We start from the raw sequence: 55251 nt of genomic DNA, 5'->3' as shown, positions 1-55251 counted from the left end.
CTTCGTCAACGAACTCGTTGATTCGATCATCGGCGACCACTACCCGGTGCCCGACCGCATGCTGGTGCACAACGAGATCATCGTGCGAGAGTTTCTGCAGTGGGCGATGTGCGGCGAGCCGAGGCCCAAGGGCACCTTCGAGCTCTATGCGGTCGAAGGCGGCACCGCCGCCATGTGCTACACGTTCAAGGCGCTCAAGAACAACCGGTTGCTGAACGCCGGCGACACCATCGCGCTGGGTGTTCCGATCTTCACGCCTTACCTGGAGATGCCGCACCTGGAGGACTACGACCTCAACGTCGTGACCATCCATGCGCCGCAGGAGAACAGGTTCCAGTTCACCGACGAGGAACTGGACAAGCTGCTCGATCCCAAGATCAAGGCCTTCTTCGTGGTCAACCCGGGCAACCCGTCGGCCATGGCCTTGTCCGAATCTGTCATCAAGAAGATCGGGGAGATCCTGAAGAAGCGCCCCGACCTGATGCTGCTCACCGACGATGTCTACGGGACCTTCGTGCCGGGCTTTCGGTCGCTCCTCGGCGCCTACCCGCGCAACACGATCGGGGTGTATTCCTACAGCAAGTATTTCGGCTGCACGGGCTGGCGCCTCGGGGTGATTGCCGTGCATGAGGACAACGTCTTCGATCAGCACATCGCCAAGCACGACGCCGCCACGCTGAAGAAGCTCGACAAGCGCTACGGCACGCTGACGCCGCATCCGCGCGAGGTCCGGTTCATCGACCGCGTGGTGGCCGACAGCCGCGACGTGGCGCTCAACCACACCGCGGGGCTGTCGCTGCCGCAGCAGGTGATGATGTCCCTCTTCTCGCTCTATGAGTTGATGGACGACCAGAAGGTCTACCAGAAGGCGTGCATGGAAATCTGCCATCGGCGCGCGCTGTTGACGCTCGAAGGCCTTGGCGTCGACGTGGCTGCCAATCCGCTTTTTGACTACTACTACGGGTTGATCGATTTCGAGTTCTGGCTGCGCAAGTACGGCACGGAGGAACTGGTGGCGTGGGTCAAGGAAAACGTGCATCCGCTGGACATCGTCTTCAGGCTTGCCGAGGATCACGGCATCGTGCTGCTGAATGGCGGGGGCTTCGAGGCGCCGGACTGGTCGGCGCGGATCTCGTTCGCCAATCTCGACGAAGACGTCTACGAAAAGATCGGCCGCGCGGTGCGGGCGGTGGCTCGCGGCTATGTGGAATCCTTCGAGAGGGAGAAGGGTGTCAAGCTGAAGAGGAAGTCGTAGGCGCCGCAAATCTTCCATCTGCCTTGCTTCGGGCCGAGGTGAGCGGCCGGAGTTCCAAGCGTCGCATGTGACAGAAGCATGTCGACGTTTCACCGACGGGCGCGTGGCACTGCGCCGTCATGGTCACCCAGGATAGTTCTGCCGGTGAGTTCGCGAGTGCGCTCGCGCACTTGCTGGCAGATCAAAACCTGGAGGGCCATTCATGTCGAAATTCCGCTTCTTGCTCGCCTGCGCGCTGACGACAGTCGCCGCGGGCATCGGGCCGATGTCCACCGCGGCGCATGCTGCCGAACCCGATGTCGCCGGGTCTCGTCGCGCCGACGACGGAGACAGGGGCAGGGGAAATGACAACGATCGCAATCGCGACAGGGACCGCGACCACAGCCGCGACAACGATCACGATCATGACAACGACCATGGCAACCATGGCCGACCGCCCGAGCCGATCAAGGTCAAGATCATCGGCTTCAACGACTACCACGGCAATCTGCAGTCGCCCGGCACCTTCGGAGTCAATACGGTGGTCCCCGCCGCGCAGCGCCCGGCAGTGGGCGGCGCCGAATACCTTGCCGCCTATGTGGCGCGGATGAAGGCGCAGAACGTCAACAACGTCGTCGTGGGTGCGGGCGATTTCATCGGCGCGTCGCCCCTGATCTCTGCCTTGTTTTTCGACGAGCCCGCGGTCGAGACGCTCAACAAGATCGGCGTCGAGTTCAATGCCGTCGGCAACCACGAGTTCGACAAGGGCTCCGGCGAACTCAAGCGGCTGCAATCCGGCGGCTGCAAGATCACCGACGGCATGCCCGACCCCAACAGCTGCAAGGGCCTCGGCTCGAACGCCATGGGCACCTTCGACGGTGCCCGTTTCAAGTGGCTGTCGGCCAACGTCTTCGAGACGGCCACGGGCCGCACCTTGTTTCCGGCCTACGGCATCAAGACCTTTGAAGGCGCGAAGGTCGCGTTCATCGGCATGACCCTGAAGGGCACGCCCGGCATCGTCACGCCCACGGGTGTGGCCGGCCTGGAGTTCCGCGATGAAGCGCAGACAGTCAATGCATTGATCCCGCGCCTGCGCGCACAGGGCGTCGATGCGATCGTCGTGCTCGTGCACCAGGGCGGCTTCCAGACCAGCCCGAACGTCGGCGACATCAACGGCTGCGACGGCAACCTGAAGAATGCCGATGGCACCGACTCCGACATCGGCAAGATCGTGAAGGGCCTCGACGACGCGGTCGATCTTGTCATCAGCGGCCACACGCATGCCGCCTACAACTGCTCGGCGAACACTGTGGACGTGAAGAACGTGAACGGAGCCGCCGTCAGCACGCCGCGTTCGACCGGCCTGCCCAACCGCAAGGGGCGGCTGGTTCCCGTCACCAGCGCGAGCGCCTTCGGTCGCTTGCTCACCGACATCGATCTCACGCTGGATCCTCGATCGCACAAGGTGCTCAAGGTGTCGGCCACGAACCGCCTGGTGGACCGCACCGACGTCGCGATCAACAACGCCATCGTCACCGACCCAAGCGTCAAGAACATCGTCGATGGCTACAACGCCCTGGTATCGCCGCTGGCCAACCAGGTCATCGGCACGATCACCACGGGGCTGTCGAACACGGCGAACGAAACTGGTGAAATGCCGGCTGGAAGCCTGATCGCAGATGCCCAATTGCAGGCCACACAGCCGGCCGCTCTCGGCGGCGCAGTGATGGCGTTCATGAACGCCGGTGGCGTGCGCAATCCTGGTTTCGTGAGCCCGACGGCCGCCTATCCTTACAACGTGACCTACGGCGATGCCTTCACCGTGCAGCCCTTCGGCAACAGCCTGGTGACGATGACGCTGACCGCGCAACAACTCAAGGATGTGCTCGAGCAGCAGTTCACCGGATGCAACGGACAGACGGCACAGAGGGTGATGCAAATCTCGAACGGGTTGAAGTATTCGTGGAGCGCCTCGGCTCCCGCCTGCTCGAAGATCGTGAACGTTGTGCTCACGCCCATCGATGTGACCGTGACGCCCCCGGTCGCGACCGGCGCACCCGAGAACATCGTGGTCGACGGCGTGGTGCAGAACCCGACCAGGACCTACCGGGTGACCGTCAACAACTTCATGGCGACCGGCGGTGACGGCTTCACCGTCCTGGTCGGTGGCACCAATACGCTCGGCGGCGCGCAGGACATCGACGCACTGACGGCCTACCTGAACGGCGGCTACAAGGCGCCGAAGGCCGCCTACGATCCGACGCTGCCCGCGCTGGCGATTCCGCGGATCACGCGGCTTCCCTGAAGGCGATCGCGCTTGATATCGAGAGCCCGGGCCGTATCGCTGGCGCTGCTCATGCTGGGCCCGCCAGCCGTGTATTGCGGCGCGCAGGAGGCTGCGGTGAAGCCTGCGCTGCGCTCCGCGGCCGCGATCACCGACATGCGCGTGAACGACCCGGTGCTGATGGATCAACGCTCGGCGCTGCTGAGCCGCGGCGAGGCAGAACTGGCGCGCGGCGATGTCGCGGCTGCCACCGACACATTCGAACGCGCGGCCATGATGCTGCATGCGCCCGACACGGAGATGGGCCTGGTGCGCGCCTACATGCAGGCCGGGCAATACCGGCGCGCGCTGGCGTTCTGCGCGCACGTGGCCGGCGCACACCTTGAATCAGCGCCCGCAGGCGCGTTGTATGCGTGGCTCTTGCGCGCGGGCGGGCAGGGAGCGGTGGCCGACCGCGTGCTCCGGGAAACCATCGAGCGCCTGCCGCAGGATCCGGTGGCGCTCGACGTGCGCCGGGCCTTTGCGTCCCCGGCACCCGTCGCGAGCGGACTCATGCTGCAAACGCCGCACAGGATGGCGCCCCAGGCGGTTCAGGAAGGTGGCAAGTCCGCGGTCCCCGACGCGGCCCGTGTGGCGTCGGGTGGCGTGCTGATCGGCAATGGAACGATGGCGCTGGTGCCGAGTGCCGTGGTCCGGCCCGAGACCACGAAGGCGATCTGGCTGCGCAACGGCATGGGGCGGACCACGCTTGCGCATGCAGACCTCGGGGCGCAGCCCCTCGGTTCGCTGGGCGTCACGATACTGCGCCTGGACGCGCCGCTCGCCGCCGAAGGAATGCCGGCCGTGGCTGCGCGCGATCCGTTTGCGGGGAGCGCCGGCTTCGCGTTCGAGTACGCCGCGATGGAGAACGCGGCGCCGGCCTGGCCGTGGCTGACCCAAGGCTTCTTCGGTGCGTTCCAAGGCGAAGCTGGGCTTCGGAAGCTGGGCATCGGGATTGCCGGCAGCACCGATGGAGGTCCGGTGCTCGATGCCGCCGGCCGCCTTGCCGGCATGGTGCTGCAGAACAGTGGCGGCGGCGAAGCGGTGATGCTGCCTGCTTCGCGATGGGCGGATGTCTTGCCGGATGCGGTTCCTGTTCCGGCGCCGAGCTTGCCCCGTCAGGGCGTCGTCGCGCGGCCCGGTGGCGCCATACCCGCTGACGAAGCCTACGAAAACGGATTGCGTGTCGCGTTGCAGGTCATCGTGCTGCGTTGAGTCGGCACGACGATGCGAGTCACCTCGAAATGCGCGCCACCCATCTGGCCCGCGATATCGCCCGCCAGATCAGCATAGCCGGGCTCGATATAGACAAGCTCCTGCTCGCCATCCAGCTTTGCGACTTCACGCCAGTCCATCTGATGCTGGGGCAGGATGTCCGCGGGCTTCTGGTTCGGGCCCATCGGATAAGGCATGGCGTACACCCTGCACTGAGGGTGGCCGGGGGCGATGTAGATGGTTTCCACCCAGGCTTGGGATGTCATGGCTCTTCCTTGAAGATTCAGGTGGCGGGGCGGGTGGGGGAATGATTCAAGGCGTATTTCATATGGCATCAAGGCCACCGCGGCTCTCGTCGAGAGCTTGGTTGGCGCAATATTCCCATGCGACCGTGAAACTCTCGTGAAAGCGATGGAGGCCACAACTTGCTGAATCAGAGCAGCGCGATTGACGCACACGTGACCCAGTGTTACGAAGCACCCATGCTGAGCATTCGTGGCCTCCGTTCTGCGCATGGCGGCCCCTTCGACCTCGATCTCGCGCGCGGCGAGTGCCTGACCATCGTCGGACCCTCGGGCGTGGGCAAGAGCCTGTTCATGCGGCTGGTCGCCGACCTCGATCCCGGTAGCGGCACCGTGACCTTGAACGGCCGTCCGCGGGAGTCATGGCGCCCGACCGAATGGCGGCAGCAAGTCGTCTATCAGGCGGCCGAACCCGCGTGGTGGCAGCCGACCGTCGGGCCGCACTTCCCGGCGGAGTCCATGGAGCCGACGCGGGCTGCTCTCCCTTTGCTTCACCTGCCCGACGACATCCTTGAAGCAGAAGTGGTGCGCCTGTCGACTGGCGAACGGCAAAGGCTTGCACTGCTGCGTTCGCTGTCGCGCCGCCCTGTGGTGCTCTTGCTGGACGAGCCGACCGCATCGCTCGACGGTGCATCGTCGCTGGCGATGGAGGCCACGCTGCAGGGCCGCATCCATGACGGCCTGTCGATCCTCTGGGTAACGCACTCCACGGACCAGGCCGAGCGCGTGAGCCAGCGGCGCTATGCCATGACGCGTGAAGGACTGCACCCGCTGTGAACACTGTGGTCCATCTCGGCGCGGTCGACGTGGCGCTGGCCTCAGTCCTGGTTCTCGCGAGCGCGGTTGCCTCTCTGTTTCTGCGGCTCGATCTACACCGACAGGTGTTGTGGGCCGCAGCGCGCATGGTCGTGCAGTTGCTGCTGGTCGGCTTGCTGTTGCGCGTGGTCTTCAGGGCCGCATCGCCGGGCGTCACGCTCGTCATCGTGCTGCTGATGATCGCGGCCGCGGCGCGCGAGGTGGCGGTACGTCCCACGCGAAGGCTGCAATCGGCAGGCAACTACCGGATCAGCGCCGCAGTGGTCGGCATCTCGAGCGTCGCCACGGTCGCGCTGGCGCTGATGACGGCCATCCGCCCGCAGCCTTGGTACGACCCGCGCTACGCGATCCCGCTGATGGGCATCGTGCTCGGCAGCGTGCTCAATTCGGCGAGCCTTGGACTCGACAGCTTTCTGGAAGGCGTGGTGCTGCGGCGTCCGGCGATCGAGGCCCAGCTCGCACTGGGTGCGTCCATCCACGAGGCGCTCGCCGAACTGCTTCGGTCGTCGATCCGTCGGGCGATGATCCCCATCGTCAACCAGATGTCGGCTGCGGGGATCATCACGCTGCCGGGCATCATGACCGGCCAGTTGCTCGCGGGCATGGATCCGATCGAGGCGGTGAAGTATCAGATCCTGCTGCTCTTCCTGCTGACAGGCGCGGGCGGCCTGGCTGCCGCCGGAGCGGTGTACCTCGCCGCGCGCGCCATCACCGATGAGCGGCAACGCCTCCGGCTGGATCGATTGGCAAAGCCACCGGAGCGCGGCATCACCCCTTCACGAAAGCGAGCAGATCGGCGTTGATGACATCCGCATGGGTCGTCGGCATGCCGTGCGGAAAGCCCTTGTAGGTTTTCAGCGTTCCGTTTTTCAGAAGCTTTGCGGACAGCGGCGCCGAATCGGCATACGGCACGATCTGGTCGTCGTCGCCATGCATCACCAGCACCGGCAGGTTGAGCTTCTTCAGGTCTTCGGTGAAGTCCGTCTGGGAAAAGGCGACGATGCCGTCATGGTGCGCCTTGGCGCCTCCCATCATTCCCTGGCGCCACCAGTTCAGGATCACGCCCGGCGCCGGCTTCGCGCCCGGCCGGTTGTAGCCATAGAACGGTCCTGCGGCGATGTCGTGGAAGAACTGGGCGCGGTTGCTTGCGGTTTGCGCCTGGAAGTCGTCGAACACTTCCTTGGGAAGTCCGCCCGGATTGGATTCCGTCTTCACCATCAACGGGGGTACGGCGCTGATGATCACGGCCTTGGCCGCCCGGCTCTCTCCGTGGCGCGCCAAATAGTGCACCACTTCGCCGCCGCCGGTCGAGTGGCCGACATGCACCGCATTCTTGAGGTCGAGGTGCGCGGTCAGCGCCGCCAGGTCGTCGGCGTAGTGGTTCATGTCGTGGCCGCTGTCGACCTGGCTGGAGCGGCCGTGGCCGCGGCGGTCGTGGGCGATGACGCGATAGCCGTTCTTCAGAAAGAACATCATCTGCGCATCCCAGTCGTCGGAAGAGAGCGGCCAGCCGTGGCTGAACACGATGGGCTGGCCTTGGCCCCAGTCCTTGTAGAAGATCTCGACGCCGTCCTTGGTGGTGATTAAGCTCACGGATGGGTTCCTTCCAGAGGTTGATCGGTTGATGAGGGCCGCAACTGCGGCGGAGTGCATTCTTCTCCGATTCGGCGATGCCGCGCACGTGATGTACCCGGTGGGTTCCAACGGCGCAAGCCAGGCCATCGTCGACGCGCGGGTGCTCGGCGCGGCGATCGTCGAGCATGGCGTGAGCCCCGCCGCGTTGCAGGCGTACAACAACAAGCTGTGCGCCGATATTTCGGCGCTGGTGCTCGCAGCCGAGCGCGAGGCCTTCACGGCGCGTTACAAGGCTGCGGCGGGCTTCGCCATCGAGACGCTCAACGCGGCGCCGCAGACGATTGCGGCAGGGGCGCGGTGTCGCCTATGAGTCAGCGGCCAGGACTTTCGACGCTGCCGTAAGGTAATCCGCGTGGCGCGTTGGAGACAATCCACGCCAATGCAAACTTATGACCTCACCAGGCTGCGCAAGAAAAATGCGCCCCTCGGTCGTGCGCCGGCGCTGCGCACACGCAGCCGCTATCTCCTGATTCGCCGCAGCCTGCTCGACAGGCTCGCCGATGCGCGTCACAGGTACGTGGTCCTGCGAGCGCCGGCCGGCTTCGGCAAGAGCAGCCTCCTGGCCTCCTGGCGGGGTGAACTGGTGCCGGCCGGTGTGGACGTCGCCTGGCTGGACCTCGCCGAGCGACACGCGGACGTTTCGGGCTTCCTGGCCGACCTGGTGGCGTCGCTGGCGCTCACGGATCTCCCGATCGCTCGCGAGCCTGCACGGCTTGCCGGCCTCGAACCCGATGACGAAAGCATCGAGCGCGTGATCATCGCGCTGGTGCGAGGTATTGCTGCGCACAGTGGCGAAGTCGTGCTGGTCATTGACGACGCTCATCTCGCCCGCGACCCAGGCGTGCAATTGGCAATCCAGCTTCTCGTCGACTACGCCCCGACGAACCTTCGATGCGTGTTTGCGACCCGGCAGCCGCTTCCGATTTCGCTGGCGCGAGCGCAGGCTGCGCGAACGGTGCTGGACCTGGGTATCGAGGACTTGCGCTTTTCCCGCATCGAAACGCTCGAATATCTGGCGGCCATGGGCTCAGGCGTCGATCCCCGCCTGGCACAAGGGGTGCATCGCCAGACGGAAGGATGGGCAGCGTTGCTCAATCTGGCGAGTGCAGACCTGCGTCGCCGGCGCGGCGTGTTTCCGCCCCCGGTGGACGGCATGGCCGATCCGGCGCCCTTCGCGGACTTTTTCGAGACGGAAGTGCTCTCGCGGTTTTCCGAAGGCGAGTTGCATGTTCTGGTCTGCTGCGCGGTACCTGCCATGTTCGACGAAACGCTTTGTGCCGGCCTCGTCGGGGTTCCGGCGGCGCTTTCGGGCTGCAAGGGGTTGTTCGACCGTCTCGCCGGCGAAGGCCTCCTCGGTGCGCAGTCCGCCGCGTTGCCGGGCGAACGGTGGTGGCTCATGCATCCGTTGCTTCGCAGCACGCTTGCTGCTCACGCAAGAGCGTGGCCGGAGCACGACCGCCGGCAGATCCATGCGACGTTGTGGCAGTTCTTCGCAGACCGCGGCATCCATCACGAAGCCGTCAGGCACGCCCTGCTGGCGGGTGATGAGGGGGCGGCCGCCGAGCTCGCGGACCGTGGCGCCATGGTTCTGTTCGCCAAGGGCGATGTGCGCCCGCTGATCGCGCTGCTGCGCCAGCTTCCGCAAACTCTTTTGCGCGCCAATGTCGCCCTTCGCCTGTGGGCGGCCTGGATCGAATTGTGCGAATACCGCCTGGAGGACTGTGCGGCCAGCATCGGCCGCTTGCAGGTGGAACTGGTGGATGCCGAACCCGCGATTCGCTTCCGGCTCACGCTGCTGCGCTGCCTCCTTGCCATTCGCCTCGACGACTCCGATACGGTGAAGGCGATGCAGTCCGAATTGCTGCAACCGCCTGCGGAGGCCGATGCCATTGCGCTGGCCGGGCGTCGCAACATCCTGACCTGGCTCTTCATCCATGTCGGAGAGTTCGAACGTGCGCGTCGCATCCAGTCCGAAGAGCCGGCCCCGACTCTGGACGGCGAGCCGATCGTCGGTTCCATTTTTGGATCGCTGGCGGGGCGATGTCTTGTCGGACTCTCGCATGTTGTCCAGGGTCACATGCGTCTCGGGGAGCAGGTCTACCGCGAAGTGCTTCGCGAAGCCGAGGAGCGCGGCGCTCAATGCGCCGAAGCAGCCCGTCTCGCGGCGCTGTTGCTGGTCGAGGTTCTCTACGAGCAGGAGGGCCCCGAGGCCGCCATCCGGTTCATCGAGGAGCACGGTGGAGCCAATGACACCCTGATGCCGGACACCACGTTGCGAATCATGGCGGCATTGAATCGTGCGCATCAGGCCGCCGGCCGCACGGAAGAAGCGCTGGCCTGCATCGCACGCATGAGGACTCTCGCGCAACGCTTTCGGATAGACCGAATGCAGGCCCTGGCATTGATCGATCAACTGAAAATTCAGCTCGCGCGCGGCGATGTCGAATTCGCGCGTGGAAGCATGGAAGCGATCGGGGCGTTGGCCGGGCGTCACACGGGCGCGCAAGGTGGGGCGCCGCGCCGTATCCGCCGGTTGGCGGAAGAGGCCCGGGTACGCATGGCGATGCATGAAGGCGATTTGCACGTTGCGCTCGCGAAAATCGAAGGGCTCGTGGCCGAGTCCGCGCAAAGCGGAGAGCTGCGGCACGTGGTCTATTTTTCGCTGCAGGCTGCGGAGGTCGAAAGAAGGCTCGGGCGTGCGGAGCAGTGCAGAACCCGGGTTCGAAGTGCGCTTCGCCTGGGCCATGCCCTCGGCCTCAAGCAGACCATCCTGTGGTCACACGATGGCGCGTTGGCGCTGATCCGTGAAGCTTGCGCGGAGCCCGATGTCGATCCGCTGCTTTCCTTCTATGTGGAGCGCATCGAGGCGCTGGCGCGCGCCCAGGTCACAGGCATCCAGGGCGCTTTGCCGGAGACGGGTCGGGCAAGAGGCGCGCGGTGGGCCGACTTGCTCACGCCGCGTGAGGGGGAGGTCGCCGAACTGCTCGCGCAATCGATGCCGAACAAGAAGATCGCGCATGCGCTGGGGCTCTCGCTCGACACCGTCAAGTGGCATCTCAGGAACATCTACATGAAGCTCGACGCACCCGGACGCGACGCTGTCGTCAGGAAGGTGCGTGCCGAGGCGACCTGCACGTCACCCAGGTTCTGACTTACCAAGTGCCGTGGACCACCTGCTTCATCAGATTCAACAGTTGCCTGGCGTCCCAGAACAGATCTGCGATCTGGTAGGTGATGAGAATCATCGCGGGGTAGAAGATGTCGGGGCGGCGGGATTGCATCGTCATCGCGTGCTGGGAAAAGACTCTCAGGCCCGGTCTGGTGTTGCCGATCCATGCAAGCGCCACGCCGATGGCCCCGCCTGCCGCGAGATCTGAGACGTAGTGCAAGCCCAGGTAGGCGCGCGGCACCGCGATGAACAGCAGCACGAACAGCAGCGCCAGTCCGCCCCACAGGCGCGACACGAACCACATGCCGGCAGCCAGGGCGAAGAACATTGCCGCATGGTCGCTCGGCAGCGAACTGCTGCGATCCCAACCTTCGGGGTGCATCCCGTAGGGCAGCACGAAGCCGAGTTGCGGATCGATGATCGGCCGGGGCCGGGACGGCAGGATATGCGTCAGCCCGACGGAAATGACCGCGGCGAAGCAACTGGCGACAACGGCCGACACAAGGCGCGCGTGGCGCTGCTGTGGGTCGGTGGGATTGGGCGCAAACCAAAGCGCCCAGAATGAAATCAGCAGGGGGCCGACCTTGAGCAGTCCGTTGTACGCAAACGCCATCTCGAATGTGTCGAAGCCGCGCGAGACTCCCGCATAGGCGTTCATGAAATGGATGGCGGCTACGTCGATTTGAAGCATCGGATGATTTCGTGGTGGTCGCGACGATCTGTCAGTAGGCGACGTACGGCCCCGTTCCTGCAGGCGTCGAAGCGCCTTCGATGGCCGAGAAGACATTGCGACCGAAGAAGAAAGGCAGGCCCCAGTCGAATCCGGTGCCCCCCGGGAACGTCCCGGCGACGTTGCTGAACGCGGTCGCTGCCGTATTGCTCGTGAACTGGGTGTGGGCGTTCGCGACGCTGAAGGTGACCGAGCCGCTCGTGCCGTTGGTCCCCAGGTTGACGGCGGTGAGCGATTGCGTCGATGCCGGGCAATAGAAACCGCTCTCGCCCATGTTGGGGCAGGTCGGCAGCGCGGTGGTACCGAAGAAGAAGAAATTCGAGCCGCTGTCGATGAAGCTGTGAAGGTAGGTTTGCCCGTTGAACACGGTCGTGAAATCCCCGGAGCTGTCGACACCGTAGGCCTGGGCGCTGCCCAGCGCATTGTTGGCGCGCGTGCCGATGCCGAGCACCAGCGAGCCGATCACGTTCGTCGCGCCGCGGGGATCGATCGCGGGGAGCTGGATCAGCACGCCGTTGTTGTCCGACGGGAGAAGCGCCACCGGATTGGTCACCTGCTTGCCCAGGGGAAGGGCGGTGGCCGAGCACCCGTTGCCGCCGGGGCAGGCGTAGTAGGTTCCGGGAATGGCCTTGGCCACGCAGGCGTCGCCGCAGTCCTGGCGGAACGAACCCACGCCGAGCAGGCCATTGCCGCCCAGGCTTGCGACCGTGTTGTTCGCTGCGCCGGCGTTCGAGCAGGTGGCGGGGACGCTGGCGAAATCGGGGTCCGCGATGATCTGCACCGGCACCGATGCGGCCGTCAAGCTTCCCATGGTGACATCGGCCACCTTGACCGAGCCCCAGGAATAGCTGCTGACGAACTGCGCGCATTCGGCGATGGGGTTGTTCGAGGCGTCGGCCTGTTGCAGCAGGGCCGAACGGTTGTTCACTGCCGAGGCCATCAAGCGCAGGCCGCTCGATCCGGTGTCGAGGATGATGTGGTCGATGGTCTGGCAGGACGAGGTGCCCGGTGCACACACCGTGAGGCTGACATAGGGCGCATTGACGATGCCGGTGGCGCCGGCGGGCCCGGCATCGAGAATGATGGCCGTGACGTTGGGGCCGGCGACCGTTGCCCCACCGCCGGAAGGCGGGCTGGTGCCCCCGGTCCCCGGGGTCGAGCCGGTCGCCGGGAGGGAAGCCGGCAAGCCGGCACCGCCTCCGCCGCCTCCGCCCCCGCATCCTGTCATGACCAAGGCACAGACGGCCATCGCGAGCGCAAGCTGCACGCTGCGCATGCCGAGTCCGAGTCGGCTAGCGAATGTCTTCAAGGCGTACTCCCTCCGGCAACTGGCCGGGCAGATAGGCCTTGCCTTCAAAGGCACGCATGTGTCCGCCCGAATGGATGACCACTTCCGGCCGGCTCACCAGGGCGTTGCCGCGGCCGATGCGTCCCTTGCCGGCAGCCTCCGCGAAGGTGGCGAAGTGATCGCCCAGCACCTGCTTCAGGTCGGGCATGAAGGGGCCCTGCCATGTCACCGCGAAGACTTGGCCCGAGGCGGGAGAGACGAACTCCCGGACCACGGTGCCGGCGGGGGTGGTGATTTCATGCACGGTGTAGGCCGGGCCGGCCTTCACTTCGCGCGTGGCTTTCATGTGCGTCTGGTCCGTTGCCACGGACGACGCAGAGCCGCCGAGCGCGGCGACTGCTTCGAACGGCAACAAGGCCGCGAGCCAAAGTACGAACCCGATTCGACAAACGATCGGCATGCTGACCCCCCTTGCGCAATTCATCCGATGCACTTTCGAATTTCATTGTGGCATCGCGACGCTGCCGCATCCATAGGGTCCGATCGGTGTGGCGAGGGCCAGCGGCTCTGGCACGTCGAGTCTTTTTTCACGGTCGGCTCACCTATCTTGAAGAACGGGTGGACGGGTATTTCCGTCAGGTTAGCATAGTCGTAACAATTTGAAAGCGACCCTATGCCCTCTCCGGTTTCGCACGTCATCCGAATTGCCGTCGTTCTCGCGATCGGCGCCATTGGCGCCTCGGCGTCGGCAGAGATTCACCGATGCAAGGACGACAGGGGGCAAACCGTGCTCTCCGATCGGCCATGCGGGGCGGCGTATGTCGGTGATCCCCTTCGGTCCAATGCATTGGGGACAGGCGCCGACAAGGTCGCTGCCGGCGAGATGCACACCGGCCAGAGCAAAGACCTGTCGGCTCAATACTCGTTCATTGCAGACCGCACTTCGCACTCCGCGAGAAGGTCCTCTGACAGGTAGCCACCGCCGGCTTTGCCGACGGGCTTGCGCACTGCCCTATATACTCCGCGCCGCTTGCAGCTTGTATCGAATGCTGCGCCGCCATCGGCAACATGGCGAAATCAATCCTAAGGAAAACCTCGTGAACCGTATCGAACTGGTCGAAAAGATCGCCACCGCCCACAACGTCAGCAAGGCCGAAGCCGCCCGCATCCTGGAAACAGTGACGGGTTCCATCGTCGCCGCAGTGAAGAAGGGCGACCCCGTCCAGCTCATCGGCTTCGGCACCTTCAAGCAAGTGGCGCGCGCCGCTCGCACGGGCTTCAACCCCCAGGCTGGTGCCAAGATCAAGATCGCCGCACAAAAGGTGCCGAAGTTCGTTCCGGGCGCTGCTTTCAAGGCGGCCATCGATCCCAAGGCCGCCAAGCGCAAGGCCGAGAAGGCCGCAGCCAAGCCTGCAGCGAAGAAGGCTGCTCCCGCCGAGAAGGCTGCCAAGAAGTAAATTCTTCTTCTCGCAGCCGATGGCTGCGTCCCAAAGAAAACGGCCCCTCGGGGCCGTTTTCTTTTTGGGGGGTTTGCGGTCGCGTCAGGCTTCGACGCGTCGCAGCAATCGCAGGCCATTGCCCACGACCAGCAGGCTCGCGCCCATGTCCGCGAAAACCGCCATCCACATCGTCGCACCGCCGAAGACCGCCAGCACGAAGAACACGGCCTTGATGGCGAGCGCCAGGCCGATGTTCTGCCACAGCACGGTGTGCGTGCGCCGGGACAGGCGGATCGTCTCCGCGATGCGGCCGAGATCGTCGTTCATGATCACGACGTCCGCCGCTTCCATCGCCGTGTCCGTTCCCGCCGCACCCATGGCGAATCCGATGTCGGCGCGGGCCAGCGCCGGCGCGTCGTTGATGCCGTCGCCGGTCATCGCGGTGGGGCCGTAGCGCTCGCGCATCTGATCGATGGCGCCGAGCTTGTCTTGCGGCAGCAACCCACCGCGCGCATCGCCGATGCCCGCCTCGCGTGCCACCGCCTGCGCCGTGGCTTCGTTGTCGCCGGTCAGCATCACGGGCATCACGCCGAGGCGCTTGAGTTGGGCGATGGCTTCGATGGAGCTGGACTTGACGGTGTCGGCCACGGCGAAAAGTCCGAGCACGCCGCGCTCGCTCGCGAGGAGGGTCACCGTGCGTCCTTCGGCCTCGTGCGCGAGGAGCGCCGCGTCGAGCGCCGGATCGCCTTGGCCGCGTTCGCGGATGAGCCGATGGTTGCCGAGCACCAGACGCTCGCCGTGGATCACGCCCTCGACGCCGCGCCCCAGCAGCGCGGCGAATGCATCGACGTCGGAGACGGGGCCCTCCAGGCCTTCCGCGATGGCCTTGGAGACGGGGTGATCGGATCGTGCCGCCAGGCTCCTCGCGTGTTGAAAGGCAACGGCTCCGTCGGTGTTCCCCCATGAGCGGAAGGCCACCAACCGAGGCTTGCCTTCGGTGATGGTGCCGGTCTTGTCCAGCGCAACGGCCCTGAGCCGGCGCGCTTCTTCGAGGTAGGTGCCGCCCTTGATCAGGATGCCGCGCCGCGCAGCAGAGGCAAGGCCGCTCACGACCGTGACCGGCGTCGAGATCACCAGCGCGCAGGGGCAGGCGATCACCAGCAGAACCAGCGCCTTGTAGATTGCAGCCAGCCACTCCCAGCCTAGAAAAAGCGGCGGCAGCACGGCCACCGCCACGGCCAGGACAAACACTGTCGGCGTGTAGACGGCCGCAAAGCGATCCACGAAACGCTGCGTTGGCGCGCGGGAGCCTTGTGCTTCCTCGACCGCGTGGATGATGCGCGCCAGCGTCGTGTCGTTGGCGGCCGCCGTGACGCGGAACTCGATCTCGCCGTTTCCGTTGATGGTGCCCGCGAAGACCGACTCGCCCGGCTCCTTGTCGACCGGGATGCTTTCACCGGTGACGGGCGCCTGGTTGATGCTGCTGTTGCCGCGCGTGACGATGCCGTCCAGCGCAACGCGTTCGCCGGGCTTCACCCGTGCGACGGCGCCCAGCGGAATGTCGCTGGCCGGAATGCGCACCCAGCTTCCGTCGGCCTGCCGCACCTCGGCATCGTTCGGCGCGAGGTCGACGAGGCCCTTGATGGCATTGCGCGCACGGTCCACCGCGCGTGCCTCGATCAATTCTGCAATCGCATAGAGCGCCATCACCATCGCCGCCTCGGGCCATTGGCCGATGACGAAGGCGCCTGTGACGGCCACCGACATGAGCGCGTTGATGTTGAGCCTCGCGTGTCGGAGGGCCTGCAGACCCTTCGCATAGGTTTCGAGGCCGGCCAGGCCGATGGCCGCCACGGCGACTGCCATGCCGGCCACCTTCCAGGGCATGGTGTCCGGCGCGAAATAGGAGACACCTTCGGCCACGAGCGCCAGCGCGAGGGCGGCGGCGAGTCGCAGGTAGCCGCCGCTGTGCCCGTGATCATCGTTCAATGCAACTTCGGCGCCTGCCGAGCCTTGTGGCGCAAGCGGTTCGGGTACATAGCCAGCCTTTCGAATGGCCGCCAGGGCGTGTGGAATCGCGCCCGGAGCGCCGTCGATCCTCAGCGTTCGCTGGCCCAACTGGAAATGCAGTCCGCGAATCCCCGCGATCGGTTCGACGACGCGGCGAATGTCCGATTCTTCCGCGCTGCAATCCATGGTTGGAATGCGAAAGGTATTGGCGGCGACCGGCCCGTCTTGCGCGGGCTCGGGGACGTCGTGGTGGTCGGCCGAACAGCAGTCTGAGTGGGCGACATGGCCATGCGCGCCGCTGTCCGTCCGGTGAGCGGCGGCGATCGATGTTTCCGGGGTTGTTGTTCTTGCCATGTCGTCATTGGAAACCCTCAAGTGACTGCAAGGTCAAGCCGGCTTGAAGCATTCGGCGCCGTGTGGCAATCTGCATCGCCGTCGATCTGCCCGGCCTCCCTGGCCGGGTTCCGATGCAAGGAGTTTCGAATGCCTGTCATCACCGTGATCGTCAACGGCACCTCCAGGGACGTGGAGGCCTGGGACCCGGACATGCCATTGCTCTATGCCCTGCGCAACGACCTGGCCCTCCATGCGACCAAGTTCGGCTGCGGCCTCGGGCAATGCGGCGCCTGTACCGTGCTGCTCGACGACGCACCGGTGCGTTCGTGCACCGTGCGGGTCGGTGATGCGGCGGGGCGGCGCATCATCACCGCCGAGGGGCTTGGCTCGCCCGACAAGCCGCATGCGGTGCAGGCGGCCTTCATTGCCGAGCAGGCCGCGCAATGCGGCTACTGCACCAACGGCATGGTCATGAGCACGGTGGCGCTCCTGAAGCGCGTGCCGCGGCCGACGCGCGAAGAGGCGCAGCAGGCGCTGGCCGGCAACTTGTGCCGATGTGGATCCCACGACCGGGTGCTGCGCGCCGTCGAGCGCGCTGCCGGCACCGCGAGGGCCTGACGTCATGACCACGATGCACATCGACGAGCCCCGTACCGGCACGCTGACGCGGCGCGCCATGCTCCAGGCCGGGGCGCTGGTCGTGGGTTTGGGCCTGGCGCCGGCCACCTCCGCGTTGGCGCAAACCGCCGGCGCCGCCGCCGGGCAGCGGACGCTGTCGCTCGACCAGGTCGATGCCTTCCTCGCCGTGCGCGCCGACGGCACGGTGGTCATCTATTCAGGCAAGGTCGATCTGGGCACAGGTCACCGCATCGCCATGCGGCAGATGGTGGGCGAGGAACTCGGCGTGCCGGTCGAACACATCGAATTGATCGAAGGCGACACCGCGCTGACACCCAACCAAGGCCCCACCGCCGGCAGCAGCGGCATCATGCGCGGCGGCGTGGAACTCCGGCAGGCGGCGGCGACGGCGCGCGAAGCGCTGGTCGCCATGGCGTCGCAGAAGCTTCAGGTGCCGGCCGATCAGCTCCGGCTGGCCGACGGCGCGGTGCGTACCCCCGACGGCCGAGGCGTGGAAGTCGCGGCGCTGGTCGGCGGCCGCACCTTCGACGTCAAGATGAATCCCAAGGCGCCGCTCAAGCGACCGGCCGATTACGTGCTGGTCGGCAAGCCGCTCCCGCGCCCTGACGTGCCTGCGAAGGTGACCGGGCGCCATGTCTACGTCCATGACCTGGTCATGCCCGGCATGCTGCACGGGCGCGTTGTGCGGCCGCCCTCGGTGGGTGCGCGGGTGCTGGCGGTCGACGAGGCGTCGGTGTCGCGTCTGCCGGGCGTGCGCGTCGTGCGCATCGCCGATTTCGTCGGTGTCGTCAGTCCCGACGAATGGGCGGCCGTGCGCGCCGCGCGCGAACTCAAGGTGGAATGGAGCGATAGCGCGCCGCTCATCGGCCATGAAGCACTCGTCGAATGGGCTCGGAGCGGCCCCTTCGTCGCCGACGAGGTAATCAGTTCCAAGGGCGATGCACAGCGCATCGCCGATCTGCGCAATGCGACGGACATCGCCAAGGCGACCTATGCGTGGCCCATTCAGTCGCACGGCTCCATCGGCCCGTCCTGCGCGGTGGCGGACGTCAAGCACGACGGCGGCACGGTCTGGACGGCATCGCAAGCCAGCCATCGTTTCCTGAGCGTCTTCGCGGGGCTCGTCGATCTGCCGCGCGACAAGTTGCGCGTCATCTACCTCGATGGCGCCGGCTGCTACGGCATGAACGGGCACGACGATGCAGCCGCGGATGCGGTGCTGCTGTCCAAGGCGGTCGAAAAGCCCGTGCGCGTGCAGTGGAGCCGGCAGGACGAACTCGGCTGGGATCCCAAGGGCCCGCCCCAGTTGCTCGAACTCAAGGCCACGCAGATGCCCGACGGTCGCATCGATGCCTGGGAGACCGAGATGTGGGTGCCGCGCGCCACGGCCAACCTGGAATGGATTCCGCTGCTGTCTCCGCTGGCCGCGGGTATCCGACAGCCGGTGGGTCAGTCCGTGGGTCTCGTGTCGCAGAACGGCGATCCGCCTTACTCCGCGAATGCGGTGAAGGTCTCCGCGCACTGGTTGGGGCCGGCGCCATTGCGGCCCTCGAACATCCGCGCGCCGGGCAAGGTGGCGAACTGTTTCGCCGTGGAAAGCTTCGTCGACGAACTCGCGGCCAAGGCGCACGTGGATCCGTTGGCCTATCGGCTTCGGGATGTGTCGAACCCGCGTGGCGCGGAGGTGATCCGGCGCGTCGGGCAGATGATCGGCTGGAAGCCCAGGCCGTCGCCGGCCTCATCTTCGGCGCAGGGCAATGTGGCCGTGGGACGCGGCATGGCGTACGTCCACTACAAGAACAACGAGACTTTCGTGGCCATGGCGATGGAGGTGGAGGTCGATCGCTCGACGGGCAACATCTCGGTGCGCCGCGTGTGCTGCGCGCACGATTGCGGCCTGATGATCAACCCCGATACGGTGCGTGCGCAGGTCGAGGGAAACATCCTGCAGACGCTGTCGCGCACCTTGTATGAGGAGACCACCTTCGACCGCTCGCGCGTCACGAGCGTCGACTGGGCCAGCTATCCGCTGTTGCGCTTCACGGCGGTGCCGCGCCTGGAGATTGCCCTGATCGACCGCCGTGACGATCCGCCGCTCGGCGCGGGCGAAGCCGCTTCCAGCCCGGTGCCGGCCGCGCTGGCGAACGCGGTGTTCGATGCCACCGGCGTGCGCCTGCGCAGCGTGCCCTTCACGAGCGGCAAGGTGAAAGCCCTGATGGCGTGAGCGACGGCGCTTCCGCCCTCAGGTCAGAAGTCGTTGCTGTGCAGGCAGATGGCGACGGTCGGATTTTCCCGGTAGCGCGCCGTGGCCAGCGCGTCGATCGAATCGGCGTTGCGGGCGTAGGCTTCCACCAGTTCCGAATCCTCGCCTTCCCGTGCGTGGAAGCGGGTGTGGAGCGCTTCCTCGTCAATCCGGGCAATGATGCGTGCGCCGTCGTATCCGTCCGGGTAAATGGCGAACTGGACTGTGCCAGCTGCGGGGATGAAGATCGCTTCGGAGGCCATGGTGATCTCGAATGTCAGAATTCGTTTCAATCAGTATCCGGTGTTAACAGTGCTCGGAATATAGGTCCGAAGTGCTATGCCCCCGAGCAAATTGCGGACCATTTCACGGCTGTCGTCACAAATCGATGCCAATCGGCGCGGCAGGCCGACCCAAGTTCGCTTGTCGGGTTGGTCACAATTCGCCTTTGCCTCGCCGCTCGCCATCCGACCCATGAAACCAATCCGCACGCTGCTCGCCTCGACCCTTCTCCTTGCGGTCACCGCGCTGCACGCCCAAGCGCTGCCGGCCGGCGTGCGGTTCGGGATGTCGGCCGAAGAACTCCATGCGGCGCTGCCGGATCTGGAACGCGTGCAGCGGCCCCAGCGTCTGGCGGGCGGACTCGCCGGCACTTGGCATGCGACGCCGACAAAATTTGCGGGCGTCGTCTTCGAGCCTGTCTTTTTCTTCGCCGGCGGCGAGTTGCGGCGGGTCGAATGGGTGGCGGCGGCGGACGCATTGCCCGACCTGGGTGCAGCCGCCTTCGCCGAAATCGTCGCGTGGGGCCGCGGCAGCTATGGCCCCGAACTGAGCTCGAACGATCCCGGCAGTGCCTACGCGGCTTGGGTGAGCGGCGATATGGACGTCTATGCCCAGCGCACCAGCGATCCGCGGCACGCCAGCGTCCGCCTGGTCTACAAGGCCAGACAACTCAAGGACGCCAGCGAGCTTTGACTCGCCCCCAGGTTGGCTCACTTCGTGTAGCCGCCCACCCCCTGCCGGGGGCAACACCAGCGGCCCGGCAAAGCCGGTTCCGCGGTGTTTCGCGAATGGGCTTGGTATCGCTCAGGTGTGGGTGAGCATGCCGCGTTCCTCGATGAACGACACCACTTCGGCCAAGCCGGCATGCGTTTTCAGGTTCGTCATCACGAAGGGGCGCTGCTTGCGCATGCGCTTCGTGTCGGCTTCCATCACACCGAGATCCGCACCGACATAGGGCGCCAGATCGGTCTTGTTGATCACGAAGAGGTCGCTCTTGGTGATGCCGGGACCGCCCTTGCGAGGGATCTTCTCGCCCGCCGCCACGTCGATCACGTAGATCGTGAGATCGGACAGTTCGGGGCTGAAGGTCGCTGCGAGGTTGTCGCCGCCTGATTCGACGAACACCACGTCGGCATCCGGAAACTGGTCGAGCATCCGGTCGATCGCCTCGAGATTGATCGATGCATCCTCGCGAATGGCGGTGTGCGGGCAGCCGCCTGTTTCCACACCCATGATGCGTTCGGCCGGCAGCGCGCCGGCGACCGTCAGCAGGCGCTGGTCTTCCTTCGTGTAGATGTCGTTGGTGATGGCGATGAGGTCGTACTTGTCGCGCATCGCCTTGCAGAGCATCTCGAGCAGCGTGGTCTTGCCGGAGCCGACCGGGCCGCCGATGCCCACGCGAAGCGGCGGCAGTCTCTTGGTGCGGTGGGCGATGTGGTGGAGGGCGGAGGACATGGTGCTTGAACAGGCTTAGCTTCTGAAAAGACGCGAGTACTGGGTTTCGTGGCGGGCCGACAGCACGGCAAGCATGGGGGAAAAGGCCTGGCGGTCATCATCCTCCAGCACGCTCGCATGCGCGACCGCCGTGGGGATTTCCGCGGCCAGCCGGGCGAGCATGCGCTGCCCCGCGCTCTGGCCGAGCGGCACGGCCTTGACCGCGGCAGCGACCATGTTCTCGGCCCAGCCGAAGGCGAAGGCCAGGCAGGCGTCGCGCGCGGCCGCGTCGGTGCGACTCGCCGCGAAGGCGAAGGCGATCGGGTAGCTGGCCGGCAAGGTGTTGAAGACGTCGGCGGCATCGGCGTGGTGCAGCTTCAGCCACTCGACGAAGGAACGGCCCATCTGCTCGGTCTGCAGCAGGAATTCCGCGGACTCGCGCGTATGGAAGACCCAGTCGTTGAGCGAATGGATGCGCGGCAAGTCGCCGCTTCGCCATGCCCCGATCGCCTCGGCCACGACAGCCAGATCGGCGCGCGCCAGGCTCAGGTGCAACTGGTCGACCAGCCAGTCGGCGGCGGCCTGCTCGGTGCCGATGCCGGCCCATTCGATGGCCGCTTCCAACCCTTCGGAGTAGGAGAAGCCGCCGACAGGGAGCGCGGGCGATGCCAGCCAGATCAGCTGAAGCAGGCTCGAAGCGGGGAGGGCGGCTGGCGCGTCATCCATCAGTGAGAGTGGCCGTGGGAATGGTCGTGGTCATGATCGTGCGCATGATCGTGATCGTGCGAACCCGCGTACGCATCTGGATGCAGCACCGGCCCGACGGGGCCGGCACCGTGCGAATGGCCGTGCGATCCATACGCGCCGCCTTCGGGCTCGAAGGCTTCCGCGGCTTCGCGCACGATCAAGTGCATCGATCGCAGCATGCCGGCCAGCACATGGTCGGGCTCGATCTTCAGGTGGTCGGGCTTGAGTTCGATCGGCACATGCCGGTTGCCGAGGTGGTAGGCGGCCCGCAGCAAGTCGAAAGGCGTGCCGTGCTCGCTGCAATGCGTGATGACCAGCACGGGCTGCGGCGCCGCGATCACCTTGATGAGCGAGCCATCTTCCGCGACCAGCACGTCGCCGCCGCGCACTGCGGTGCCGCGCGGCAGGAAGACGCCGATCTGGCGACCCTGCGAATCGGTGGTGTCGAAACGGCTTTTCTGGCGGACGTCCCAGTCGAGTTCGACGGTGGCGGCGCGCTTCAGCAGGACGGGCGCGAGGCCGCCGCCCTGGGGCATGAGTTTGTTGGCGGTGAGCATGGGAATCGGTAGAAGGCCTCTCATTGAGGCCGCTCGATAATGGCACGTCCCGAGAGAGGCTGTAGAGCAATGACTATTTTGAAACTCACTCAGTTCGACGAAGACTCCGTGGGCGTTGTTTTGCCCGCCGAGTTGGTCGTACGTCTCAATTGGAAAGCTGGCGACTTTGTGTTTCTTACCGAAGCTCCTGGTGGTATTTCATTGTCGAGCCCACCTCCCGAGTTCAATCAACAGATGAAAGTCGGACGCGAGATCATGCGCAAGCGTTCGGGCGTGTTGCGGGCCTTGGCTGACAGTGATGCTTTAGATCAGAACTAAAACAGAAAGTACCGCTGCGTCATCGGCAACGAAACCGCCGGATCGCAGGTCAGCAACTGCCCGTCGGCACGCACAGCGTAGGTCTGGGCATCGATCTCCATCGCAGGGGTATAGGCGTTGTGCACCATGTGCTGCTTGCGCACGCCGCGGATGTTCTTCACCGCGCTCAGGTTCTTCGCAAGACCGTAGCGGCGTCCGATGTCCGCTGCGAGTCCTGCCTGCGAAACGAAGGTCAGCGAGCTTTTCGCGAGCGATCCGCCGAAGGCGCCGAACATCGGGCGGTAGTGCACGGGCTGCGGTGTCGGGATCGATGCGTTCGGGTCGCCCATCGCGGCCATGGCGATGGTGCCGCCCTTGAGGATCGCGAAGGGCTTGACGCCGAAGAAGGCCGGCTTCCACACGACCAGGTCGGCCCATTTGCCGACTTCGATGCTGCCCACCTCGTGCGCGATGCCGTGTGCAATGGCAGGGTTGATCGTGTACTTGGCCACGTAGCGCTTGGCGCGGAAGTTGTCGCTGCGCGCCGGGTCTTCCGGCAGCTTGCCGCGCTGCGCCTTCATCTTGTGGGCCGTCTGCCAGCAGCGGATGACGACCTCGCCGACCCGGCCCATCGCCTGGCTGTCGGAGCTGAACATGCTGATGGCGCCCATGTCGTGCAGGATGTCCTCCGCCGCGATGGTTTCCTTGCGGATGCGGCTTTCGGCAAAGGCAAGGTCCTCGGCGATGCCCGCATCGAGGTGATGGCAGACCATGAGCATGTCGACGTGCTCGTCGAGCGTGTTCACGGTGTAGGGCATCGTCGGGTTGGTCGACGAGGGCAGGAAGTTCGCCTCGCCCACCACGCGCAGGATGTCGGGCGCATGGCCGCCGCCCGCGCCTTCGGTGTGGAAGGCGCAGATCGCGCGGCCCTTCACGGCCGCGATGGTGTTCTCGACGAAGCCCGATTCGTTGAGTGTGTCGCTGTGGATCGCCACCTGCGTGTCGGTGGCGTCGGCCACGTCGAGGCAGTTGCTGATCGCGGCCGGGGTTGTGCCCCAGTCCTCGTGCAGCTTGAGGCCGATGACGCCCGCGTCGATCTGCTCGTGCAGCGCCGCCGGCAGGCTCGCGTTGCCCTTGCCGAGGAAGCCGAGGTTCATCGGGAATGCGTCTGCAGCCTGGAGCATGCGCTCGATGTGCCAAGGCCCCGGTGTCGCGGTCGTCGCGAAGGTGCCGGTGGCGGGCCCGGTGCCGCCGCCGAGCATGGTGGTCACGCCCGAGGCCAGCGCTTCCTCGATTTGCTGCGGGCAGATGAAATGGATGTGACTGTCGATGCCGCCGGCGGTGACGATGTTGCCTTCGCAGCTGATCACCTCGGTGCCCGCGCCGATGACGATATCCACGCCCGGCTGCACGTCGGGATTGCCCGCCTTGCCGATGGCGACGATGCGACCGTCCTTCAGGCCGATGTCCGCCTTCACGATGCCCCAGTGATCGAGGATGAGCGCATTGGTCATCACCGTGTCGACCGAGCCTTCGGCGCGGGTGCGCTGGCCTTGCGCCATGCCGTCGCGGATGGTCTTGCCGCCGCCGAACTTGACCTCCTCGCCGTAGCCGCCGGCATGCAGCGTGTAGTCCTCTTCGACTTCGATCACGAGATCGGTGTCGGCGAGGCGGATGCGGTCGCCCACGGTAGGGCCGAAGATTTCTGCGTAGGCGCGGCGCCCGATGGTTGCCATGTTCAGAGCTTTCCTTGCACGAGGCCGCGAAACCCGTAGATCACGCGGTCACCCGAGAAATCCACCAGTTCGACGGTGCGTTGCTGTCCGGGCTCGAAACGCACGGCCGTGCCCGATGCGATGTTCAATCGCATGCCGCGCGCGGCTTCGCGGTCGAAGCCCAACGCGCCGTTGGTCTCGGCGAAGTGGTAGTGCGAGCCGACCTGAATCGGCCGATCCGCGGTGTTCTTGACGACCAGCGTCAGCGTGCGGCGTCCAGGGTTGAGGACGTGATCGCCCTCGTCGGTGATGAGTTCGCCAGGAATCATCGAAATGCCTCAGGCAAGCCCGCCGAGCAGCGCGACGCCGAATGCCGCCACGGCGGCGCCCGCAAGACGAGGCAGCCAGCGGTGACCGTTGCGCAGCGACCAGCCGATGGCGATACCGGCGATGTGCAACAGCACGGTCGCGGCGAGCATGCCAGCCAGCGTCAGCGCGGCACCGGATTCGCCCGCCAGTTCCTGCCCGTGTGCCACGCCGTGGAAGACGGCGAACACCCCGACGAGCATCGCAGCAGCCAACCCGGGAAGGCGCCGTTGCGTGACGACCAGCAGACCGATCACCAGCAGCGACGCGGCAATCATCGGCTCGACGGCTGGAAGCCGCAAACCATAGAGGCCCGCCAGCGCGCCGATCAGCAGCATCGCGGCGAAACCCAAGGGTGCCCACAGCAGATCAGGCCACGCACGACGCGCGGTGAGCGCGCTCCAGAGTCCCACCGCCACCATCGCGGCCAGATGGTCCGCACCGGTCAGCGGATGAAGAAAGCCGGTGAAGAGTCCGTGATGAAGCCCACCATCGACCCCGGTGTGGGCGCTGGCGGCCAAGGGCAATGCTGCGAGCAAAGCAAGTGCAGGTGCAAATCGAGAAAGACGCATGGACAAGTCCTTGGTTTGTTATTCAGTCCCGGAAACACCGCGGAACCGGCTCTGCCGGGCCGCCGGTGTTGCCCCTGGTAGGGGGTGGGCGGCTACACGAAGTGAGCCAACCTGGGGGCGAGTCATAGTATGGGTTGGTGCACCGTGACGAGTTTGGTGCCGTCGGGGAAGGTGGCCTCCACCTGGATGTCCGGGATCATTTCCGGAACCCCTTCCATCACATCGGCGCGGGTCAGCACCGTGCGCCCCTCGCTCATGAGCGATGCAACGCTCTTGCCGTCGCGTGCACCTTCCATCACCGCCGCCGAGATCAGCGCGACAGCCTCGGGGTAATTGAGCTTCAGCCCGCGGGCGCGGCGACGTTCGGCCAGCAGGGCCGCCGTGAAGATCAGCAGCTTGTCTTTTTCGCGCGGTGTCAGTTCCATGGGTGCGAGGGTTGGCGTCTAGGGGCGAGTCATTATGGGCAAGCAATGTGCGTTGCAACAGTCGTGCCTCCCGGTGTGCGCGGCCACGTGCGGGCATGAAAGGTGCACCGTTGACGCGTGGACTCCACCGCCGTTCCCCCCGCCCCGAGCGACGAAGCACCGCAGCGCATCGTCAAGGTCCGGCGCGACTACAACAGCTGGGTCGCCAGCGAAACCCTCGAAGACTACGCACTGCGCTTCACGCCGCAGCGCTTTCGCCGCATGGCGGAATGGCGCGTGGCGAGCACGGCTTTCGGCGGCGCGGCCTCGTTCCTGATCCTGGAGGCGGTCGGCGCCACGCTGCTGGTGCAGTACGGATTCGTCAATGCCTTCTGGGCCATCCTGGGCACGGGGCTCATCATCTTCCTTGCGGGTCTGCCGATCAGCGTCTATGCGGCGCGCTACGGCGTTGACATGGATCTGCTCACGCGCGGTGCCGGCTTCGGCTACATCGGCTCGACGCTGACGTCGCTGATCTACGCGTCGTTCACCTTCATCTTCTTCGCGCTTGAAGCCGCAGTCATGGCCTATGCGCTGGAGCTTGCGCTGGGCGTGCCACCGGTCTGGGGCTACCTGGTCTGTGCGCTGGTGGTGATCCCGCTTGTGACGCACGGCATCTCCGCGATCAGTCGGTTGCAGGTGTGGACGCAGCCGATCTGGCTGCTGATGCTGGTCGTGCCATTCGTCTATGTGCTGGCGCGCGATCCTGGTGCGTTTTCGGGCATTGCGCACTATGTCGGTGTCAGGTCGACGTCGAGCGGATTCGATCTGCACCTGTTCGGTGCCGCGCTGACCGTGGGAATCGCACTGATCACGCAGATGGGCGAACAGGCCGACTACCTGCGATTCATGCCGGCGCGCTCGGCAGCCAATCGCCGGCGCTGGTGGGCCGGCGTGCTGGTCGGTGGGCCGGGCTGGGTCGTGCTCGGAGTGCTCAAGATGCTCGGCGGCGCGCTGCTCGCCTACCTCGCGATCAGCCACATGGTGCCGCCCGAGCGCGCGATCGACCCGAACCAGATGTACCTCGCCGCGTACGAATACGTGTTCCCGAACTACGGCTGGGCAGTGCTGGCGACGGCCATCTTCGTCGTGATCTCGCAGCTCAAGATCAACGTCACCAACGCCTACGCGGGCTCGCTGGCGTGGAGCAACTTCTTCTCCCGCGTCACGCACAGCCATCCGGGCCGCGTCGTGTGGGTGGTGTTCAACGCGCTCATCGCTTTCATGCTGATGGAGATGAACGTGTTCGAGGCCCTGGGCGACGTGCTCGGTCTCTACGCCAACATTGCCATCGCCTGGATGATGGCGGTGGTGGCCGACCTGGTCATCAACAAGCCGCTGGGGCTCTCGCCGCCGGGCATCGAGTTCAAGCGCGCGCACCTGTGGGACATCAATCCGGTCGGCGTCGGCGCGATGGCGCTGGCTTCGGCGGTGTCGATCACGGCGCATCTGGGCGTGTTCGGGCCGCTGGCGCAGGCTTTCTCGGCATTGATCGCGCTGGGCACGGCCTTTGTCGCGTCGCCGGTCATTGCCTGGGCGACACGCGGCAAGTACTACATCGCGCGAATCTCCGACGAAGGCGGCGCCGCGCCGTTCGTGCCGTCCGCGCGTCGCTCGGCAGTGCGCTGGGCGCGCGTCGAGTCCGATGCCGGCAGTTATCGGCGCCTTGCCGTGCAACGCTGCGCCATCTGCGAGCGCGAATACGAGGGGCCGGACATGGCGCACTGCCCGGCCTACCAAGGTCCGATCTGCTCGCTGTGCTGCACGCTCGATGCGCGCTGCGGCGACTTGTGCAAGCCTCAGGCGAGCCTGTCGGCCCAATGGTCCGGCGCGTTGCGCTGGCTGTTGCCGCGCCGGGTGTGGCCCTATCTCGACACCGGACTCGGCCATTTCCTGCTGCTGATGCTGATCGTCGTGCCGCTGCTCGCGGCGGTCTTCGGCGTGCTCTATCAGCAGGAACTGCGCGCGCTCAGCGAGGGTGCGCTGAACGGCCCAATGCTCGATATGGAGCTTGCATCGCTGCGTTCCGGTTTTCTCAAGGCCTACATGGCACTCATGCTGATCTCCGGCATCGTGGCCTGGTGGCTCGTGCTCGCGCAGCAGAGCCGCAAGGTCGCGCAGGAAGAATCGAACCGCCAGACGCACCTGCTGGTGCGCGAGATCGAGCTTCACCGCGAAACCGACCGCGCGCTGCAGGCCGCCAAACAGACGGCCGACCAGGCCAACCAGGCCAAGAGCCGTTACATCAGCGCCATCAGCCACGAGCTGCGTACGCCGCTCAACAGCATCCTGGGCTATGCGCAACTGATGGGCGAGGACGCCGCCGTGCCGCCGCATCGCCGGCAGGCCGTCGCGGTGATCAAGCGCGGCGGCGAGCATCTGTTGTCGCTGATCGAAGGAACGCTCGACATCGCGCACATCGAGGCCGGCAAGCTCACGCTGCACGCGAAGCCGATGCAGTTTGCCCAAGTGATGAGCGAACTGGCCGACATGTTCGAGTTGCAGGCGGTCGAAAAAGGCCTGGCGTTTCGCTTCGAGACCACGGGCGCGTTGCCGGAACTGGTGCGCGCCGATGAAAAGCGCGTGCGGCAAATCCTCATCAACCTGCTGGGCAATGCCATCAAGTTCACGATGACGGGACAGGTCACGCTGCGCCTTCGGTACGCACGCGAATTCGCCGCGATCGAGATCGAGGATACGGGGCCGGGCATGTCGGCCGAAGAGCTGGGCCGCATCTTCGAGCCCTTCGCGCGTGGCAGCACTGCCGGATCGGCAGCGCCCGGCGCGGGGCTCGGACTCACGATCGCGAAGATGCTGATCGACCTGATGGGCGGCGAGATGACGGTGCAGAGCACCCCCGGCGCGGGTTCGGTGTTCCGGTTGCGCCTCTTCCTGCCGCACGTGCACGCGTTACCGCCCGGGCAGCACGTGCGCCGCGTGCCGGCGCCGCGCGCTCGGCGTGGCTACGAAGGCCGACGCCGGCGCTTGATGGTCGTCGACAACGAGGAAGCCGACCGCGAGCTGCTCGCGCAAGTGCTTGCGCCGCTCGGCTTCGAATTGCGCACCGCGGCGAGCGGCCACGATGCGCTCGACCTGATCGCGGCGGGCTGGCGGCCCGACGCGATGTTCATCGACCTTGCCATGCCCGGTATCGACGGCTGGGAGACCATCCGCCGTTCGCATGCGCTGGGGCTGGCGCACGCGGCTGTCGCCATCGTGTCGGCCAACGCCTTCGACAAGCGGTTGGACAACGACGTCGGCATCACGCCCGAGGACTTCTTCGTCAAGCCGGTTCGGCACAGCGAGTTGCTCGACTGGCTGGAGCGGCGGCTCGAACTTCGGTGGACAGACAGCGCCGTGGCCGCGGAGCCGCCTTCACAACCCGCGGCCGCGGCCACGATGCCTTCGCCCGACAGGCTGCGCGCACTCGAGGAAGCGGTGAGCCTGGGCTACTTTCGCGGAATCATGAATCAGCTCGACGACATCGATGCGGCCCATCCCGAATGCGTGGCATGGACCGCCGCCCAACGCGCCCTGGCGCGGCAATTCCAGTTCGACAAGATGTGTTCTCTCCCCGTGGGGAGCAGTCCATGAGCACGTCCGCACGCGATTTCGCGGGCAACAGCGATCTCGTTCTCATCGTCGACGACGTGCCGGACAACCTCGCCGTGCTGCACGATGCGCTCGATGAATCGGGCTACACCGTGCTCGTCGCGACCAACGGGGAGCAGGCGCTGCAGCGTGCCGCTCAGGCGCGACCCGACATCGTGCTGCTCGACGCGATGATGCCGGGCATCGACGGCTTCGAGGTCGCGCGCAGGCTCAAGGCCGATGCCGCGACTGCGCACATTCCGATCGTCTTCATGACCGGGCTGACCGAGACCGAGCATCTCGTTGCCGCCCTGGAAGCCGGTGGCGTGGACTACGTGACCAAGCCCATCAAGCCCAAGGAAGTGCTGGCGCGGATGAATGTGCATCTGCAGGGCGCCCGCCGCGCGCGGCAGGAAGCGCAGCAGGCAGGGCAGGCGCGCAATGCGCTCGATGCCTTCGGCTACGCGAGCATCACCGTGCGCATGCCTGACGGCAAGCTGATCTGGCAGACCGTGCTGGCGCGCGACCTGCTGCTGCGCTATTGCGGCACCAGCGCGCCGATGACGCCGCCCGTGGTGCTCGAATGGCTGCAACGGCATCTGCCCGACGCGTCGCAGCGGCAGATCGAGCCGCCTGTGCTGTCGATCGAACAAGGCCCTACCCGCCTCGACCTGCGCCTGCATCAGCAGACTGGCCACGACGACGACGGCGACGACTGGCTGATCATCATGCGCGAGGTGTCCGACACCTCGGTGATCGAGGCCATGAGCCTGAGCCTGAAGCTCACCACGCGCGAGGCCGAGGTGCTCTATTGGGTGGTCAAGGGCAAGACCAACAAGGACATCGGTGAGATTTTGGGCAGCAGCCCGGCGACCGCCAAGAAGCACCTGGAACGCGTGTATGTCAAGCTGGGCGTCGAGACACGGACCGCGGCAGCGGGCGTTGCGATGAAGCGCATCCGCGAATTGCAGCCGCAGTTCGAACTCTGAAGCGGGGCCCGGCGCCCCCGGCGTGGAGGCGCGGCGGGGCTGCCATGAGCTGCCATGGGGCTTGCATCTGCGGCTCCTAGAATCCGCCGCCATGGTCCGGCGTGTTCTCTTCCTGGTTTTATGGTGGTCGGCCGCGGCAGTGCACGCCGGCGGTCATTTCGACGTCGACGACGCCGGGACGCTGGATCCTGGCCAATGCCAGTACGAGGTCTGGGCGGGGCGATTCGGCGTGGACCGGATCACGGACTACCACCTCGGGCCGGCCTGCCGCGTCGGACCCGTCGAACTGGGCCTGAACATTGATCGCTATTCGGCGGAGGACGCGCATGGATATGTCGTGGGCCCGCAGGTCAAGTGGACCTACCTGGGTCAGGCGCCCGATGCGCGACTCGCCGCGGCGATATCGGCCGGCCTGAGCTACGACGTGACGCACGGCGGGCACACCGGCGGGCAACTGGTGTTTCCCGTGAGTTGGCGAGCGCTCGACAGCCTGTGGATCCACGCGAACCTCGGGGCCGACTGGGACACGGTGAACGGCGAACGCAGCGGCCGCGGCGGGCTCCAGGCCGAATGGGCGCTGAACGACCGGGTTTCCCTGATGTTCGAGCGCTTCCGCGCGTTCGGTGTCTGGACTTCGAGGGGTGGATTGCGATACACGGTCAGGCCTCTGCTCAGCATCGACCTGACCGGCTCGCGCAGCGGAACGGATGGGGTCTGGGGCTACGTGATCGGGGTCAATCAGGAGTTTCGGGGCTTTTGACAGGCGGCTTCTCTCAGGGGAGGACACCCGTCAGCGCCTGGTCGGCCGTGTGCTTCTGCTCGGGCGTCAGCCCTGCATACAGCTTGTCGAGCGCATCGGCAAGTTCCTGCAGGCGCGCGGCGCGGTCCTTCGCGTCGGCCGCCCGCCGCTGAAACAACTCGACGGCCGTGACGTCCTCGGTCGTCGCCGGCCGGCTCATGGTGCCCTTCGCCGCGATATCCCACATCTTGCTGTAGAAGGCGTCCCACAGAGCAGTCTGTTCCGGCGTGATCATCAGGCGCAATCGCAGGTCGTAGAGCTTGTCCCTGAGCGCGTTCGCCTGTGCCTGCGGGTTGGTCGGCTGTTCGTTGGCGCGCGATGCGGGTGGCGTGTCGGCGCTGCGCCCGCGCCTGCCACCACCCATGCCCCCGCCCATGCCACCACCGCCGCCGAACTGGGCAAAGCTGTGGCAGCTGACGACCGCCAGTAGGACGCCCCACGCGAGTTTCTGCCTGATTCCTGCCATTCGAGTTCCTTGCATGCCGATGCCTTGCGCGGCCGCCGACGCATTAGAGGCGGCACGCCTCAAAGGCGCGTTGAGCACGGGTAAAGCCTGCGTAAAGAGGCAGGGGGCCACCCCCTATGCCGATGGGCATCCTCCGTAAGGCGGATGCGCAAGCCGCGCAGGCCATGCAGACTCGCGCCGCATGTCATCCATGCTTCACGCGACCGTGATGTAGTTCACGTTTCGGACGAGTGAGGCCCCACTAGCCCATGCCACGAAACGACGCATCCCTGCACACTGGTTCGCAGTCGAACGCCCCCCGCGAAAGGCTCGCCATGCGAATCGTGCGGACCCCTTCGAACAAGGTCGAAGGACCGATCTCGGACTACCACGTACTCACCTACGCCGACTCTGGTTATGGGCCCTTGCCCCACTACACGAAGCGGCGCGTGCCGCGTGAACAGGTGGAGGAACTCGTCACCCGGATCAACGAGCGTGGCGAGGCGGCAAGCTTCTTTCCCCTCGCGCTGAGCGCGGTGCCCAGGGCGGTGATCTGGGACAAGCTCCATTGGCCGGAGCTTCGGGCACACCTTGCGGATTTCCTTCGGGCCAACGCCCGCGGCTTCGGCGCCCGCCGCATCCTCATCGACCTTCAGTCGCCGCACGGCACGGCGCACGTGATGGAGGCGGTGCGCGGCGCGGTGGAAGACGCGCCACCCATCTGCGTGGACGAGATCGTCGTCGTCGCACCGGCAGAGGCGGACGAAGAGGACGCGCTGCCCAAGCGCCAACGCTCGGACGCTCCAGAAGTTGTTGCGAAAGAAGACGTCGTGAGCACCACCCCGAAAGGCCGGATGGAGCGCATTCGTCCCCCCGCTTCCTGAGCGCGCGCCCGGCGCCTCAGATCTCGGCGCCTTCCACCAGGAACCTGACCCGGCGCACGCCCTGCCATTCGTCGGCGTCGAGCCGGTAGGCAATGACCACGCGAGGCGGAAGCGGCTCGGTATGGCCGAACCAGATGCCGTCCACCGGCTTGCCCCGGTGCTTGAGCTTGAGCGCCAGGTGCTTTTCGCCCACAAGCCGCTGCGAAATCACTTCCACCTCTTCGCTGAAGGTCGGCGGCGCGAAGCCCTGGCCCCACACTTCGCGGTGCAGGGTGTCGACGAGATCCACACGGAGGTATTCCGGCGCAAGCGGCCCGTCGGTGTCCAGCCTGCGCGTCAGGGTGGCTGCATCGAGCCATTCCTGCGCGACTTCGGCCAGTGCCTGCTCGAAAGCCGGGAACTGCTCACGCGCGACGGTGCATCCCGCCGCCATCGCGTGGCCGCCAAACCGCAGCAGCACACCGGGATGGCGCTTGGCGACGAGATCGAGCGCATCGCGCAGATGAAACCCGGGGATGGATCGCCCGGACCCCTTGAGTTCGTGCGACTTGCCGTCGGCGCCGCTCGCCGCGAAGACGAAGGTCGGCCGATGGAAGCGCTCCTTGATGCGCGACGCGACGATGCCGACCACGCCCTCGTGGAAGTCTGCTCCGAACACGCTGATGGCCGCCGGCGGCGCCTGCACATCGTCGAACAGCGATTCCGCCAGCAACAGCGCCTTGTCGCGCATGCCGCCTTCGATGTCGCGCCGCTCGCGGTTGATGCCGTCGAGCATGCGCGCGAGTTCTTCGGCGCGCCCGGCGTCGTCGGTCAGCAGGCATTCGATGCCGAGCGTCATGTCGGCGAGCCGACCGGCTGCGTTGATGCGCGGGCCGAGCGCGAAGCCGAAGTCGAATGTTGTCGCTGCTGCGGCGTTGCGGCCTGCGGCCTTGAAGAGTGCCGCAATCCCGGCGGGCATCGCACCGGCGCGGATGCGCCGCAGGCCCTGCGCCACCAGCCGCCGGTTGTTCGCATCGAGCCGGACCACGTCCGCCACCGTGCCCAGCGCGACCAAGGGCAGCAAGGCATCGAGCTTGGGCTGGTTCCTGACGTCGAACACGCCCCGCGTGCGCAACTCCGACCGCAGTGCGAGCAGCACGTAGAACATCACGCCGACGCCGGCGATGCTCTTGCTTTCGAATGTGCAACTCGGCTGGTTGGGATTCACGAGCACATCGGCCTCCGGCAGCGCGGGGCCCGGCAGGTGGTGATCGGTCACGAGCACGGCCAGTCCGCGCGCCTTGGCGGCAGCCACGCCTTCGACACTCGCGATGCCGTTGTCCACCGTGATCAGCACGTCGGCGCCGCTGTCGGCCACGCGCTCGGCAATGGGCGGTGTGAGGCCGTAGCCGTCGGTCACGCGGTCGGGCACGAGGTAACTCGCGTGCTTCGCGCCCAGCAGCCGCAAGCCGCGCACGGCGACGGCGCAGGCGGTCGCGCCATCGCAGTCGTAGTCGGCCACGACGCAGAGTCGCTTGTCGTCGCGGATGGCGTCCGCCAGCAGCACTGCTGCCTCGCGCGCGCCGCGCAGCGTGTCCGGCGCGAGCAGGAGCGCGAGGCCGTCATCGAGTTCGTCCTTGCCCAGCACGCCGCGCGCCGCATAGAGCCGCGCCAGCAGCGGATGCACGCCGGCTTGTTCGAGCACCCAGGCGCTGCGCGGAGGAATGTCCCTGGCGATGATCTTCATGATCACAGCGCCCCGAGCACAGTCGCTGCGCCCTGCCGGTTGAAGAGGCTGCGGGCCCAGCCGACGAGGCCGCGTGGCTGCACGCCGTAGCTGCAGGCTCCACGGTCGCCGCACAGCGTGAGCGTGACGTCGGCGCCACCCGCGGCATCGGCCAGCAGCGCGGCCACCGGGCCGGCGTCGAGCGCCTGCCAGGCCGATGCCCAGGCGGCACCGTCGTCGCGCAGTGCTGGGGGGCGCAGTGCGTCGGCGACCGTTGGCGTGGTGCCATTCGGGCTCGCCGCGGCCGGCAGGCTGCCGGTGCCGCTGAGCCAGAATGAATTGATCGGCGGAACGCCGCGCGCGGTGCGCTCGTCGTTCACACGCTCGGTATAGAGCAGCATCTGCATCTCGTTCTGGAGCTTGCGCATGGGGCGTGCCGCGTCGGTCAGCGGCGACCACTCGGAGATCGGATAGCCGACAGCGCGATCGATCGATGCCGTGGCGAGTCCGTCGAAGACCTTGCCGCGGGCGAGCCAGCGGCCGGGCGTCGCCGATGCATGCAGTGCGATGCCGTCCTCCGCGAAGAAGGGCTGCGCCGCTGCCAGCAACGCGGCCGACTCCGCCGCATCGATCTCGATGGCGGCCGGATCGCCCAGAACCACGTCGTCGATGCCGACCTGCCAATGGCACAACGTCGCCAGACCCCAGCTTTCGCCGCCGTCGGTGGGCCCCAGGCCGGATTGCTTCGCTTCGAGCGCCGCCCAGGGAATGCAGCCATCGGGCGCCGGGATGCCCAGCGCAGCCGCCAATGCGCGTTCGTGCGGTGGAGAGAGGGTGCTTTCGTCCTGCGCGTCTTCGTGGATGAGCGAAAGCCGGCCAAGAAGGGCTTCGAGCTTCGGCAGGCGAAGACCCGCCAATGCTTCGCGGCAGGCGGGCGAGCCGCGGCCGGCGAAGGGAATCAGCAAATGGCGGGGAGTGGGAGACACAGGCATAGGCCTATTGTCCGGGATGCCACAATGGCCGCGATGTATTGCCCCCACGCTCATCACTTCGTGCATTCGCTGCCCCCCGAGGGGGCGCAGGCCTCCCTTGGGGCGGCCCGGCGGGAGGCCTGAATGCGACTCCCCTACGAACTGCAACTCGGCTGGCGTTACACACGCGCAGGCCGGGCGACGCGGCGCAACGGCTTCATTTCCTTCATCTCCGGCGTCTCCATGTTCGGCATTGCGCTCGGCGTGGCCGCGCTGATCATCGTGCTGAGCGTGATGAACGGCTTCCAGAAGGAAGTGACCGATCGAATGCTCGGCGTGATCTCCCATATCGAGATCTTCTCGCGCGACGGCCAGGCGCTCGGCGACATCGACGCGATCATGGCCGAAGCGCGCAAGAACCCGCAGGTGATCGGCGTGGCGCCGTTCATTTCGGCGCAGGCGCTGATCGCGCGCGGCGAAGACATGAAGGGCGCGCTGGTGCGCGGCATCCAGCCCGAGCTGGAAACGCAGGTGACCGATCTTTCGAGCGACATGCAGCACGGCTCGCTGTCGAAGCTGGTGCCGGGGCAGTTCGGCATCGTGCTCGGCGTCGAGCTCGCGCGCTCGCTGTATGTGCGCGAAGGGGACCAGGTCACGCTGATCGCGCCCGGAGGCCAGGTCACGCCGGCCGGCGTGGTGCCGCGGCTCAAGCAGTTCACCGTGGTCGGCACTTTCGATTCGGGCCACTACGAATACGACTCGACGCTCGCGATGATCCACGAGGAAGACGCCGCGCGCGTGTTCCGCCTCGAAGGGCCAAGCGGCGTGCGCCTCAAGCTCAAGGACCTGCACCAGGCCCGCGAGGTGGCCGACGAACTGGCTGCCACGCTGCCGGGACAGTTCCTCATCCGCGACTGGACGCGCGCGAACAGGACCTGGTTCGCCGCCGTGCAGGTCGAAAAACGCATGATGTTCATCATCCTGACGCTGATCGTCGCGGTCGCGGCCTTCAATCTCGTCTCCACGCTGGTGATGACGGTGACCGATAAGCGCGCCGACATCGCGATCCTGCGCACACTGGGTTCCAGCCCGCGAAGCATCATGGGCATCTTCGTGGTGCAGGGCGCGATGGTGGGCGTCATCGGCACGCTCGGCGGGCTGCTGCTGGGCCTGGGCATCGCCTACAACATCGACGTGATCGTCCCGGCGCTGGAGCGGTTGTTCCATGCGAGCTTCCTGCCGAAGGACATCTATCTCATCAGCCAGATGCCGAGCGACCCGCAGCGGGGCGACATCGTGCCCATCACGGTGATCTCGCTCATCCTTGCCTTCGTTGCGACCCTCTACCCGAGCTGGCGCGCGAGCCGCGTCAATCCCGCCGAGGCGCTGCGCTATGAGTAAGCCGATGAATGACGTGGTGCTGAAGGTCCGCGGACTGACCAAGCGTTTCCACGAAGGCCGGATTGATCTCACCGTGCTCCATGGCGTCGACCTCGACGTGCATGCCGGCGAGACGCTGGCGATCGTCGGCGCTTCGGGTTCGGGCAAGAGCACGTTGCTGCACCTGATGGGCGGTCTCGACGCGCCGACAGCCGGCAGCGTCGAACTGCACGGCGAAAACATCGCGCACGTCGACGCGGCCGAGCAGGGGCGCCTGCGCAATCGCCATCTGGGTTTCGTCTACCAGTTCCATCATCTGCTGCCGGAATTCAGCGCGCTCGACAACGTCGCGATGCCGCTGAAGATCCGTCGCATGCCGCCCGCCGAGGCGAACGAAGCGGCGGTGGCGATGCTCACGGCGGTGGGGCTCGGGGAGCGCGTCCAGCACCGCCCCGCCGAACTCTCGGGGGGAGAACGCCAGCGCGTCGCCATCGCGCGCGCACTGGTCACGCAACCCGATTGCGTGCTGGCCGATGAACCCACCGGCAACCTCGACCGGGCGACCGCGGACAGCGTGTTCGCACTCATGCTGCGGCTGGCGCATGAGCGAAATACGGCCTTCGTGATGGTCACGCACGATGAGAGCCTGGCCGCGCGATGCGACCGCGTGTTGCGCCTCACAGCGGGGCGGCTCGCGAACGGACCGCCGCCCGCCGCGTGAGCGCACCGCGGACCAGCCGCCCGAACAGCACCAGCGAGAGACAGGCCGCAGCCACCAGCGCCACGCCATGAAAATAGTCGAGCGCGGCCATGAAGGTCGCTTCCTGCGTGGCCTGCAGCCCAAGCTGCGCCATCGCCAGACGAGGCGCGTCGAAGGCGGCCTGTGTGCCTGAAAAATGACGCGTCATCTGTTCGAGCGCCTGCTGCACGGCGGGATTGGACGGCGACAGGCTTTCGTTCAAGCGCTCGAAGTGCACGCTGCTGCGCCACTGCATGCACAGGGTGGCGAGCGCCGTGCCAGCAGCCACGCCGAATTGGCCCAGCATGTTCTTCACCTGGTTGGCGTTCGAGAACGTCGCTTCGTCGCGCTGCAGCGTCTGGAAGGTCTGCATCGCCGTCGTCGCCAGGACGACGATCACGAAGGCGCCGTTGCACAGCAGCGCCGGCATGGCACCGAGCATCGGATTGGCCGCTTCGCTCAGGCGAGAGAGCTGCCAGCCGCACAACAGCAGTGCAGTGAAACCCGCAACGTAATAGCGCGTCGGACCTTGGCTGCGCGGCAGCAGCCGTGACAGGACGATCCAGCTCACGACGCCGGCCAGCGCTCCCATCCCCAGGTAGCGGCCGATGACTTCCAGCGGCAGGCCGAGCGCCCTTTGCAGCAGCACCGGCAGCATCATGTTGTTGGCGCCGAGCACGACGTAGCAAAGGCCGAACATCGCAAGTCCGGCGATGTAGCGCCGCTGCCCGAGCGCCCCGAATCGGATGAGCGGCTTCGCGCGCCGCATGTCCAGCCACACGAAGATCCATAGCGCCGGCAGAGCAAGCGCTGCCGCGGCGGCGACAGTGGCGGCGCCGGCGAAGAAATCGAAGCTCGAGCGCTGCAATGCATGCAGAAGCAGGAAGCTGCCGCCCATGAGCGCGAGCAGGCCGATGGGATGCGGCTGGGAGGCTGTTTCGGCGAGGTCCCGCCGATCGTCCAGGGCGCAGTGGGCCAATGTCGCCACCAAGGCTGCGGGCACGAGAAGCACAACGAATGCCGTGCGCCAGCCCTGCAGCGCGAGCGCCGTCGACGCCACCACGGGCCCAGCGACGATGCCCCACGCAAGTCCGGAAGCAAAGAACTTGATGCCGGTGAAGCGACGCGGCGAGGGCGGTATGTGGTTCACCAGCACGCGGCCGGCGGTCATGAAGGATGAGCAACCCAGCGCCATCGATGCGCGGCCCAGGCCGAACTGGACGAGGTTGCCGCTCAACGCGCAGGCCATCGCGCCCAGGGCGAACAGGGCGCTGGCAATCAGCAGCAGGCGACGCCAGCCCAGGCGCTCGATCAGCCACCGATGCATCATGATCGCGCCGATCGCGATCACGGCGTAGAGCGTGGCGACGAGGCTGTATTCCTCCGGGCTCGCCCCGATGCCGCCCATCACCGGCGCGGCGTTGAAAGCCATGATGCCGGTCTGCAGGAAGTCGCTGAAAGGCAGTGCCGCGATCAGGGCGTACAGCGGCAGTTTCTGCGACCAGGGCGGGACGGATGGCGAGGCCATGGCGTTTCAGGCTCAGGCCGTCAACGTCTTGCGGAAGCCGATCGAGAGACGGTTCCAGGTGTTGATCACGCCGATTGCGAGGGTGAGGTTCACCATCTCGCTCTCGCTGAACTCGGCGCGAAGGCTGTCGTAGTCGGCATCGGGCGCGCGGCTGGTCGCAATGTTGGTGATGGCCTCGGTCCAGGCCAGCGCGGCGCGTTCGCGCGGCGTGAAGAAGGGCGTTTCGCGCCAGACGGAAACGGCGTAGATGCGGCGTTCCGTCTCGCCCTTCTTGCGCAGGTCGCTGGCATGCAGGTCGACGCAGAATGCGCAGCCGTTGATCTGCGATGCACGCAGCTTCACGAGGTCGAGCAGTGCCGGTTCGAGGCCGAGCTTGCCGACGGCGACCTCGAGTGCGATCAGGCCCTTGAGGGCGTCGGGAGAGGCCTTGTAAAAATCGATCCTTTGTTCCATGGTGTCGCTCCGGTGGTTGGTTGGTTGTTGCGAGTGCCTCCATGCTAAAAACCGCAGCCCCCTTCACGGGCGGCCAATTCCAGCCATTTGCAGGAGGCCAATCGCATGGAGCTGCACGTCGTCATCGACGGTGACAAGGACCTGACCGGGCAGCTTTACCGGCAGCTGAAGGAGGCCATCCGTTCGGGCCGCCTGGCGGCGGGCGAACGACTGCCACCCTCGCGCCTGTTGGCCGAACAACTCGGCCTGTCGCGCAAGACGGTCGGCGAGGCCTATGCCAGGCTCACCTACGACAAACTCCTGGTCGGCCGCGTCGGCAGCGGGACCTTTGTCGCCGGCGACGTCAGGCCCAGGGTGGCGCCGGAGGCCGGTGTGCGTTTTGCCGGCGCCGCGACGGTCGAGCGCTGGCGAAGCATGGACACGCCCTTGCGGCACCCCGCGCCCGCCGGCAATTCGCGCTACGAGTACATCGGAGGCGCACCGGCCCGCAGCCTGTTTCCGCACGCCGACTGGCGCCGTTGCGTTCTGCATGCGCTGCGCGAAGGCGCCCGTTCGCGCGGGATGTATGGGCCGGTGGAAGGCCTGCCGGCATTGCGTGATGCGATCGCGCGGCATGCGGCTTTCTCGAGGGGCGTGCACTGCGGGGTGGACGACATCCTCGTCACCAACGGCGCGCAGCAGGCACTGGACCTGGTGGCGCGGGTGCTCGTCGAGCCCGGCAGCACGGTCGCCGTCGAGGAGCCTGGCTATCCGCCCGCGCGTCTGCTGTTCAGCGCGCAGGGCGCCCAGGTGGCCGGCATTCCGGTCGATGCCGAAGGAATGAGGGTGGATCGGATACCCGACGGCACGCGGCTCATCTACGTGACGCCCGCGCACCAGTTTCCGCTCGGCATGCCGATGAGTGCGCGGCGCCGCGAGGCGCTGCTGGCGTGCGCCCACGAACTCGGCGCCATCGTCATCGAGGATGACTACGACTGCGAATTCCGCTACGAGGGCCGGCCGACCGACTCACTCCAGAGCATGGACACGCAGGGCTGCGTCGCATTTGTCGGCACCTTCTCCAAGACGCTGTCGCCGGAGTTGCGCCTGGGCTACCTCATCGCGCCGCAGGCGATCCTGCAGGCGGTCTGCGTCGCCAAGCACCTGAGCGACTGGCACACGTCGACACCGGCCCAGTCGGCACTCGCGAAGTTCATCGCCGACGGCGATCTGCTCAGGCACATCCGTCGCTGCCATGCGGTCTACGCCGAGCGGCGCGAACGCATCATCCGGCGCTTCGAAGGCGACCTTTCTTCCTGGTTCGAACTCGTGCCGGCCACGGCGGGCATCCACCTTGCGGCGCTGTGCCGGCGGCCGATCGACATGGACATGCTGTTGCGACTGGCGCGGCGCGTCGATGTCGGGCTCTACAGCCTCGACGGGTTCCACCACGCCGGCCCGGCGCGACAGGGCCTGATGATGGGCTTCGGCGCCATCGAGACAGAGGACATCGATCCGTCGCTCGACAGGCTGCGCGACATCCTCGCGCAGATGGCCTGAGGCTGTGATTCAGGCCGCGATTGAATAGCCGCCGTCGACCGGAATGGCCGTTCCGGTCACGAAGTTCGACGCCGCGCTCGCGAGGAACACCGCGATGCCGGCGAGATCCTCGGGCTGGCCCCAGCGTCCCGCCGCGGTGCGCGCAATCACGCGCTCGTTGAGTCCCGGCACCTGGGCGCGCGCGCCGTCGGTCAGCTCCGTCTGGATCCAGCCCGGCAGCACCGCATTGACCTGTATGTCGTCCTTCGCCCACGATGCGGCCATCGCGCGGGTCAGCTGCACGATCCCGCCCTTGCTGGCGCCATAGGCCGGCGCATAGGGCGCGCCGAAGATCGACATCATCGAGCCGATGTTGATGATCTTGCCGCGGCCGGCCGCCTTCAGATGCGGATGCGCGGCGCGGCAGCAGAGAAAGGCGCTGGTGAGGTTGGTGTCCATCACCTGGTTCCACTCGGCCAGCGCGAGTTGGTCCACCGGCTTGCGCACCGTCGTGCCGGCGTTGTTGACGAGGATATCCAGCCGTCCGCAGCGCGCCGCGAGCTGATCGAACAAGGCCCGCACCGATTCCTCATCGGTCACGTCGGCCGCGAGCGCGAAGCTGTCGCTGCCCAGCGCCTTCAACGCCTCGACCGCGGCCGCCGACTTCTGCGCATTGCGCGCCGCGATCACGACGCGCGCGCCGGCCTTGGCCAACCCCTGCGCCATGCCGAGGCCGATGCCGCCGTTGCCGCCCGTCACGAGCGCTACTTTTCCCGTCAGATCAAACATCCTGATTCACTCCTTGGTGCATGTGTCTTACGCCAGCGCAATGATGAGCGGACCGAGCAGCGTGAGAAACACGTTGGCCAGTGCGTACGTGATCGCGAATGGCACGGTCGGGATCGAATTCTCCGCCTTGTCCAGGACCTCGCCGAAGGCCGGATTGGCGCTGCGCGAACCCGACAGCGCGCCCGCGAAGGTCGCCGCGTTGTCGTAACGCAGAACGTAGCGGCCGATCAGCATCGTGATGATCATCGGCACGATCGTGACCACGACGCCGACCCCGAAGATCGTCAGCCCGAGCTGCTTGATGGTCTCGACCGCCTGAAGGCCGGACGAGAGCCCCACGACCACCACGAAGCCCGCGAGCCCGAAATCCTTGAGCAACTGCACCGCGCCCCCGGGCAGGGCGCCAAAAGTCTGCCGCCTGGCCCGATACCAGCCGAAGAGCAGGCCCGACAGCAACGCGCCGCCGCCGCTGCCGAGCGTCAGCGGAATGCCGCCGATCCTGACGCTCAGCAGGCCGACCAGCAAGCCGACCACGAGCCCCGCGCCGAGGTAGACGAAATCGGTCTTCGTGCTCGGAACGATGACCTCGCCGATGCGCGTCGACACGCGCTTGACGTCCTGCTCCGCGCCGAAGATCGTCACCATGTCGCCGACCTGCACGACGGTGGCGGACTCCATCGGCAGGTCCTTGCCCATGCGGCTGATCCTGATGACGAAGATGCCGTGGCGCGCGCCGCCCGCGGTCTCGTCGCGAATCTGGCCGATCGTCTTGTGATCCAACTCCTTGTTGGTCAGCACAATCTCGCGCTTCTGCATGGTGAGCTCCATGCCGTCGACGTCGTAGAGCTCCTTGCCCACCTTGGAGGCGCCTTCCACCACCGCCGCGCGCCGCCCGACCACGAGAACCACATCGCCCTTGCGCAGCTTCAGTTGTGGGCCGACCTCGATGAACTTGCCGTCGCGCTTGACCTTTTCGACGGTGATGGTCGCGGTGGGATTCGCGTATTCGATCTCGGCCACCGTTCGCTGGAGATCGGTCGTGAGTTCATAGATGCGGCCCACCAGCGCGGGGGCTGCGGCGTCCTGGTCGGGCCCGAGCGCCGCGGCGCCGGCCTGCATGGCGGTCTCGGCCGCGATGGCGTCGTCCCGGATCGACCGGCCCATGAACTTCGGCAGGATGTTGACGCAGATGATGATCGCGCCGAAAGAGCCGAAGACGTAGGTGACTGCATAGCCGATGGCCACGTTGCCTTGAAGGCGCGTCATCTCGTCCGGGGCAAGCCCCAGCTTGGCAATGGCGTCGCCGGCCGTACCGATGATGGCGGACTGCGTCAGGCCGCCCGCCGCAACCCCCGCTGCGAGGCCTTTGTCGAGGCTGTACAGCTTTGCCATGACGATCACGGTGGCGAGGCCAGTGACGGCCATCACGACGGCGAGCACGATTTCCTTGACCGAGCGCTTGCCGAGCGAGCTGAAGAACTGCGGTCCGCTTTCGAAGCCGACTGCGTAGATGAAGAGCGCGAAAAGCACCGCCTTGACGCCGTCGTCGATCTTCACGCCAACCTGGCTGACAACCACCGCGACCAGCAGCGAACCGGCCACGCCGCCCAGCTGGAACTTGCCGAATTTCAGCTTGCCGATGTAGTAGCCCAGCGCCAGGGAAAGGAAGAGCGCCATCTCCGGTGATCTCTTGAAGAGATCGTGCAACCATTCCATGAGCGATCCTTCTGCGTCTTCAGGTTGATGGAGTCACTTCGCCTGCAGCACGCCGACGATGCCCACGATCAGCGGGCCCATCAACGGCAGAACCACATTCGAAATGGCGTAGGTGATCGTGTAGCCCAGCAGCGGCGTCGTGTTGCCAGCCACGTTCTGGATGGCGCTCAGCGCGGGCGTGCTGCACTGCTGCCCGGCGATCGCGCCGAGCAGCACCGGTGTCTCGATCTTGAGCAGGCGGCGACCGATGAAGAGCGAAATGCATGCCGGAAGCACCGCGATGGCAATCCCGAGCAGCGGCAGCGCGACGCCGAACTTGCGGATGAGCGTGAGCGCCTGAGGTCCCGAGGCAAGTCCGACGCAGGCGATGAAGGTGGCCAGGCCGATGTCCTTCATCAGCGCGAGCGCGTCTTCGGGAATGCTCAGCCGGTGCGGATTTCTCGCCTGGAACCAGCCGAAGGCAAGCCCGGTGAGCAGTGCGCCGCCGCCGGTGCCGAGTGCGAAGGGAATGCCGCCGATCTTGACGCTGAAGCCGCCGATGAAGACGCCCAGGAGGATGCCCGCCGCCATGTAGCTGATGTTGCTCTTGGTCGACCGGACGACGCGGACGCCGAAGATCGGCACGACCTTCGGCATGTCGGCGGCGGGACCGAAGACCTTCAGCACATCGCGCTTCTTCAGTTTGAGATCCGGCAGGAGCGGCATCGTGTGGCCGTCGCGGATCACGCCGACGACGTGGACGTTCTGCGGCAGGCGCGGGAGATGGCTGATCTCGCCGATGCGATCGGCCTTCAGGTCGCGCAACTCGCGGTCGACCCACTCGGGCTGGCTGAGCATCACCTCGGCGGTTTCGACAACCACGTCGAAGGCGGCGGTGTCCGCGAACTCCGGGCCCAACTGGCTCGCGAGCGTGACCATCGCAGGGCGTTGGCCGAGCACCAGCACCTGGTCGCCGGCCTCGAGGCGCAGCGACGACGTGATCTCCAGGATCCGGTCGCCGCGCATCACCCGCTCGATGCCGGCGCGCCGCTGCAGGGGCGCCATCAATTCCCCCACCGTTCGCCCGTGCGCAGCGGTGACCTGGAACACCCGGCCGACCATCTCCGGTGTTGCCAGCGTGGCTGCATCGTCTTCCCCGCCGCCCATCGCGCGCCAGAGCTTGTCCGCTTCTTCGCGAAGGTTGATGCGCAGCACCAGCGGAAAGATCTGGCTCGTGGTCACCACGATCGCGATCAGGCCGAACACGTAGGTGATCGAATAGGCCGTCACCACGTTGGCCTGCAACTGACGGATCTCGTCAGGTGGAAGCGCCAGCTTGGAGATCGCATCGGTGGCCGTGCCGACCACGGCCGATTCGGTCGCGGCGCCGGCCATCAGGCCGGCGGCCGTGCCCTGGTCGAAGCCGAAGAAGCGGCTCGCGCTGACGACCAGCCCGATGACGACGGCGACTTCGACGAGACAGAGCAGTCCCATGCGAAGCCCCTTGGCATCGAGGTTGGCAAAGAACTGCGGGCCGCCGGCATAGCCGAGCGCGAAGATGAAGAGCATGAAGAAGGTGTTCTTCACGCTGTCCGCGAGGGTGATGCCGAGTTGGCCCACGAGCAGCGCAACGATCAGCGTGCCGCACACCCCGCCGAGCTGGATGGGGCCGAAGCGGATCTGGCCGAAGGCATAGCCGAGGGCGAGCACCAGGAAGAGTGCGATCTCCGGATGTGCGCGCAGGATGTCGACGAACTCACTGATCACGAACCTGATCCTCTGGTGCCGCCGCTGTCTCGCGGATGAGACTCCCCTGTCCCGGATTCGCCGCCGGGGCTGCGGGAATTATTGCGGGAGGCAGGCCCGGCGCCTACGTGCTCCAAGGGGCATTTCTCGATGCACCAAGGTGCAAAGGGCGCCAGCGATGTCAGAGGATGCGGTTGAACCAGAGCAGCGAAAGCCCCGCCGAAAGCAGCGCCAGGGCAGCGGCACCCATCGCGAAGAGCGCGGAGATTTCGGTCTCCTTCTTCTCGACGGTGAGGCGCGAACTGAGCGAGCTGTAGACCTTCTTGAGATCGGTCGCCGTGCCCGCGTAGAAGTACTCGGCCGACGTCTTGTTGGCGATCGCCTTGAGCGTTTCCTCGTCGAGCCGCACGCGCATCGACCAGCCCTCGAAGCCGATGGTCTCGCCGTCGACCGTGCCGATGCCCACCGTGTAGACGCGCACGCCCCGATCCGCCGCGGCCTTGGCGGCATCGAGCGGATCGACGCCGGTGGTGCGCTGGCCGTCCGTCAGCATGATGATCGCGGCCGATGTGTAGGAACCCGGCGCGACCGGCGTGAAGTCTTTCGGTTGCGGCTTGCCAGCGCGGTCGAGCGACACGCCGCGCTCGCGGGGTTGCGGGCCGAAGTCGGAGATGTCGATGCCCGCGTCCGGGAACAGCGTGGCCAGTGAGACGACGATGGCATTGCCGGTCGCGGTCGCCCGCTGCAGCTGGAAGGAGTCGATCGCCGTCACCAGGTCCTCGCGGTTGGTGGTTGGCAACTGCGCCACCTGCGCGCTGCCGGCGAAAGCGACGACGCCGACCTTCACGGTGCGCGGCAACTCCTTCAGGAAGCTCTTGGCCGCCTCTTGCGCGGCCACCAGCCGGTTGGGCTGAACGTCGGCCGCGCGCATGCTGCCGGACACGTCCATCGCGAGGATGATGGTCTGCTGGTTCGACGGCAGCACCACCACCGCCATCGGCCGCGCGGCGGCGATCAGCATGGCGGCCAGCGCCAGCATGAACAGGAGGGGAGGAACGTGACGGCGAAAAGTCTGGCCGGTGCTCATGGCCTCGCGCACGATCGACAGGCTGGCATAGCGCAGCGCCAGCTTTTTCTTGCGGCGTATCAGCCACAGGTACAGCAGCACCAGCAGCGGCAGTGCCAGCAGCAGCCAGAGGAATTGGGGCCACAGGAAATTCATGCTGCCACCGCCTTGGAGTTGGACGGCCCGGTACGCACGCGGCGCTTGCGCATGTCGGCGAAACGCACGATGGCTTCCACCAGGTCGTCGTCGGTCGAGAGTTCGAGCGTATCGACGCCGATCTTCGCCAGCGCCGCGCGCAGTGTGGCTTCGCGTTCCGAGGCGATGCGTGCGAAGCGCTTGCGGAAGCCCGCGTCATGCGTGTCGACCCAGAGCTGCTCGCCGGTTTCGGCGTCGCGCAAAGGCACCAGTCCGAGGTCGGGCAGTTCGAGTTCGAGCGGATCGAAGAGGCGCACTGCCACGACGTCATGGCGCTGGACCAGATGCGCGAGCGGCTTTTCCCAGCCGGGCTCGCTCATGAAGTCGGACACCACGAAGACGGTCGAACGGCGCGGCGTCAGCACGGCGGCGGACCGGAGCAACTCGGCGAGGCGGGTCATGCCCTTCTGATCGGGCGCGACCTTGGCCGCGCGCCGCTCCATGGCGTGCAGCAGGTGCAGCACATGCCGCCGGCCGCAGCGTGGAGGAATCACCGCCTCCACGTCGTTGCCGTAGACCATCGCGCCGACGCGATTGCCGTGGCGCGTGAGCAGCCGGGCGATGACCCCGACAAAGCCAGCCGAGATCTCGCGCTTGGCCCGGAGGCCCGAGCCGAAATCGACCGAGCGGCTCAAGTCGAGAACGAACCATGCGGCCATCTCGCGGTCTTCGGTGAAGACGCGCACGTGCGGGGTCTGCAGGCGCGCGGTCACGTTCCAGTCGATGTGCCGGACGTCGTCGTGGTGCTGGTATTCACGCAGGTCGGCCAGATCGAGGCCGGCGCCGCGCATCAGCGTGCGGTAGTCGCCCTGCAACAGACCGTCGAGCCGGCGGATCACCGTCCATTCGAGTCGGCGAAGCGCGCGCTCGACGCCGCTCGCCGCGACATCGGCCGCCGCGAGCGCCTCGTCATTGGCCGCTTTCGCGCGCCTAGGCCACCAGCTTTTCATGTTCGAGCGGTTTGGCGGGTGCAGGCACTGCCCTCATGATCCTGTCGATCAGGCTGTCGGGCGTCAGCCCTTCGGAGAGTCCTTCGTAGGACATCGTCACGCGATGGCGCAGCACGTCGGGCACCAGCGCGGTCATGTCCTCGGGCAGCGCATAACTCCGGCCTCGCAAGAGGGCCAAGGCGCGCGCGCCTTCAGTCAGGTTGATGCTGGCGCGGGGACTGGCGCCGAAAGTGATGAAGCGGCGCATGTCCTTCAGTCCATGCCGCTCGGGCGTGCGGGTGGCTGACACGAGCCTGACCGCGTACTGGATCAGCGAAGGGTCGACGTACACGCGGCGGGCTTCGGCCTGCAGGGCCGCCAGCTGGTCGGTGGTCGCGACCGCGGCCGCCTCGACAGGCGGTCCGATCACGCGCTCGACGATCACGAACTCTTCCTCGTCGCTCGGGTAGTCGACCAGCACCTTCATCATGAACCGGTCGACCTGCGCTTCCGGCAGCGGGTAGGTGCCTTCGGTCTCGATCGGGTTCTGCGTCGCCATCACGAGGAAAGGACGCGGCACCTTGTGCGATTCGCCGGCAATGGTGACTTGGCGTTCCTGCATCACTTCGAGCAGCGCGCTTTGCACCTTGGCCGGCGCACGGTTGATTTCGTCGGCCAGCAGCAGGTTGGCGAAGACCGGGCCGAGCGAGGTGCTGAAGTCGCCGGTCTTCTGGTTGTAGATGCGCGTGCCCACCAGGTCCGCCGGGACCAGGTCGGGCGTGAACTGGATGCGCTTGAACCGCCCGCGCACGGTGTCGGCCAGCGTCCGGACCGTGAGCGTCTTGGCCAGGCCCGGCACGCCCTCGACCAGCAGGTGCCCCCCCGCCAGCATGGCGACCATCACGCGTTCGAGGAATCGGTCCTGCCCGACGACGACGCGCTTGACCTGATAGAGGATCTGCTCCATCAGCTCGGCCGTGGCAGCGGAAGTCGGTTCGGTCTCTGTGGTCATGCCTTTTGCTTTCTTCGAGTGATCTGAATCAGAAGGGCTCAGAAGGGTGGTGAGCCGGCGGCGGTTGCGGCGTTCTCGATCGGCACTGCAAAACCGATGCCGATGAAAGTGCGCTGCTGGGTCGGATTGAGGATGGCCGTCACGATGCCGAGCACTTCGCCGTTCATGTTCACGAGCGGGCCGCCAGAGTTGCCGGGATTGGCCGCGGCATCGAACTGGATGAGGTTGCCCAGCTCCTGCTTGCCCTCCGGCGAGCGGAACGAGCGATTCAGTCCCGACACCACGCCCGCGGAGACCGAGGGTCCGATGCCGAACGGGAATCCGACCGCCGCGACCTGATCGCCGGGCTGGAGGTCCGCAGTCGAGCGCATCGTGGCCGGAATGAGGTCGTCGGGCAGCTTCTGCGCCTGCAGCACCGCGAGGTCGTTCTCGGGCTGCACGCCGGTGATGGTGGCAGGCGACTCCAGCCCGTCGGCGAAGGTGACGTGGATGGATTCCGCGCCGGCCACCACGTGCAGGTTGGTGAGGATGATGCCCTTGTCGACGATCACGACGCCGGTGCCCACACCGCGCTCCACGAGCTGTCCCGGGCCCTCGTCGGGAGGGGCTTCCGGCGGCTTGCCCTTGGCGAGATTGCGCCCGCGCTTCTCGGTCTTGGCGTCGGGCGTGGTCTTCTCGGTGCCGTAGCCCACCACGCGCACCACCGACGGCCGGATGATGTCCGCTGCCTTGGCGGCAGGCGAGGGGAGCGTCGTGGTCTGCAGCGTGCGCAGCACCGCTGCGTCGATGTCTTTCTGCGTGAGCGTGCGCGTGGCCTGGTGCGGCCACAGCATCGCACCGCCGGCGCCGAGGCCCACGCAGAGCACGAGCAGCGCTGCGAAGCTCCGGCGCCCGGGTTGCCAGCGCCTGGCGACAACGCGTGCGGGCGGCATCGGGACCGACGTGCCTGCCCCGTCGTGCGAATCGGACGTGTCGGAAGTCTCCGGTGTTTCAGGCGCGCCGGGCACGGCCGCATCCTGCGGCCCACGGGGCGAGCGGCTGTAGAAAGCTGGCCTGCGCATCGGGCACCTCCGGCAAAAGAGAACGCTTGAGGAGGCACGGTAGCACGCTTTCCGCGGCTGTGCATCCGTTCGGGCATCATCGCAAGATGGTCGCCTTTGTCGATACCCATTGCCATCTGGACGCGCCCGAGTTCGGCGCCGAAATGCCCCGGATCCGGGCGCGCGCGGCGAGCGCGAACGTGGCACTTTGCGTCATTCCCGCGGTGGCAGCGTTCAATTTCGAGACGGTGCGCGAACTGGCGCATCTTCAGGGCGACGCCTATGCGCTCGGCATCCACCCGATGTGCACCGGCCAGGCCCTGGACGAACACCTGGCGCTGCTCGATGCCGAACTCGAACGGCGGCGCGACGATCCCCGGCTGGTGGCGGTCGGCGAAATCGGGCTCGACTTCTTCGTCGAAGGACTGGACCCCGACAGGCAGGCGCATTTTTTTCACACTCAGTTGCAACTCGCACGCAAGCACGATCTGCCGGTGATCATTCACGTGCGCCGTTCCGTGGACAAGGTGCTCAAGCACCTTCGTCAGGTGGCGCCGGGGCAGGGGCAGAAGTGGAAGGGGATCGCGCACGCCTTCAACGGCAGCGAGCAGCAGGCGCAGGCCTGCATCGAACTGGGCCTCAAGCTGGGCTTCGGCGGTGCGGTGACTTTCGAACGCGCGCTCCAACTGCGCCGCCTCGCGGCCACGCTGCCGCTGGACGCGATCGTGATGGAAACCGATGCACCCGACATCCAGCCGCACTGGCTCTACCGCACGCAGGCCCAGCGCGACGCCGGCGAGCCCCAGGGACGCAACGAACCGGGCGAGCTGCCGCGCATCGCCGCAGTCGTGGCGGAACTGCGCGGCATCCCGATCGCGGTTTTGGCCGAGGCGACGACGCGCAATGCCGTGGCCGCGCTGCCGCGTCTGTCCGCGCTGATCGGTGTGTCGGATGAGATGGCGCAAGGCGCGTAGGCCAAGCGCTCGACTTGCGTCTGCCGGGCGTCGAGGCTGGCGTTCGGTGTCATCCTTTGACTCCGCGACAGCGTTGCGTCAAAGTGACTGGTCTGTCACCCAACCCATATAAGGAGTTTCCAATGAGCAAAACCATCATTCGCACCCTGCCGGCCGCTCTGGCTGTGGCCTTTGCTTGCGTGGGCATGTCGGCCGTCGCGCAAACTGAAACCCAGAAGCTGGAGAAGGACGCCGACAAGGCCTGGGATTCGACCAAGAAAGGCACAGAGAAGGCTTGGGATGCCACAAAGAGCGGGACCAAGAAGGCCGCGCATGCGACCGAGAAGGGCGCCAAGAAGGCTGGCAACGCCGTCGGGGACGTGGCCAGCGACGCTGCATCGGGCACGCGCAAGGTCGGTGACAAGATCGGCGAGAAGATTCCGGGCACCGAGCAGAACGAAGCCGCCAAGAAAGCCAAGCCCTGAGCTTTCCCGGCTCTCCAATGAAAAGCCCGCCTGTGCGGGCTTTTTTTCAGGCCGCGGCCGGCGTGACGGTGCGGTGCGCGATCGGTGTTTCCGGCGTCGGATAACCCGCGGCGCCGAAGGTCTGGACGATGGCGCGGTGCGTGTCGAAATACACCTGCCAGTAGTGGTCGGTGTGCGTGTAGGGCCGTACGGCAAGCAGCGGCCCCTCGGGCGTGAACTGAAGGATCTCGATGTCGGCCGGCTGCTCGGTCGACACATTGGGGATCTTGCCCACCGCCGCCCTGAGCAACTCGATGGCCTTGTTCACGTCGACGCCGTTGGCGATCTTGGCCGTGGTGTCGACCCGGCGCCATTTCAGTTGGCTGAAGTTCTGGATCGTCTCCGACAGCACCTTGTTGTTGCCCACGGTGATGATGGTGTTGTCCGGCGAAATCAGCGTCGTGCCGAAGAGGCCGAGTTCCTTCACGGTGCCGGTCGTGCCGCCGCCCACGGTGACGAAATCCCCGACCCCGTAAGGGCGCAGCACCTGCAGGAACACGCCCGCCGCGAAATGCGTGAGCAGGCCGCCCCAGGCGGTGCCGATCGCCAGGCCGGCGCCGGCGAGCAGCACGGCGAACGAGGTCGTCCGGATGCCGAACATGTCAAGGATCGCGAGGATCAGGACGATGGTGAGCACGACCCCGAGGATCTGTACGAGGTAGTTGCTCAGCGTTGCATCCAGCTTCCTGCCGCGCTCGAGCGCCTTGGCCGTCAGCCGCTGCGCGATGCCGATCAGCCATCGCCCGATGGCCCAGGCGACGATGGCGCCGATCACTTTCAGGCCAAAATCCACCCCTTGCGTCGTCAGGAATATCCAGATCGCTTCCGTATTCATGCTCGTTTCCTCACAGGTGCCGGTGCTTCTGCAAACCAGCCATCGTTATGGATAAGCCGACTCCGCGCCCAGGCGACGCGAAAGCCGTGCTCACGGGGCTTGCGCCGATCGTGTCTGGCAACACCGCCTTGTTGATCCTCGGCAGCTTTCCAGGCGCCCGGTCGATCGCGCAGCAGCAGTATTATGCGCACCCGCAGAATCACTTCTGGAAAATTTTGCAGGCCCTGTGGCCTGGAAACCCGCTTCCAGCGGGCGAAGATAGCTATCAAAAGCGTAGCAAGTGGTTGGTCGACCGCGGGTTGGGCGTGTGGGATGTGTATGCGAGTTGCCAGCGTGAGGGCAGCCTGGATTCAGCGATCCGCGACGCGGTCGCCAACGACATCGCGAGTCTTCGGCTGCCGAAACTCGCGGCCATCGCCCACAACGGCGGCGAGAGTTTCCGGCACGCCAGGCACACCCTGACGCTGGGCGTTCCGGTTCATCGATTGCCTTCGTCGAGCCCGGCCAACGCATCGTGGAGTTTCGAGCGCAAGGTGCAGGCTTGGCGCGAAGTGTTTGAAAGGTATCTGGTCATCCCATGAAGGTCGCTCTCCCCGAGGTCAATTTCTCCGATTGGGGAGACGTGCGCTATCTGCATCTGGGCACCGAGTGGGTGCAGGGCTCGATGAAGCTCGATGCGCCCTTCGAGATCGAGCTCGAATACGTGCAGCGCATGATGGCGTGGCTGCTCTTCGTCGACGACGCCAGCGTGCCGAAGCGCCATGCGATGCAGCTTGGCCTGGGTGCCGCGAGCCTCACCAAGTTCTGCCGCAAGACGCTGCGCATGCGCACCACGGCGATCGAGCTCAATCCCCAGGTTGTCGCGGCATGTCGCGGCTGGTTCAAGCTGCCGCCGGACGACGGCAAGCTGGAGATCGTGATCGCCGACGCCGCGACCGAGATCCGCAAGCCGCAATGGCTGGGCACGGTCGATGCGCTCCAGGTCGACCTCTATGACCACGAGGCCGCCGCGCCCGTGCTCGACAGCGAAGACTTCTATGCCGACTGCCGCGCCTTGCTGACCGAGGACGGCTGCATGACCGTCAATCTTTTCGGCCGTTCTTCAAGCTACGAGCGCAGCCTGGAGAAAATCTCGGCCGCGTTCGGCGAAGACGCGATCTGGGCGTTCAAGCCGACGCGCGAGGGCAACACCGTCGTGCTCGCCCAGCGCCATGCGAGCCGGCTGAAGCGTCCCGCGCTTGCCGAGCGCGCCCAAACCATCCAGACTCGCTGGCGCCTGCCTGCCCCGAAGTGGCTCCGGGTGTTCAAACCGCACGAAGCGAAAACCTGATCCATCCATGAGTGCTGTCTCCGCCGCTCCACACGCCCCTTCGCGCCACGAGGGTCCGCTCGACCTGCGCCACCTGATCGAATGGCTCGCCAAGGACGGTGTCATCTCGCCGCCGGAGGCCAAGCGCACGATCGCACGCTGCGCCCAGGCCGAGAGCCGCCAGCCGCCGCTGGTGCGGCTCGCGAACGTCGCGATGACGCGCGAGAGCGACGGAAAGCCGCTCGACCTGGAGATGCTCACGCAGTGGCTCGCCGCCCGCGCGGGGCTCACCTACCTGCGCATCGATCCGCTGAAGGTCGACGTGGGAAAGGTCGCGGACACCATGAGCGCGGCCTACGCGGAACGGCACAAGGTGCTCCCGGTGCAGGTGACGCCGAGCGAAGTGGTGGTGGCCACCTCCGAGCCCTTCCTCACGGACTGGATCGCCGAAGTCGAGCGCCAGTCGCGCCGATCGGTGCGGCGAGTGGTCGCCAATCCGACCGACATCCAGCGCTACACGGCGGAGTTCTTCGCGCTCGCCAAGTCGGTTCGGGCCGCGCAGAAGGCGGGCTCGAACACGGGCGGCGCCAGCTTCGAACAGTTGGTCGAGCTCGGCAAGAGCACCAAGCAGCTCGACGCCAACGACCAGAGCGTGGTGCAGGTGGTCGACTGGCTCTGGCAATACGCCTTCGACCAGCGCGCAAGCGACATCCATCTCGAGCCTCGGCGCGACCAGGGCGTGATCCGCTTCCGCATCGACGGCGTCCTGCATCCCGCCTACCAGATGCCGATGGGCGTGATGAACGCGATGGTGTCGCGCATCAAGCTCCTCGGCCGCATGGACGTGGTCGAGAAGCGCCGGCCGCTCGACGGCCGCATCAAGACCCGCAACATGCGCGGCGACGAGGTCGAAATGCGCCTGTCGACGCTGCCGACGGCTTTCGGCGAAAAGATGGTGATGCGCATCTTCGACCCCGACACGGCGGTCAAGGACCTGGACGCACTGGGCTTCGCGCAGCACGACGCGCGCCGCTGGGAACATCTCGTGACGCGGCCGCACGGAATCATCCTGGTGACCGGCCCGACGGGCTCGGGCAAGACCACGACGCTGTACTCGACGCTCAAGCGCGTTGCGACGGAAGAAGTCAACGTGAGCACGGTCGAAGACCCGATCGAAATGATCGAGCCGTCCTTCAACCAGACGCAGGTGCAGCCGCAACTCGACTTCGGCTTCACCGAAGGCCTGCGTGCGCTGATGCGGCAGGACCCGGACATCATCATGGTCGGCGAAATCCGCGACCTCGCAACCGCCGAGATGGCGGTGCAGGCGGCGCTGACCGGCCACCTCGTCTTCAGCACCTTGCACACCAACGATGCGCCGAGCGCGATCACGCGCCTGATGGAGTTGGGTGTGCCGTCGTACCTGATCAACGCCGTGATGCTCGGCGTGCTGGCCCAGCGGCTGGTACGCACGCTGTGCACGCATTGCAAGGCGCCTGATGAGACGGTGACGCGCGAGAAACTCGCCGAGTTCGTATCGCCCTGGCAGATCAGCGGCTCGGTGCGTGCCTACAAGCCGGTCGGCTGCGTGGACTGCCGCATGACGGGCTACATGGGCCGCATGGGCCTTTACGAACTGCTCAGCGTGACCGAAGCCTTCAAGAGCGAAATCACGAAGGAGCCGAACATGACTTCGCTCAGGCGGCAGGCCGTGGCCGACGGCATGCGGCCGTTGCGCCTGGCCGGCGCGCTGCGCGTGGCCGAAGGAGTCACCACCATCGAAGAAGTGCTGAGCGCGACGCCGCCGCTGGAGTGATCCGACTTCTGGCCCCAGGCCGGAACAAGGAAAAAATTCACACTCGGCGCGGATAGCAACATCGGCATTTTGGATGATTCCCAAAGGGCCGCGACCGTCGCAAAGTGGAGTCTCCCAACGATCCGGGAGATCAAGATGAATTCCGAAGTTTTGACGATTGGCGTGCTGGCACTGGTCGTGGCGGGCGGCTGGGTGATCGACCTCATCAACCAGCATGACACGGCCAAGTTCCGTCGCGAACTGGCCAGTCATCTCAAGAAAGCTTCAGACTCCTTTCACGGCGCGCACTGACGCCGGAGGCTAGGGCCTGTTCACACTACTTCCGGGGTCGCGAAGGTATGCCAGGACGGGCCAATCAAGGCGCGCGACGCCGCGTGTGCGTTGGCACATGCAAGGAGCGCAACGCCGAGTGGCCCGTCCTGGCATACCTTCCCTTCGGGTTGTCGTGCAAAGGGGCCGTCTGCGGCGTTGCCCACGCTTGCAAGGCCAAAGCCTTGCTGCGCGCGGGCGCCTTGCATCCAGCCCCTT

The 55251-nt window shown here is 66.3% G+C and carries 52 protein-coding genes and 1 pseudogene (1 of these 53 only partly in view); 26 read left to right on the top strand and 27 right to left on the bottom strand.

Annotated features, from left to right (window positions below; translation table 11 throughout):
- From AC1DHL_RS25700 to AC1DHL_RS25690, 3 genes are all read left to right on the top strand, one after another.
- On the top strand, nt 1–1255 hold the 3' portion of the coding sequence (locus AC1DHL_RS25700; protein ID WP_478163823.1) for a bifunctional aspartate transaminase/aspartate 4-decarboxylase. It extends 365 nt beyond the left edge of the window; only the last 1255 of its 1620 coding nucleotides appear in the window; the start codon falls outside the window, past its left edge; it ends in the stop codon at nt 1253–1255.
- Nucleotides 1256–1457: 202 nt separating this feature from the next.
- A complete protein-coding gene (locus AC1DHL_RS25695) occupies nt 1458–3539 on the top strand; it encodes a bifunctional metallophosphatase/5'-nucleotidase (protein ID WP_478163822.1) in 2082 nt (693 codons plus the stop codon).
- Nucleotides 3540–3551: 12 nt separating this feature from the next.
- Complete coding sequence (locus AC1DHL_RS25690; RefSeq protein WP_478163821.1) at nt 3552–4772, top strand: tetratricopeptide repeat protein; 1221 nt, start codon at nt 3552–3554, stop codon at nt 4770–4772.
- Here the strand turns inward: AC1DHL_RS25690 and AC1DHL_RS25685 are convergent.
- Nucleotides 4724–5038, bottom strand: a complete 315-nt coding sequence (locus AC1DHL_RS25685; protein WP_478103929.1) for a hypothetical protein — start codon at nt 5036–5038, stop codon at nt 4724–4726. The two genes, AC1DHL_RS25690 and AC1DHL_RS25685, sit on opposite strands and share 49 nt — an antisense overlap.
- A gap of 216 nt (nt 5039–5254) precedes the next feature.
- Here AC1DHL_RS25685 and AC1DHL_RS25680 point away from each other — a divergent pair, with 216 nt between their 5' ends.
- Nucleotides 5255–5851 carry an ABC transporter ATP-binding protein gene (locus AC1DHL_RS25680; protein ID WP_478163820.1) on the top strand — a complete coding sequence of 199 codons (597 nt, stop codon included), beginning with the start codon at nt 5255–5257 and terminating at the stop codon, nt 5849–5851.
- Complete coding sequence (locus AC1DHL_RS25675) at nt 5848–6693, top strand: ABC transporter permease (RefSeq protein ID WP_478163819.1); 846 nt, start codon at nt 5848–5850, stop codon at nt 6691–6693. Before AC1DHL_RS25680 ends, AC1DHL_RS25675 begins: the two co-directional genes overlap by 4 nt.
- Here AC1DHL_RS25675 and AC1DHL_RS25670 read toward each other — a convergent pair.
- Entirely contained in the window at nt 6659–7483 is an 825-nt protein-coding gene (locus AC1DHL_RS25670) for an alpha/beta fold hydrolase (protein WP_478103925.1), read from the bottom strand. The two genes, AC1DHL_RS25675 and AC1DHL_RS25670, sit on opposite strands and share 35 nt — an antisense overlap.
- Before the next feature lie 73 nt (nt 7484–7556).
- On the opposite strand from AC1DHL_RS25670, the pseudogene AC1DHL_RS25665 reads away from it, so the two are divergent.
- Together AC1DHL_RS25665 and AC1DHL_RS25660 are read left to right on the top strand one after the other, a co-directional pair.
- Nucleotides 7557–7835, top strand: a pseudogene (locus AC1DHL_RS25665) (flavin-dependent oxidoreductase); the annotation flags it as partial.
- A gap of 69 nt (nt 7836–7904) precedes the next feature.
- On the top strand, nt 7905–10676 hold the full coding sequence (locus tag AC1DHL_RS25660; protein ID WP_478163818.1) for a LuxR C-terminal-related transcriptional regulator: 2772 nt from the start codon (nt 7905–7907) through the stop codon (nt 10674–10676).
- A 1-nt stretch (nt 10677) separates the two neighbouring features.
- Here AC1DHL_RS25660 and AC1DHL_RS25655 read toward each other — a convergent pair whose 3' ends face one another.
- The 3 genes from AC1DHL_RS25655 to AC1DHL_RS25645 are packed head-to-tail and all read right to left on the bottom strand — an operon-like array spanning nt 10678 to nt 13172.
- Nucleotides 10678–11385 carry a phosphatase PAP2 family protein gene (locus AC1DHL_RS25655; RefSeq protein WP_478163817.1) on the bottom strand — a complete coding sequence of 236 codons (708 nt, stop codon included), beginning with the start codon at nt 11383–11385 and terminating at the stop codon, nt 10678–10680.
- A 31-nt stretch (nt 11386–11416) separates the two neighbouring features.
- Entirely contained in the window at nt 11417–12733 is a 1317-nt protein-coding gene (locus AC1DHL_RS25650) for a DUF3443 domain-containing protein (RefSeq protein WP_478163816.1), read from the bottom strand.
- Nucleotides 12717–13172, bottom strand: a complete 456-nt coding sequence (locus tag AC1DHL_RS25645) for a DUF2844 domain-containing protein (protein ID WP_478163815.1) — start codon at nt 13170–13172, stop codon at nt 12717–12719. The genes AC1DHL_RS25650 and AC1DHL_RS25645 overlap by 17 nt, the downstream gene beginning before the upstream one ends.
- A 213-nt stretch (nt 13173–13385) precedes the next feature.
- On the opposite strand from AC1DHL_RS25645, the gene AC1DHL_RS25640 reads away from it, so the two are divergent.
- Both AC1DHL_RS25640 and AC1DHL_RS25635 read left to right on the top strand, forming a co-directional pair.
- Nucleotides 13386–13688, top strand: a complete 303-nt coding sequence (locus AC1DHL_RS25640) for a DUF4124 domain-containing protein (RefSeq protein ID WP_478163814.1) — start codon at nt 13386–13388, stop codon at nt 13686–13688.
- 121 nt (nt 13689–13809) lie between these two features.
- A complete protein-coding gene (locus AC1DHL_RS25635) occupies nt 13810–14169 on the top strand; it encodes an HU family DNA-binding protein (RefSeq protein ID WP_478163813.1) in 360 nt (119 codons plus the stop codon).
- 84 nt (nt 14170–14253) lie between these two features.
- On the opposite strand, the gene AC1DHL_RS25630 is transcribed toward AC1DHL_RS25635, so the two are convergent.
- Nucleotides 14254–16515 (bottom strand): heavy metal translocating P-type ATPase, encoded by a 2262-nt coding sequence (locus AC1DHL_RS25630; RefSeq protein WP_478163812.1) that lies wholly within the window; start codon nt 16513–16515, stop codon nt 14254–14256.
- A gap of 129 nt (nt 16516–16644) precedes the next feature.
- Between AC1DHL_RS25630 and AC1DHL_RS25625 the strand changes: the two genes are divergently transcribed.
- Nucleotides 16645–17115: a (2Fe-2S)-binding protein gene (locus tag AC1DHL_RS25625; protein WP_478103915.1), complete on the top strand. Its 471-nt coding sequence runs from the start codon at nt 16645–16647 to the stop codon at nt 17113–17115.
- A gap of 4 nt (nt 17116–17119) precedes the next feature.
- Entirely contained in the window at nt 17120–19360 is a 2241-nt protein-coding gene (locus AC1DHL_RS25620) for a xanthine dehydrogenase family protein molybdopterin-binding subunit (RefSeq protein ID WP_478163811.1), read from the top strand.
- Between the two features lie 23 nt (nt 19361–19383).
- On the opposite strand, the gene AC1DHL_RS25615 is transcribed toward AC1DHL_RS25620, so the two are convergent.
- Complete coding sequence (locus tag AC1DHL_RS25615) at nt 19384–19671, bottom strand: hypothetical protein (RefSeq protein ID WP_478163810.1); 288 nt, start codon at nt 19669–19671, stop codon at nt 19384–19386.
- 181 nt (nt 19672–19852) lie between these two features.
- Between AC1DHL_RS25615 and AC1DHL_RS25610 the strand changes: the two genes are divergently transcribed.
- Nucleotides 19853–20353, top strand: coding sequence for a hypothetical protein (locus AC1DHL_RS25610; protein WP_478103911.1), 501 nt, complete (start codon nt 19853–19855; stop codon nt 20351–20353).
- Nucleotides 20354–20464: 111 nt separating this feature from the next.
- Here AC1DHL_RS25610 and ureG read toward each other — a convergent pair whose 3' ends face one another.
- The 3 genes from ureG to ureE are packed head-to-tail and all read right to left on the bottom strand — an operon-like array spanning nt 20465 to nt 22398.
- Nucleotides 20465–21115 carry an urease accessory protein UreG gene (gene ureG, locus AC1DHL_RS25605; protein ID WP_478103910.1) on the bottom strand — a complete coding sequence of 217 codons (651 nt, stop codon included), beginning with the start codon at nt 21113–21115 and terminating at the stop codon, nt 20465–20467.
- A gap of 15 nt (nt 21116–21130) precedes the next feature.
- Nucleotides 21131–21820 (bottom strand): urease accessory protein UreF, encoded by a 690-nt coding sequence (locus AC1DHL_RS25600; RefSeq protein ID WP_478163809.1) that lies wholly within the window; start codon nt 21818–21820, stop codon nt 21131–21133.
- The gene (gene ureE / locus AC1DHL_RS25595) at nt 21820–22398 is read right to left on the bottom strand and encodes an urease accessory protein UreE (RefSeq protein ID WP_478163808.1); all 579 of its coding nucleotides are present in this window, start codon (nt 22396–22398) and stop codon (nt 21820–21822) included. Before ureE ends, AC1DHL_RS25600 begins: the two co-directional genes overlap by 1 nt.
- A 69-nt stretch (nt 22399–22467) precedes the next feature.
- Between ureE and AC1DHL_RS25590 the strand changes: the two genes are divergently transcribed.
- Nucleotides 22468–22716, top strand: coding sequence for an AbrB/MazE/SpoVT family DNA-binding domain-containing protein (locus tag AC1DHL_RS25590; protein ID WP_478163807.1), 249 nt, complete (start codon nt 22468–22470; stop codon nt 22714–22716).
- On the opposite strand, the gene ureC is transcribed toward AC1DHL_RS25590, so the two are convergent.
- The 4 genes from ureC to AC1DHL_RS25570 all read right to left on the bottom strand — a co-directional run bounded on the left by ureC (nt 22713) and on the right by AC1DHL_RS25570 (nt 25773).
- Nucleotides 22713–24431 (bottom strand): urease subunit alpha, encoded by a 1719-nt coding sequence (gene ureC / locus AC1DHL_RS25585; RefSeq protein ID WP_478163806.1) that lies wholly within the window; start codon nt 24429–24431, stop codon nt 22713–22715. The two genes, AC1DHL_RS25590 and ureC, sit on opposite strands and share 4 nt — an antisense overlap.
- A 2-nt stretch (nt 24432–24433) precedes the next feature.
- Complete coding sequence (locus tag AC1DHL_RS25580) at nt 24434–24739, bottom strand: urease subunit beta (protein ID WP_478163805.1); 306 nt, start codon at nt 24737–24739, stop codon at nt 24434–24436.
- A gap of 9 nt (nt 24740–24748) precedes the next feature.
- Entirely contained in the window at nt 24749–25348 is a 600-nt protein-coding gene (locus tag AC1DHL_RS25575) for a HupE/UreJ family protein (protein ID WP_478163804.1), read from the bottom strand.
- Nucleotides 25349–25470: 122 nt separating this feature from the next.
- A complete protein-coding gene (locus AC1DHL_RS25570; protein WP_478103899.1) occupies nt 25471–25773 on the bottom strand; it encodes an urease subunit gamma in 303 nt (100 codons plus the stop codon).
- Nucleotides 25774–25890: 117 nt separating this feature from the next.
- Here AC1DHL_RS25570 and AC1DHL_RS25565 point away from each other — a divergent pair, with 117 nt between their 5' ends.
- The 3 genes from AC1DHL_RS25565 (at nt 25891) to AC1DHL_RS25555 (ending at nt 31152) form a co-directional block, all read left to right on the top strand.
- Nucleotides 25891–29406, top strand: coding sequence for a hybrid sensor histidine kinase/response regulator (locus AC1DHL_RS25565; RefSeq protein ID WP_478163803.1), 3516 nt, complete (start codon nt 25891–25893; stop codon nt 29404–29406).
- Nucleotides 29403–30392 carry a response regulator gene (locus AC1DHL_RS25560; protein ID WP_478163802.1) on the top strand — a complete coding sequence of 330 codons (990 nt, stop codon included), beginning with the start codon at nt 29403–29405 and terminating at the stop codon, nt 30390–30392. The genes AC1DHL_RS25565 and AC1DHL_RS25560 overlap by 4 nt, the downstream gene beginning before the upstream one ends.
- 91 nt (nt 30393–30483) lie before the next feature.
- Nucleotides 30484–31152, top strand: coding sequence for a hypothetical protein (locus AC1DHL_RS25555; RefSeq protein ID WP_478163801.1), 669 nt, complete (start codon nt 30484–30486; stop codon nt 31150–31152).
- A 13-nt stretch (nt 31153–31165) separates the two neighbouring features.
- Here AC1DHL_RS25555 and AC1DHL_RS25550 read toward each other — a convergent pair whose 3' ends face one another.
- Nucleotides 31166–31657, bottom strand: a complete 492-nt coding sequence (locus AC1DHL_RS25550; protein ID WP_478163800.1) for a Spy/CpxP family protein refolding chaperone — start codon at nt 31655–31657, stop codon at nt 31166–31168.
- Between the two features lie 314 nt (nt 31658–31971).
- Between AC1DHL_RS25550 and AC1DHL_RS25545 the strand changes: the two genes are divergently transcribed.
- Nucleotides 31972–32520, top strand: a complete 549-nt coding sequence (locus AC1DHL_RS25545; RefSeq protein WP_478163799.1) for a hypothetical protein — start codon at nt 31972–31974, stop codon at nt 32518–32520.
- A 16-nt stretch (nt 32521–32536) separates the two neighbouring features.
- On the opposite strand, the gene recJ is transcribed toward AC1DHL_RS25545, so the two are convergent.
- Both recJ and AC1DHL_RS25535 read right to left on the bottom strand, forming a co-directional pair.
- Entirely contained in the window at nt 32537–34246 is a 1710-nt protein-coding gene (gene recJ / locus AC1DHL_RS25540) for a single-stranded-DNA-specific exonuclease RecJ (RefSeq protein WP_478103891.1), read from the bottom strand.
- A gap of 2 nt (nt 34247–34248) precedes the next feature.
- A complete protein-coding gene (locus AC1DHL_RS25535; protein ID WP_478163798.1) occupies nt 34249–35217 on the bottom strand; it encodes a hypothetical protein in 969 nt (322 codons plus the stop codon).
- Between the two features lie 123 nt (nt 35218–35340).
- Here AC1DHL_RS25535 and AC1DHL_RS25530 point away from each other — a divergent pair, with 123 nt between their 5' ends.
- Nucleotides 35341–36597 carry a lipoprotein-releasing ABC transporter permease subunit gene (locus AC1DHL_RS25530; protein ID WP_478163797.1) on the top strand — a complete coding sequence of 419 codons (1257 nt, stop codon included), beginning with the start codon at nt 35341–35343 and terminating at the stop codon, nt 36595–36597.
- Nucleotides 36598–36601: 4 nt separating this feature from the next.
- Complete coding sequence (lolD, locus tag AC1DHL_RS25525; RefSeq protein ID WP_478103976.1) at nt 36602–37297, top strand: lipoprotein-releasing ABC transporter ATP-binding protein LolD; 696 nt, start codon at nt 36602–36604, stop codon at nt 37295–37297.
- Here lolD and AC1DHL_RS25520 read toward each other — a convergent pair.
- Both AC1DHL_RS25520 and AC1DHL_RS25515 read right to left on the bottom strand, forming a co-directional pair.
- Nucleotides 37254–38843, bottom strand: coding sequence for an MFS transporter (locus AC1DHL_RS25520; RefSeq protein WP_478163796.1), 1590 nt, complete (start codon nt 38841–38843; stop codon nt 37254–37256). The two genes, lolD and AC1DHL_RS25520, sit on opposite strands and share 44 nt — an antisense overlap.
- Before the next feature lie 12 nt (nt 38844–38855).
- Nucleotides 38856–39296: a carboxymuconolactone decarboxylase family protein gene (locus tag AC1DHL_RS25515; protein WP_478103886.1), complete on the bottom strand. Its 441-nt coding sequence runs from the start codon at nt 39294–39296 to the stop codon at nt 38856–38858.
- A gap of 105 nt (nt 39297–39401) precedes the next feature.
- Here AC1DHL_RS25515 and pdxR point away from each other — a divergent pair, with 105 nt between their 5' ends.
- On the top strand, nt 39402–40835 hold the full coding sequence (gene pdxR / locus AC1DHL_RS25510; protein WP_478163795.1) for a MocR-like pyridoxine biosynthesis transcription factor PdxR: 1434 nt from the start codon (nt 39402–39404) through the stop codon (nt 40833–40835).
- A 9-nt stretch (nt 40836–40844) separates the two neighbouring features.
- Here the strand turns inward: pdxR and AC1DHL_RS25505 are convergent, their stop codons facing one another.
- The 7 genes from AC1DHL_RS25505 to AC1DHL_RS25475 form a co-directional block, all read right to left on the bottom strand.
- Nucleotides 40845–41603, bottom strand: coding sequence for an SDR family NAD(P)-dependent oxidoreductase (locus AC1DHL_RS25505; protein WP_478163794.1), 759 nt, complete (start codon nt 41601–41603; stop codon nt 40845–40847).
- Nucleotides 41604–41630: 27 nt separating this feature from the next.
- Nucleotides 41631–43319: an aspartate-alanine antiporter gene (gene aspT / locus AC1DHL_RS25500; protein WP_478163793.1), complete on the bottom strand. Its 1689-nt coding sequence runs from the start codon at nt 43317–43319 to the stop codon at nt 41631–41633.
- A 33-nt stretch (nt 43320–43352) separates the two neighbouring features.
- Nucleotides 43353–45065: an aspartate-alanine antiporter gene (gene aspT / locus AC1DHL_RS25495; RefSeq protein WP_478163792.1), complete on the bottom strand. Its 1713-nt coding sequence runs from the start codon at nt 45063–45065 to the stop codon at nt 43353–43355.
- Nucleotides 45066–45225: 160 nt separating this feature from the next.
- Nucleotides 45226–46266 carry a VWA domain-containing protein gene (locus AC1DHL_RS25490; protein ID WP_478103879.1) on the bottom strand — a complete coding sequence of 347 codons (1041 nt, stop codon included), beginning with the start codon at nt 46264–46266 and terminating at the stop codon, nt 45226–45228.
- Entirely contained in the window at nt 46263–47255 is a 993-nt protein-coding gene (locus AC1DHL_RS25485) for a DUF58 domain-containing protein (protein WP_478163791.1), read from the bottom strand. The genes AC1DHL_RS25490 and AC1DHL_RS25485 overlap by 4 nt, the downstream gene beginning before the upstream one ends.
- The gene (locus AC1DHL_RS25480) at nt 47236–48246 is read right to left on the bottom strand and encodes an AAA family ATPase (RefSeq protein ID WP_478103877.1); all 1011 of its coding nucleotides are present in this window, start codon (nt 48244–48246) and stop codon (nt 47236–47238) included. Before AC1DHL_RS25480 ends, AC1DHL_RS25485 begins: the two co-directional genes overlap by 20 nt.
- A gap of 38 nt (nt 48247–48284) precedes the next feature.
- On the bottom strand, nt 48285–49307 hold the full coding sequence (locus AC1DHL_RS25475) for a S1C family serine protease (RefSeq protein WP_478163790.1): 1023 nt from the start codon (nt 49305–49307) through the stop codon (nt 48285–48287).
- An 86-nt stretch (nt 49308–49393) separates the two neighbouring features.
- On the opposite strand from AC1DHL_RS25475, the gene AC1DHL_RS25470 reads away from it, so the two are divergent.
- Together AC1DHL_RS25470 and AC1DHL_RS25465 are read left to right on the top strand one after the other, a co-directional pair.
- Nucleotides 49394–50260: a TatD family hydrolase gene (locus tag AC1DHL_RS25470; protein WP_478163789.1), complete on the top strand. Its 867-nt coding sequence runs from the start codon at nt 49394–49396 to the stop codon at nt 50258–50260.
- 122 nt (nt 50261–50382) lie between these two features.
- Nucleotides 50383–50724, top strand: a complete 342-nt coding sequence (locus tag AC1DHL_RS25465; RefSeq protein ID WP_478163788.1) for a hypothetical protein — start codon at nt 50383–50385, stop codon at nt 50722–50724.
- A 46-nt stretch (nt 50725–50770) separates the two neighbouring features.
- Here AC1DHL_RS25465 and AC1DHL_RS25460 read toward each other — a convergent pair whose 3' ends face one another.
- Complete coding sequence (locus AC1DHL_RS25460; RefSeq protein ID WP_478163787.1) at nt 50771–51598, bottom strand: mechanosensitive ion channel family protein; 828 nt, start codon at nt 51596–51598, stop codon at nt 50771–50773.
- A 47-nt stretch (nt 51599–51645) separates the two neighbouring features.
- Between AC1DHL_RS25460 and AC1DHL_RS25455 the strand changes: the two genes are divergently transcribed.
- The 4 genes from AC1DHL_RS25455 to AC1DHL_RS25440 all read left to right on the top strand — a co-directional run bounded on the left by AC1DHL_RS25455 (nt 51646) and on the right by AC1DHL_RS25440 (nt 55014).
- Nucleotides 51646–52179, top strand: a complete 534-nt coding sequence (locus tag AC1DHL_RS25455) for a DNA-deoxyinosine glycosylase (protein WP_478163786.1) — start codon at nt 51646–51648, stop codon at nt 52177–52179.
- Nucleotides 52176–52928 (top strand): class I SAM-dependent methyltransferase, encoded by a 753-nt coding sequence (locus AC1DHL_RS25450; RefSeq protein ID WP_478163785.1) that lies wholly within the window; start codon nt 52176–52178, stop codon nt 52926–52928. Before AC1DHL_RS25455 ends, AC1DHL_RS25450 begins: the two co-directional genes overlap by 4 nt.
- 7 nt (nt 52929–52935) lie before the next feature.
- Nucleotides 52936–54723 carry a type IV pilus assembly ATPase TfpB gene (gene tfpB / locus AC1DHL_RS25445; RefSeq protein ID WP_478103868.1) on the top strand — a complete coding sequence of 596 codons (1788 nt, stop codon included), beginning with the start codon at nt 52936–52938 and terminating at the stop codon, nt 54721–54723.
- A 135-nt stretch (nt 54724–54858) separates the two neighbouring features.
- Nucleotides 54859–55014 (top strand): hypothetical protein, encoded by a 156-nt coding sequence (locus AC1DHL_RS25440; protein ID WP_478103867.1) that lies wholly within the window; start codon nt 54859–54861, stop codon nt 55012–55014.
- The last annotated feature ends 237 nt before the right edge of the window (nt 55015–55251 follow it).

This window comes from Variovorax sp. 10L426, assembly GCF_056395305.1.
The sequence above is the reverse complement of the archived record's forward strand: the minus strand, read 5'-3'. Positions and strand labels throughout refer to the sequence as shown.

What these genes read in the sequence shown, in the direction of transcription:
- AC1DHL_RS25695 (WP_478163822.1), top strand. Translation starts at nt 1,458, where the DNA reads ATGTCGAAATTCCGCTTCTTGCTCGCCTGCGCGCTGACGACAGTCGCC.
- AC1DHL_RS25685 (WP_478103929.1), bottom strand. Translation starts at nt 5,038, where the DNA reads ATGACATCCCAAGCCTGGGTGGAAACCATCTACATCGCCCCCGGCCAC.
- AC1DHL_RS25680 (WP_478163820.1), top strand. Translation starts at nt 5,255, where the DNA reads ATGCTGAGCATTCGTGGCCTCCGTTCTGCGCATGGCGGCCCCTTCGAC.
- AC1DHL_RS25660 (WP_478163818.1), top strand. Translation starts at nt 7,905, where the DNA reads ATGCAAACTTATGACCTCACCAGGCTGCGCAAGAAAAATGCGCCCCTC.
- AC1DHL_RS25655 (WP_478163817.1), bottom strand. Translation starts at nt 11,385, where the DNA reads ATGCTTCAAATCGACGTAGCCGCCATCCATTTCATGAACGCCTATGCG.
- AC1DHL_RS25645 (WP_478163815.1), bottom strand. Translation starts at nt 13,172, where the DNA reads ATGCCGATCGTTTGTCGAATCGGGTTCGTACTTTGGCTCGCGGCCTTG.
- AC1DHL_RS25640 (WP_478163814.1), top strand. Translation starts at nt 13,386, where the DNA reads ATGCCCTCTCCGGTTTCGCACGTCATCCGAATTGCCGTCGTTCTCGCG.
- AC1DHL_RS25630 (WP_478163812.1), bottom strand. Translation starts at nt 16,515, where the DNA reads ATGGCAAGAACAACAACCCCGGAAACATCGATCGCCGCCGCTCACCGG.
- AC1DHL_RS25625 (WP_478103915.1), top strand. Translation starts at nt 16,645, where the DNA reads ATGCCTGTCATCACCGTGATCGTCAACGGCACCTCCAGGGACGTGGAG.
- AC1DHL_RS25620 (WP_478163811.1), top strand. Translation starts at nt 17,120, where the DNA reads ATGACCACGATGCACATCGACGAGCCCCGTACCGGCACGCTGACGCGG.
- AC1DHL_RS25610 (WP_478103911.1), top strand. Translation starts at nt 19,853, where the DNA reads ATGAAACCAATCCGCACGCTGCTCGCCTCGACCCTTCTCCTTGCGGTC.
- ureG (WP_478103910.1), bottom strand. Translation starts at nt 21,115, where the DNA reads ATGTCCTCCGCCCTCCACCACATCGCCCACCGCACCAAGAGACTGCCG.
- AC1DHL_RS25600 (WP_478163809.1), bottom strand. Translation starts at nt 21,820, where the DNA reads ATGGATGACGCGCCAGCCGCCCTCCCCGCTTCGAGCCTGCTTCAGCTG.
- ureE (WP_478163808.1), bottom strand. Translation starts at nt 22,398, where the DNA reads ATGCTCACCGCCAACAAACTCATGCCCCAGGGCGGCGGCCTCGCGCCC.
- AC1DHL_RS25590 (WP_478163807.1), top strand. Translation starts at nt 22,468, where the DNA reads ATGACTATTTTGAAACTCACTCAGTTCGACGAAGACTCCGTGGGCGTT.
- ureC (WP_478163806.1), bottom strand. Translation starts at nt 24,431, where the DNA reads ATGGCAACCATCGGGCGCCGCGCCTACGCAGAAATCTTCGGCCCTACC.
- AC1DHL_RS25580 (WP_478163805.1), bottom strand. Translation starts at nt 24,739, where the DNA reads ATGATTCCTGGCGAACTCATCACCGACGAGGGCGATCACGTCCTCAAC.
- AC1DHL_RS25575 (WP_478163804.1), bottom strand. Translation starts at nt 25,348, where the DNA reads ATGCGTCTTTCTCGATTTGCACCTGCACTTGCTTTGCTCGCAGCATTG.
- AC1DHL_RS25570 (WP_478103899.1), bottom strand. Translation starts at nt 25,773, where the DNA reads ATGGAACTGACACCGCGCGAAAAAGACAAGCTGCTGATCTTCACGGCG.
- AC1DHL_RS25560 (WP_478163802.1), top strand. Translation starts at nt 29,403, where the DNA reads ATGAGCACGTCCGCACGCGATTTCGCGGGCAACAGCGATCTCGTTCTC.
- AC1DHL_RS25555 (WP_478163801.1), top strand. Translation starts at nt 30,484, where the DNA reads ATGGTCCGGCGTGTTCTCTTCCTGGTTTTATGGTGGTCGGCCGCGGCA.
- AC1DHL_RS25550 (WP_478163800.1), bottom strand. Translation starts at nt 31,657, where the DNA reads ATGGCAGGAATCAGGCAGAAACTCGCGTGGGGCGTCCTACTGGCGGTC.
- AC1DHL_RS25545 (WP_478163799.1), top strand. Translation starts at nt 31,972, where the DNA reads ATGCGAATCGTGCGGACCCCTTCGAACAAGGTCGAAGGACCGATCTCG.
- recJ (WP_478103891.1), bottom strand. Translation starts at nt 34,246, where the DNA reads ATGAAGATCATCGCCAGGGACATTCCTCCGCGCAGCGCCTGGGTGCTC.
- AC1DHL_RS25535 (WP_478163798.1), bottom strand. Translation starts at nt 35,217, where the DNA reads ATGCCTGTGTCTCCCACTCCCCGCCATTTGCTGATTCCCTTCGCCGGC.
- AC1DHL_RS25530 (WP_478163797.1), top strand. Translation starts at nt 35,341, where the DNA reads ATGCGACTCCCCTACGAACTGCAACTCGGCTGGCGTTACACACGCGCA.
- lolD (WP_478103976.1), top strand. Translation starts at nt 36,602, where the DNA reads ATGAATGACGTGGTGCTGAAGGTCCGCGGACTGACCAAGCGTTTCCAC.
- AC1DHL_RS25520 (WP_478163796.1), bottom strand. Translation starts at nt 38,843, where the DNA reads ATGGCCTCGCCATCCGTCCCGCCCTGGTCGCAGAAACTGCCGCTGTAC.
- AC1DHL_RS25515 (WP_478103886.1), bottom strand. Translation starts at nt 39,296, where the DNA reads ATGGAACAAAGGATCGATTTTTACAAGGCCTCTCCCGACGCCCTCAAG.
- pdxR (WP_478163795.1), top strand. Translation starts at nt 39,402, where the DNA reads ATGGAGCTGCACGTCGTCATCGACGGTGACAAGGACCTGACCGGGCAG.
- AC1DHL_RS25505 (WP_478163794.1), bottom strand. Translation starts at nt 41,603, where the DNA reads ATGTTTGATCTGACGGGAAAAGTAGCGCTCGTGACGGGCGGCAACGGC.
- aspT (WP_478163793.1), bottom strand. Translation starts at nt 43,319, where the DNA reads ATGGAATGGTTGCACGATCTCTTCAAGAGATCACCGGAGATGGCGCTC.
- AC1DHL_RS25490 (WP_478103879.1), bottom strand. Translation starts at nt 46,266, where the DNA reads ATGAATTTCCTGTGGCCCCAATTCCTCTGGCTGCTGCTGGCACTGCCG.
- AC1DHL_RS25485 (WP_478163791.1), bottom strand. Translation starts at nt 47,255, where the DNA reads ATGAAAAGCTGGTGGCCTAGGCGCGCGAAAGCGGCCAATGACGAGGCG.
- AC1DHL_RS25480 (WP_478103877.1), bottom strand. Translation starts at nt 48,246, where the DNA reads ATGACCACAGAGACCGAACCGACTTCCGCTGCCACGGCCGAGCTGATG.
- AC1DHL_RS25475 (WP_478163790.1), bottom strand. Translation starts at nt 49,307, where the DNA reads ATGCGCAGGCCAGCTTTCTACAGCCGCTCGCCCCGTGGGCCGCAGGAT.
- AC1DHL_RS25470 (WP_478163789.1), top strand. Translation starts at nt 49,394, where the DNA reads ATGGTCGCCTTTGTCGATACCCATTGCCATCTGGACGCGCCCGAGTTC.
- AC1DHL_RS25465 (WP_478163788.1), top strand. Translation starts at nt 50,383, where the DNA reads ATGAGCAAAACCATCATTCGCACCCTGCCGGCCGCTCTGGCTGTGGCC.
- AC1DHL_RS25460 (WP_478163787.1), bottom strand. Translation starts at nt 51,598, where the DNA reads ATGAATACGGAAGCGATCTGGATATTCCTGACGACGCAAGGGGTGGAT.
- AC1DHL_RS25455 (WP_478163786.1), top strand. Translation starts at nt 51,646, where the DNA reads ATGGATAAGCCGACTCCGCGCCCAGGCGACGCGAAAGCCGTGCTCACG.
- AC1DHL_RS25450 (WP_478163785.1), top strand. Translation starts at nt 52,176, where the DNA reads ATGAAGGTCGCTCTCCCCGAGGTCAATTTCTCCGATTGGGGAGACGTG.
- tfpB (WP_478103868.1), top strand. Translation starts at nt 52,936, where the DNA reads ATGAGTGCTGTCTCCGCCGCTCCACACGCCCCTTCGCGCCACGAGGGT.
- AC1DHL_RS25440 (WP_478103867.1), top strand. Translation starts at nt 54,859, where the DNA reads ATGAATTCCGAAGTTTTGACGATTGGCGTGCTGGCACTGGTCGTGGCG.